Source organism: Thiopseudomonas sp. SA1F2-1K (assembly GCF_057443035.1).
In genome coordinates, this window is the sequence record NZ_CM172014.1 from 1,691,506 (window position 1) to 1,747,500 (window position 55,995).

The following is a 55,995-nucleotide window of genomic DNA, read 5'->3' on the forward strand; positions in this document are numbered from 1 at the left end:
TTAAAGGAGTGGGTGGTACACCATTATTTATCAAGCACGCCAGCGGTGCCTACGTCACCGATGAAGACAATAAACAATACGTTGACTACATCGGCTCCTGGGGGCCGATGATTTTAGGTCATAGCCATCCGGATGTCTTAGAGGCCGTACGCAAGCAGTTAGATCACGGTTTGTCTTACGGTGCTCCAACCGCACTAGAAGTTGAAATGGCTGATTTAGTCTGCCAACTGGTGCCATCGATGGACATGGTGCGCATGGTCAGCTCCGGTACCGAAGCCACCATGAGCGCCATTCGCTTAGCCCGTGGCTATACAGGTCGCGACAGCATTATCAAGTTTGAAGGCTGCTACCATGGCCACTCCGACAGCTTATTAGTTAAAGCTGGCTCTGGTGCCCTGACCTTAGGGGTACCTAGTTCACCGGGCGTACCCGCTGCTTTTGCCCAACACACCATCACCCTACCCTATAACGACTTAGAAGCAGTGGCTAAATGTTTAGCTGAAGTTGGCAATGAAGTGGCCTGTATTATTGTTGAGCCAGTGGCTGGCAACATGAACTGCGTGCCTCCTGCTGAAGGCTTTTTACAGGGATTACGGCAACTGTGCGATCAATACGGCGTGGTCTTTATCATTGATGAAGTAATGACCGGTTTTCGCGTAAGCCTAGGTGGTGCCCAAGGTTATTACGGCGTTACTCCAGATCTTTCAACCTTCGGTAAGGTGATTGGCGGCGGTATGCCTGTGGGATGCTTCGGCGGTAAGCAAGAAATTATGAATCACATTGCGCCTTTAGGCCCTGTGTATCAGGCCGGCACCTTATCAGGTAACCCATTAGCCATGGCCGCCGGTTTAGCCACACTTGAGCTAATTCAGCGCCCAGGTTTCTATGATGAGCTGACGAATTACACCCAAAAACTGCTAGCAGGCTTACAGCAACTGGCCGATCAAGCCGGTGTTCCCTTCACTACCACCCAAGCCGGTGCAGGCATGTTTGGCCTGTATTTCACTGAGCGTAAAGAAATCACCTGCTTTGATGATGTGATGACTAGCGATGCACAAAAGTACGGCAAGTTCTTCCACCTGATGCTTGACGGCGGTGTGTACTTAGCGCCAAGCGCTTTTGAAGCTGGCTTTACCTCCATCGCCATGGGCGAGCGCGAACTGCAAATCACCCTAGACGCTGCTGAGAAAGCCTTTGCTCAGCTGAAGTAAAAGCACAGCGTTTATCCTTGCTAGCTGGCGAACGATAACCCGTTCGCCGGCTTTTTTGTGCCTGCTGCCCTCACGCCGAACCTCTTTAAACCGATGCAGCTTTAGAAACACTACAAGCTGGTAGCGGGCTCTGTTATCTCACCCATAAAAAAGCAGGTCCTGATCTAACCCAAGCATGCTTACAACTCTACCACTCTCTTGGCAAGCGCCCAGTGAAATTGGCTATGGCTTTACCTTCCCGCTCAATCCTTTTAGCTTCTATTTGCATCTCTAAAACAGAACGTGACCAACCGTGCTCGACTGCACGTTGTGCCTAGGGCATGCGTAATTCTTGATCTTTGAGCTTGCTCAGCAACACCAAATTATGCCCCAAGGCAATTGTCCAACAGGCTGTTGGATAATTAATTCACCGTCTTCGGCTTAGTAAATTAAAAACTGGCCTTTGGCTGGAACTAGCGTTTCAATGATTGTGTTAACCATCTTGTTATCCTGCTTAAGCTCAGTCACTTGTAAGGCCTTAGTTGTTAATCTGCCAAAAGCCGTCTTTACGACCGCCTTTGCGCTCTAATAAGGCTAATTCTCTTAACTTTTTAATATTGTTTTCAACCGCAGTTGTGCTTATTCCCAACCGTGCAGCCAGCTCTTTTATGGTGATTTTATGATCAAGCATAACCAAGCTAAGAATGGCCTGCTGGCTATCGCTTAGCTCTTTACCCAACCCTTTACCCAACCTATCTTTGTCAATAAGTTGGGTAAAGGTATTGGCGATGGTTTCCAGCATAAACTCAACAAAAGCGGCGCAATCGGTTTGCGCTGTACTTTGTGCAATGGCTTGGTAATACGCCTGTTGATGCTGATAAACCAGTGATTCAACAGGCAAATTGGCAAAAACAGGGTTCCAGTTTGCCAAAATGATACTTTGCCACAGCCTGCCCATACGGCCATTACCGTCCGCAAAAGGATGAATAAACTCAAACTCATAATGAAAAACCGTGCTGGCAATCAGGGCGTGGTGCTCCGTATTATTTAACCAAGCGAACAAGTCCCGCATTAAACGAGGTACTTGCTTGGCCGGTGGCGCCATGTGAATCACTTCTTGACCACTCATCACGCCCACGCCACCACTACGATACTGACCCGCCTCATCCATAAGGCCAAGCATGAGCAGTTGATGCGCGTATAATAAATCTTCTTCTTTGAGTGCATTAAATTGTGCAAAGCGCTCATATACCGCCAAAGCATTTTTAACTTCTTGCACCTCACGTGGCGGGGCAATCACCGGCTTGCCCTCAAGCACGGCGGTCATTTGCTCTACACTTAAGCTATTGCCCTCAATCGCCAACGTTCCTTGAATCGTACGGATTTGATTGGCACGTCTTAAGCGTAACGCCTGCGCTTTATTTTCCCGCTCGTCATAACGCCCCAGTTGCTCACTGATGGCGGCAACCAGATTCAAGATTTTGGGGGTAAGGGTTAAAGGCGGCTGATAGCTGCTCATCATTTGCTCCTGCTCACGCTTCCACATTCCACATGCGCTGCATGCACTCTTCTGATTCTGGTAATGCCTGCTTTTCTAAGACACTTTTTTGATTCATAAAATACAGCTTTTATAGCGTTTTATAGCGCATTGGTGACACTCGCTGATTGTGCGTGTGCCAGCGATTTGGACTGTGAAACATCTCAATGTAATGAAATTCTTATCGAGTTTTGTACTTATGACAACGTATCTTTTCTTTTTAAAGTTGCTAAAGATATCAGCAACCAAGCCGCTATAAATACTAGCTTTGTCGCAAGGTATCCGCCCTGCATTGGAGGGTGAACACTAACGAGATGCAGCCGATGCAGGTCGCATAAAAAGATGTAATCAGACTTGAGTCGATGTCTGTTTTGCCGGCGGCAAACACTAGCACCCAAGCCCAGCCGATGCAGAAAGTATATGCAATACGCACGCTTTTCGTTTGGTATACCAATTTGTATACCAAAAAAATATAGGCATAAAAAAACCCCTGAAAATCAGGGGTTTAGTATTCGATATGGCGGAGGAGGTGAGATTCGAACTCACGGATAGTTGCCCATCGACGGTTTTCAAGACCGTTGCCTTCAGCCGCTCGGCCACTCCTCCGTTACAGCGCCATATTCTACAGCCTAGAAAAATTCTGTCAAATGTTTTTCCTCTATTTGTCATTTTTCTTTGCTATGATGCGTGCAATCCACTCTTATACGCCTAACAAAAGGAGATAACCTATGCGTGGACCTTCGGATTACATGGTTGATGCTCATGTTGAGCGCACCGAAGTCAGTGCCGTACTACGCAATACTTACGGTTTGCTGGCTTTAACCCTCGCCTTCAGTGCGCTGGTTGCTTTCTTCACCCAACAAGCGGGAATTCCGCGACTTGGCTTTATTGGCACCCTAATTGGCTTTTATGGCCTATTTTTTCTTACCGCTAAGCTACAAAACTCTGGCTGGGGTTTACTGGCAGCCTTTGCGCTAACCGGCTTTATGGGCTTTACCATTGGCCCATTGGTAAGTTACTACCTAAAAGTTTCACCGGATGTGGTCTTATCGGCCTTCACCATGACAGCCGTAGCCTTTGCCGGTTTATCCGCATTTGTGCTGATCACCCGTAAAGACATGAGCTTCTTAAGCGGCTTCTTAGTGGTCGGTTTTTTTGTGCTGTTGGCTGCAGTCATTGGTAACTACTTCTTCTTTCAGTTACCTGCAATGCAAATTGCCATCAGTGCAGGCTTCGTACTGTTCTCCTCCGCAGCTATTTTGTTTGAAACCAGCAACATCATCCATGGTGGCGAGCGTAACTACATTATGGCAACAGTGAGCTTGTTTGTTTCGATCTACAACATGTTCGTCAGCTTATTAAGCATCTTTGGCTTCTTAAATAACGACTAACCCCATTATTATTAAGCTAGCCCAACAAAAAATGCCCCGACTATAATCGGGGCATTTTTTATACGCTATTAATACGCCTAGCGTTAACGGTTAGCTGTGCTCGTGAGTCGTGACTTGATTCCACGCATCCACTAACAGCTGATGTTCTTGGTCGATACCATCAGCCGGAGTGCGTGCTAACTGATCAATAAAAGTGCCTGTAACAATCTGTACACCAGTTACTACCTGTGCAAATATTGTTTTAATTTTCTTGCTATCCATTTCACTACCTCATAACCATCGGCAGCCTAAGACTGCGGGGATATTACTGCTTAGCGTTGTTGCAGTAAGAGACCACAACGAAGAGAAGTACCACCAAGCAAGTAAAAGAGTATAGCATTTAGCACACCTTATTACCAGTTTGCAACTTTTAGCTGCTAACTTTATCTTTTTAGCTGCTTTTCAAACACTGATTTCCATAACAAACTGTCCGTGGTCGCATGCTGCGGTATATATTCCGCACTTAAGTAACCTTGATAACCTACTGACTTCAGTGTGGTTAATACTTGGGTAAAATCCAACTGGCCACTGCCTGGTTCACCACGACCTGGACAATCTGCAAACTGTACATGGCCTAAATACGCCGCCAGTTTTTCAATACTTTGTACTAGATCCAACCCTTGGCGCGCCATATGGTAAATATCTAACTGCGCCAAACAGTACTCACTCTCTACCGCTTGCATCACTGCTAACAACTGCTCTGGGGTATTGATCAAGAAATTAGGCATATCGAGCGGATTAATCGCTTCACACACCACCTTAATCTGTAACGGTTGAAACGCATTAACTGCACGCTGTAGATTCGTCACTAAGTGCTGCGTCGCGATGGCACGCTCCTCTTCACTGACAATACGTCCAGCCAAGACATTAACCATTTTCGGCTGTACCACAAGCGCATAACTAACTGCTTGATCAAGGGCCTGTCTAAAGGCGGCTTGTTGCTCTACTCGACACGCCAAGCCAAGCCCTCCCTGAATCAAATCACCTGCAGGCAAATTAATCAGCGCTAAAGTTAAATCACAGCGCTGCAATTCTTGTTTAAGCTGCAAAGCAGGTACTTCATAGGGAAACTGAATTTCTACTGCGTCAAAGCCTGCGGCTTTAGCCGCTTGTAACCGTGCCAGCAGGGGTAACTCAGTAAATAATAACGATAAATTAGCAACTAATTGCATGTGGCTTCCTTTAGGTACTGCTCAATTAACGTAGCGGGATCTTGATCGGCGTAACCATTGCTGGCGTGCAAACGCATTAACTCAGCCGCTGAGCCACTCATAGGTACGGCTGTTTGTAGGCTTTTTGCCAGTTCAGTAGCCATATCCAAATCTTTTAACAGGGTCCGCACATGCCATTTAATCGGTTCAAAGCTACGGCTAGCCATTTGTGGCGCCAAAATCTGTAACGGCTTGCTATCGGCAAAACCACCGGCTAACGCACTGGCAAGTTGCATACTATCCACCCCTGCTTTACTAGCCAACGCCACTACTTCAGCAATCACTAAGGCATTCGAGGCGACTAGCATTTGATTGCAGATTTTAGTGGTTTGCCCAGCGCCCGAAGGCCCCATATAACTGACCCGAGATGATAAATGCGCCAATAGTGGCCGAACCTGCTCAAGTGCAGCTTGATCACCGCCGGCCATCATCACCAAGCTGCCATTTACCGCGCCCTGCACACCACCAGACACCGGAATATCTAACCAACGATGCCCTGCTTTGGTGAACAATTCTTGACTGACCTGTTGGGTAAAGTCAGGTTTAACACTAGAAAAATCAATAATAATTTTATCCCGCTGGTTTGCGCTCAATAGACCCTGCTCGCCATAAACCACTTGCTTAACCGCCTCTGTATCGGCTAAGCACAAACACACCACCTCATTGTGTAATAACTCGTGGCTGTGATTAGCGGCAGTGGCACCTAAGGCCAACAAAGGTGCTAGCTTCTCTGGGCTGCGATTCCACACCTGAACAGCATAACCTGCCTGCAACAACCGCTGCGTCATCGGCAGCCCCATTAAGCCAATACCTGCAAAACCAATACTTAGCTTAGGCTCAGCCATTGTGTTCTCCTTTAGTTGGGCGATTTTTTATTTCACGGTATGATAGCGATTTTTTAGAGCCCTGATCATGACACAAGACGTTTCGACTTTATATGCACAAATTCTCGGTGAAACTGCGCAAATTAGCTGGCAAGAATTAGAAAAGTTTTTTGCCCAAGGCGTGCTCTTTAGTGTTGACCCTGCGCTAGATTTAGTGGCCGTAGCAGAAAGCATCGCGGACGATAATAAAAAACAAGTCAGTGCCCTAATGCAGCAAAAGAAGCTGTACCGCCTGACTGACGAAGAAGCCCTGAACTATCAAAGCAACAATCAAACACTCTGGGCTATTGTGCTCTCGCCTTGGATTTTAGTGCAAAATCGCTCAGCCAACCCCCAATAAAGACACCAGAGAGAATGAAATATAATGCCGCTATAGCTTATATGCTCCGACATTAGTCGAATGCTTGAACCAAACAGCACTTTGTTCCCCTCACTAAAAACTCAGCTCTTCCTCACGATATTAGGCAACACCAGCCACTCACACTTTTCTGTGCTGCAGATCTGCACAAGGACTCTGCAGTTATCCTCCTTGTAACACCTAAGATTTGCTTTCTAGACTCAAGGCTATCAAGCGCTTTGCTGTCTGCGCTCGTTCCTAATAATAAGTATTAATAATAGGAGTCATCTTATGCTGACTATAAGCTATCTTGGCCTACTGGCAGGCCTAGGCCTTGCTGGTATTTATGACAATGCGCGGAATTGGCATTATTTTCTCAGCGATCGTTTGCGCGATACTCGTAGCCCTCACTAGCGGTATGGATCTAAGTATTGCCATGCTCGATTACTACATGAAAGGTTTCACTGGATTTTTTACCACTTGGTTTCCTGCCATTTTACTGGGAGCCATTTTTGGTCGTTTAATGGATGACAGCGGTGCAGCTCTTGCCATTGCTAACAAATCCAAACAGGTATTAGGCGCCAAGCGCGCTATCATGGCGGTAGTAGGTGCAGGCGCTATTTTAACCTATGGTGGTGTGAGTGTATTTGTAGTGGGTTTTACCCTTTACCCTATTGCATTTGAATTGTTTCGCAGCGCCAATATCGCTCACCGCTTTATTCCTGCTGCTATCATCTTTGGCTCAATTTCATTCACTATGGTGTCGCCTGGCTCACCTGAGATTCAAAACCTCATTCCTACCACCTATTTTGGCACCACAGCAACTGCGGGCGGGATAATCGGTGTCTTGATGGGATTACTAATCATGGTATCAGGCGGCTATGCACTCAAGTGGATGGCTAATCGTGCCACAGCCAGGGGAGAAAACTTTGATCTTCCTGCTGATTACGGTGAAGCAGCCGTTAGTAAAGAATCTGCCGTATCGTTTATCAATGCAATAACTCCGCTAATTATTCTAGTAGGTGGTTTTAATTTGTTAAGCCACTATATTCCAGTAATCGAAGCATTACTGGTCGCAATGATTGCCAGCCTAACCATTGGCTATTTATTGTTTATAAAAACAATAAATTCACCGGGTAAAATGATCAGTACAGGATCTGAAAATGCATTAATCGCGATTGCTAATACTTGCGCCGTAGTCGGTTTTGGCGCAGTAGCCGCTCAATCTCCCGCCTTTGGCAATATTGTGGCAGTGCTGACCAATATGCCCGGACTTGAGTATGCAGGATTAGCCGTAGCTGTAACCGTGATTGCAGGAATTACAGGATCTGCTTCCGGTGGCTTAGGCATTGCCTTACCTATTCTGGCACCTATTTACCAATCTATGGGGCTAGATAATGGAGCCATGCATCGCATTTCAGCCATTGCCTCAGGTGGCTTAGATTCACTCCCGCATAATGGCTATGTGGTCACAACTATTCGAGCTATTTGTAAAGAAACCCATCAGCGGGCCTATCCTGCCGTATTTTTAGTGAGTGTACTCATTCCATTACCCGTACTTGCAATTGCCGTCTTGCTCTACAGCTTATTTTACTAAACAGTATTTACTGCAATAATCAATCAAAAAGCACTGTCTCTTCGGCAGTGCCTTGATGTATCTCAAGTCCTCACCAGTGATTGCTCGGCATGATGCTAATTGCTTCCCGCCAAAGGTCTGAGTTTAAAGGCGCTGCGTCCTTGCTACTCTGCGCTTGCTGCTAGTATTAGCGGCTATCATCTGTCTTGCCATGGAGTTGTTTATGATTTTTGATGAGTTTGCCATTAAATCGCTGATTACCCCGATTAATGACTTTCCGAAAGCGGGTGTGGTGTTTCGCGATATTACTCCGGTGTTTCAGTCACCTAAAGCCTTTCGCATGGTGGTTGACAGTTTTGTGCAACGCTATATCGACAGTGATTTTACCCATATCGGCGCTATTGAGGCCCGTGGCTTTGTGCTGGCATCAGCCGTAGCTTATGCGTTAAATAAACCACTGATCCTGTTTCGCAAACAAGGCAAGTTACCAGCAAAAGTATTAACCGAAGCCTATGACACCGAATACGAGCAATCGGTACTCGAAGTAGAGGCTGGCTGCCTAAATGCCGAGCATAAAGTGTTATTGATGGATGATATTATCGCCAGTGGTGGAACCTTTTTAGCCGCTGCGCGCTTAATCCGACAAATGGGCGCTAATATCTATGAAGTGGCAGCGATTGTCGATTTGCCCGAACTAAATGGCTCACGCTTGTTACAGGATGCGCGTATTCCCACCTTTACCCTAACAGCTTTTGCCTAACCCCCTCAGCTTTAAGCTAATTTCAAGGCAATAAAAATCGGCCCACAGTGACGGTAGGCCGATTACATTAACCACGCTTACCAGTGTTACTGCTTGGCCTCCATCGCTTGTTCGCGAGACTTAATGTACTCCTTGATCAAAGTAACTTGCTGCGTATCCAAACTGTCTTTAAAGCTTGGCATGCCCACTGGCGCTAAGATACCGTCTAGCACAACCTGCTCAAACACTTCCCGGCGTGCTTCGGTGGTTTTGCGTAAGTCTGGAATGACACCACCACTGACTGCTCCTACACCATGACAAATCATGCAATAGGCGCCAAATAAACGCTGCCCCTCAGCTAACTCTGCCTCATTAGCAGTCACCGTTACCTGATCCCGACCGGTGGGCGGCAGGCTAGCCATTACTGGTTTAGGCAAACGAGCTTCGCCATTGAGCTTAAACACCAATAGCCGACTGATGTTTTTTACCCCCGGTTTTAATGCTGCATCACCGCCAACTAAAGGCGCAACACCTCCCCAGCCAGCCATTACCGCCACATATTGCTCGCCTTCAAACTGATAGGTAATAGGGCCTGCAATTACTCCAGTTTGCGCATCAAATGACCATAACTCTTTACCTTTATCAGCCGAGTAAGCTTTCATATAACCATCTGCTGTCCCCTGAAACACCAGGTTACCTGCGGTAGTTAAGGTGCCGCCATTCCAATAGTTATCGTAATTAACTCGCCACGCTTGCTGTTGCTTGACCGGATCCCAAGCCACTAACGCACCACTAACCACTTCGGCTGGTACTTCAGTAGCATCACCAAACGCTGATCCAGTATTAAAGGCTTTAATCGGCTCAAACTGCTTACCTTCATTACGATATACACCCGGTACTTCTTGATAGGGAATGTAGACCAATCCGGTATTCGGGTTATAGGACATTGGATGCCAGTTGTGCGCCCCGAATGGACTAGGCCACATGACAATCGGCTCATCTTTATAGCGTGCATTATCTGTCTCGACCGGCCGTCCAGTAGCTAAATCAATCCGCTCAGCCCAGGTTACCTTGCCAAATTTCTCAGCAGAAAGTAGCTCGCCGGTTTCGCGATCAATGACATAGAAGAAGCCATTTTTCGGAGCTTGCATCAGCACCTTACGCATTTTTCCTTCTAGCTCTAACTCGGCCAAGGTAATTTGTTGGGTCGCTGTGAAGTCCCATGAATCTCCAGGTGTCACTTGATAATGCCAAGCAAGGCGTCCAGTATCGGGCTTAATGGCCAAAATCGACGAGACATAGAGGTTATCGCCACCCTCTGGGCTGCGCACCTCTCGGTTCCAAGGTGCTGCGTTACCCGTGCCGACATATAACAGATCTAGCTCAGGATCATAGGCCATGCTATCCCACGCCGTACCACCCCCACCGAGTTTCCAGTAGCTATCCCCACTCCAGGTTTTAGCCGCAGCCTCTAACTCTGGATGCTCATAAGGCTGGCTTGGATCTCCCGGCACAGTATAAAAGCGCCAGTCCATTTTTCCGGTTTGTGCATCATAGGCGGAAAAATAACCACGCACACCATACTCCGATCCCCCATTACCAATAATCACCTTACCTTTCACTACCCGTGGCGCACCAGTAATACTGTAAGGCTGTGCAGGATCAGTGGTCTGCTCACTCCAAAGCTGCTCACCGGTTTTGGCATCTAAAGCGATTAAGCGGCCATCTAGCGTGCCCATAAACACTTTGCCTTCCCATAACGCCACACCGCGGTTCACCACATCGCAACAGGCATAGCGTGCATCACCGCGATCAAGTTGTGGATCAAAGGTCCAAAGAATTTTTCCTGTTTTTGCATCTACCGCAATTGCACGGCTCCACGATAAGGTGGCGTAGAGCACGCCTTCATGGAATAACGGGGTCGATTCCAGTCCACGATTATTGGCTAAGTCGATCGACCAAGCCAAATTCAACTGGTCAGCATTTTTATCGGTAATTTCAGTTAGCGGACTAAAACGCTGCTCAGCGTAGGTACGTCCATGGCTAAGCCACTCGGCACCATCAGTGACTGTATCGAGAATCGCCTGCTGATTGACAGGCGCTGCATAAGATAAACTCCAAGGCATCAAGGCCAAGGCTGAACTTAAGGCAAGCTGCTGCAAATAATGCGACATAATGAATTCCTTAAACTATTTATTGTTATTTTTGGCGAGGGATAACAGCATATTTTCTTAAAACGCTTTTAAGAGACGCAAGTTCAGCCGGTTATTTTCTTTAAAACCATTATCCACAGACAAATCACGCCCATAGCTCACGATTAATTGCGTGGTCGGATCAAAAGAATAAGCACTGCCTAGGGTGTATTTGCTGGTGTTAGGCTTATCTTTTTGCCATTGACCATCCACCTTAGTTTCACCACCCCACAGCCTTGACACGCCAGCTCGTAGATCCCATTTATCATTCAACTGGTAGCGCATAAATGCCTGTCCCTGATACATTTTTTCTTGCTTTAAGGTTTGTTTATTTGGACCAAACTCATCATTTTTATTAAAAAAAGTCACATCACCAATTAGCTCAAGCCACAACTTATCGGTTAAACCTTGCACATAACCGCCCTGTAAGGTCATTTTCCAGCGATTCTCTCCTAGATTGATCGCATCTTTGTGATCATAGCTGCCGGTCGGAGCGTATAAATAAGGGGTTAGCCCAAAATAACGACGCTGCTCAGGCTCATTTACTAGCCATACCGTTGCCGCCAAAATCAGATCGCCAATGCCGCTATCGCTGCCTAAATCTGATAGATCACGCTTTGCTTTAAGCTTGCCAAACGGCAATAAAAACTGTGGATCAACGGTAAAACCACCGATGTCCATGTAGTGTACCATCCGCAAAATACCAATATCCGAATTTAAACCGGCTTTGACGGGTGCTTTATGGCCATCGCTGTACAGAGCGTTACGTTCAGCGTGTTGATAATACAAAATGCCCAGATTAGTCCCAACCGGAGCGGGCACATAATCCCCCGCATCCACATCAGCGGCCTGTACCGCAGTAGTTAGTGGCAATAAAGCCACACCTAATGCAGTCAAACTCAACTGCCGCGCTCGTTGTTTTATTCCCGAAGTGAATACTTGCATAGTGGCTCTCTCTTATTATTGTGTTGCACGACTTAGGCAGCATAAATGCCTGCTGCTCGAGGGTTTACTGCATCCATTGGGATGAATTGAAAAACGCTTCGAGTCGCCACGCAAGATCCAGCACACTCAAGTAGTAAGAGTTTAATACTCAAGTAGCACAGCTCACAGTAAAACAAATGGTTAGCTGTGGAAAAATGCAGAAAGTAAAACAAAAATGGCCAGATGACAAAGCATTTTTGCTCAATCATCTGGCCAATTCTAGAGAGCCACTTAGGCTTATTACGTGTACAAACTAGATAAAATACTAAAGGCGTTTAGACGATCTTGGTGTTCATATAAATCACAGGTAAAAATCAGCTCATCAGCCTGCGTGTTATCAATCAATTGCTGCAAACGAAACTTTAAGGTATCTGGCCCACCTTTGACCGCCATACCTAAAAAATCACCGACTGTAGCCTGTTCATGGGGTAACCATAACCCTTCCATACTGGCAACTGGTGGTTTGAGTTGCATACTCTGACCACGCAATAAAGCGAGAATCCGTTGATAAGTGGTGGTGGCTAAAAAATCTGCCTGCGCATCGGTTTCTGCAGCAATCAGAGGAACTCCTAGCATCACATACGGCTTGTCTAAAACTGCCGAAGGTTGAAACTGCTGGCGATACAAAGTAATGGCTTGCTGCATAAAGCGTGGTGCAAAATGCGAGGCAAAAGCATAGGGTAAGCCCATGCTGGCGGCTAATTGCGCACTAAACAAACTAGAACCTAGCAACCATAATGGCACTTGGCTATTTACCCCAGGCATTGCAATAATTTTTTGATTCGGTTGCTTTGGCCCCAAAAAGTACTGCAACTCGGCCACTTCTTCAGGAAACTCATCCACATCTCCAGTACGCGCTCGGCGTAAGGCACTCGCGGTCAACGGGTCAGTGCCCGGTGCACGGCCTAAACCCAAATCAATCCGCCCAGGATACAACGCTTCCAAAGTACCAAATTGCTCAGCAATCACTAACGGTGCATGGTTAGGCAGCATAATACCGCCCGCTCCCACCCTAATACGCTGGGTACCACCTGCTAAGTAACTGATTAACACCGCAGTTGCTGAGCTGACAATGGCATCCATGTTATGATGCTCAGCCACCCAAAACCGGGTAAAACCTAGCTGCTCCACATACTGTGCCAAGGCTAATGAGCGATGCATCGCTTCGGCAGGGCCTTGATCGGTATCTTTAACTGAAGCCAAATCCAAAACAGAAAACGCTGCAGGAAATGCCATATCAACTTCCTCGATCTATCATGAAATTAAGGGTCGCGGCTCCAAGTCAGCCTGAGTGCTCTGAGCCAAGGCTGCTGGCAATAGCCAACGACTAACACACCATGCAGAAATAGCGGCCAACACTGCACAGAGCAGAACCAGTCCAGCATTAGTAAAGCTGGCTAATGCTGTCCAGACCGCAGCAAGTAGGCCACCTAGTAGCGCCATTCTCAGCCGATCGGCTCGGCACTGAGTCACCTCAAGACGTAGCGCCAGCACCGCCAAGCCCAAGGCTGGCACAGCAAATAGTATCCAGCCTGCGACTAAAAAAAGGAGCAGAAAGCCCACTGTTTCTCCAATCCGAAAAGTGCTATCGCCATGCACTAGCGTCGATATAATAAACGTAATGGCCAGCAAACTTGCACCCACTAATGGCGCAAATAAGAAGCCGAAAAAAACTCTCGCTCTAGGATACCTGTTGCTCTGCATAATAGATGCCTCAACGCCAATCAGTAGCTAATCAATACCTGGATCGCTCGGTAACTTGGATAATCAAGCGCGCATAAAAAACCCGCAACAAGCGGGTTTTAGTATCACTTAAGCCTGAGCCAGCGGGGTATCGGGATACCACGCATCAACTAATGGCCCGACTTCAACGCTGGCAACTTCCGAGCGACCTTTAAGCCATTGTTCAACAAGATTGCGCTGCTCTTCAGTGACTGAACCACGACGTGCTAAGCAAACAATGCCGTAATCCTCACCACCGATGAATGCCATCTCATTGGCTTCAATCACATCCACAATAAACTCAGCGAAGAACTCAGCAACCACTGTGTCATCGGCATTTTCAGGGTAGTTAATCTGAACTTCAAAACCTGCTTCTTGGAACTCATCCACACAAAGCTTTTTACGTAAACGGCGAGAACGATTTGTGGCCATGGGTGCCTCCTCATTAAATAGGTGCTTATAGTAACAAAGTTTGCCTACCTGAGCGCACCTTTCTCTGCCCTTAGCACCTAAAGCACAGGCGAGTATTTCCGGCGTGGACTTTGAAACCTTTATCCCACTTCGCTTATGCTTGCCATTCTCTTAGCTACCTTAATTTTAGGATGAGTCATGCCTCGTTTTTTACAAGACCTCTGGATTATGCTGCGCGCTAACCTGTGGCTGGTGCCTATTTTAGGCGGCCTGGTTGCAGCATTATTTTACTTTGTAGCCCCACCTCCACCGATGCATGCCACCATGAGTACGGGTGGAGCAGGTGGTGGTTATGATCTATTTGCCCAAAAACTTAAACAAGAACTGGCCAAAGATGGCTTCACCTTGCATCTTGTTAATAGTACTGGCTCACGAGAGAATACTCGCCGCTTATTAGATAGTAACGAAGGCGTACAAATTGCCCTAATCCAAAGTGGACAAGAGAACGAGCTCTCCGACAAGCAACGTAAAAAACTGCACAGCTTAGGCGCTGCCTTTTTAGAACCCGTTTGGCTATTTACCCGCCGCGACTTAGCAGTAGACACCTTGCTCGATCTGAAAAACTATCGCCTAGCCATTGGCTCCAGTACCGGTGGTACCCGAATGATTGTTGGCCCATTACTGGAAGCGAATGACATTGAGCTAACCAATCTACCCGAGCAGTGGACCACTCAAAGCGGTACACGAGCTGCAGAAGCTTTAGTCAAGGGCGAACTAGATGCCGCGTTTTTTATTGGCCCTGCCGAACAACCCTTGATTCAGCAATTAGCCGCTAATCCAGAATTAGACCTAATGAATTTTGGCCGCTCTGCAGCTTATCAGGCGCGCCTGCCATTTATTCGCGCGATTCCGATTGGCGAAGGTCTGCTTAATCTGGGCAATGACACCCCCTCCAAAGACCTCACTACCCTCGCGCCATCGGCGGTACTGGCTGTGAATGAAGACTTTCACCCTGCTTTAACTCCACTTTTTTTAGAAGCCACTAAGCAAATAACTAAGCAAACCAGTTTGATTGATAGTGCCAATGACTTTCCTCAAGCCGCACCGGAAAGCTTTCCTTTGCTCGATGAAGCTGCGTATTACCATAAAAATGGTTTACCCCTGTTACAGCGCTATGTGCCTTTTATTATTGCGTCCTTGGCTGATCGCTATATTATCTTGGTCATTCCCTTGCTTGTGGTGCTCTTCCCTTTATTTAAAGTAGCAGGACCCATTTATCGCTGGCGTATCCGTGCACGCATTTATCGCTGGTATAAATACCTGCGCGAGGTAGATAAGCGTTTCTTAAACCATACGCTGCCCGAGCGAGTCGATGAGGAAATTGAAAAGCTCGAAAGCTTGCAAGAAGAACTATCCAAAGTTGAGGTGCCCCTCTCCTACTCCAACGAACTGTATGAGCTGCACTTGCATGTACGTTATGTGATTCGCCGCTTACAGGCCTATAAAGCTGAGATAAATGGTGACCTTGAGCAAAGCCAGCGCATCAACCAAGATATGGATCAATTAGCAGCTGATGCCGTTCAACATAACCACCCATAATTACTCTGCCTTCAAGATTTCCCAATAACCTTGAAGGCTACTACTAAGTTCAACCTCTTGCTTTTTTAACCTATCACGGAGCCTCCCAGTCTCAATGCGTTACACCCTCAGCGAAGCCCATAGTTTTGAAGAAGAGATCAAAAAGAGTCGTTTTTTAACGCTCGCCTGGCCAATTGATAGCCCAGCCCATGCCACTGAGTTAATTAGCCAGCACAGCGATCTCAGTGCTAGCCATAATTGCTGGGCTTGGCGTTTTGGCCAACAGCAATACCGTTTCAGCGATGATGGAGAACCAGGCGGGACTGCTGGCCGCCCTATTTTGGCTGCCATTGAAGGGCAACACTGTGATCAGGTGGCCGTGTTAGTGATCCGCTGGTATGGCGGCATTCAGCTAGGTACCGGTGGTTTAGCCCGAGCCTATGGTGGTGGTGCAGCTAAATGCTTGCAAATGGCGAGTAAAGTCCAGCTCATTCAACGAATTACGCTAGAATGCCACGTTGCCTTTGCTGAACTAGCCTTAGCTCAATTGTACATCAATGAAGCACGAGGCATTATTGAGCACGAGCAGTTTGATGCCGAAGGCGCCCACTTAACCATCGCCTTAGAAGCTAATCAAATAGCCGCACTCAAACAGCAACTAACCGACCTGACCCGTGGTCGAACGCTGCTCTCACCAGTAACTACACCTTAGCTTTTAGCTCAATACACGCCACCATTCTGTAGCAGCACTTGCTCAGTTACAACGCAAGATTTTTGCCTAACCGTTACATCTGACTGATTTGGAAATCCCATGCCGATTAATCATTGTATTGTTCATCTCGTTGATAAAAAGCCCACCGAGGCTACTGCACGCTTACATCCCCGCATGGAAGAGCTGCCAATTGATGAGTCTTTGGAAAACCTGTTACTGGATTTAATCCAACACTACAATGCTAAGCCCAGCAAAGTCTGGGGGCATTTTGACCCCGACTCTGAAAATAGCTGGTCATTTCAACAGGCACTAGAAGAGTTTCTGGCGGAAAAAAGTGGTTTTGTTGCCTTTACCACCCAAGCTACTGAGTTTTTTAAGTTGCAGCTCGACAGCGTTGAAATGAGCAGCGGTGGGCACCTGATCTTTTTTAATTATCAGCAAGGTATGACCGATTATCTATTGCTGGCGCTGCTGCCCCATAGCGAAACCTATGCTATTTCTGAGCGTTTAGAATTGAATAGCGTTAGCCATCTCGACCTAGCTCAGATACAACTGGCGGCGCGAATTAATCTCAGTGAGTGGAAAAATAATCCTCAATCCAAGCAGTATTTATCGTTGATTAAAGGCCGTAGCTCAAAAAAAGTAGCTGATTTTTTTCTGACTTTTCTCGATGCCATTGAAGGTGTCAGCGCGCCCAATGAAACACGTACTCTGCTTAAAGCCTTTAGCGATTATGTTGAAAGCGAAGACTTAGCCGATGATCAAACCAAACAAAAAACCGACGCCCTCGTTGCCTACACCAATGAGCAAGTACGTCGCGGCCAACCGGTAGCACTGCACGATCTGTCTGAGGTGCTAGATGAGGAAAATCCACAAGCGTTTTACGATTATATTCGACATAAAGACTATGGCTTAGCCCCTGAAATTCCAGCAGATAAGCGAACCATTAATCAGTTTCGCCGCTTTACTGGACGCGCTGAAGGATTATCCATCAGTTTTGAGTCCCATCTACTAGGCTCAAAAATTGATTATGATGCCGAGCAAGATGTGCTCATTATTCGCCAACTTCCTACTCAACTTAAAAATCAACTCATTCGTAAGTAATTTTCTATGCAGCGACTTGACGATCTATATGCACAACAGTTAATCACTCCGGCTAATGGACTGGCCAGCCAGCCTGATCAAACCTTTGGTTTTGAGCGCGATGAAGCCGATCAACTCAGTAGCTGGATACGCGAAGGGTTTGATCGTCAGCAACAACTGTTGTGGGCCAATAAAAAACCCGCCATTGTGCTGTGGTTACAAGGTGCTGACTGCTCTGGCAAAGACGGTGCTATTCGTAATTTATTGCGTGGACTAAACCCTCAAGGAGTGATCGTCAGCGACTTTCAAAAGCCCACTGCAGCGCAGCAACAGCAGCATTTTCTGAGTCGCTATCAGGCGGCCTTACCGCGTCCTGGCTACTTATCAGTATTTAATCGCACACCTTATGAAGGTGTAGTCAGCGATTTAGCCGATGGTTACATCAATCCAGAACAGGCCAATGCACGGCTAAATGAATTGCTGGCCTTTGAGCAACAATTAGAGCGTCAGCAGATTAAGCTAATTAAGGTGTATTTGCATATTTCTAAGGCTGAGCAAAAACAGCGCTTAGCCCAGCGCCTGATAAACCCAGAAAAACATTGGAAAGTATCCATTGCCGACTTATCAGGCCATCGTCACTTTCACAGTATTCAGCACAACTGGCAGCGGGTAATTGCGCAGAGCAGTACCGAATCGCATCCTTGGCATATATTGCCCTCAGACCATAAATGGCTACGTAACTTACTGCTAGCCTATTTATTACAGCGTACCTTTCAGCAGCTGGCGCTTAGTTGGCCCAAGCCACCTCTGCCTTTTAGCTTAGAAGAACTGGAAACGATATAACCCAATTTAACTAAGCCAATAAAAAACGCCCAATCGGGCGTTTTTTATTACAACGGCTTTACTATTTAGGTTCGGCTTTTTTTACATAAAGTACCAAGTTATGATCAACCATTTCATAACCCATTTCTTCTACGATTTTATGCTGCCGGCGCTCAATTTCTTCATCAAAAAACTCAAACACCTCGCCCGAGTCCACACACACAATATGATCGTGGTGCTCACCATCATCTAACTCAAATACCGCATGTCCACCATCAAAATTATGGCGAATCACCAAGCCGGCTGCCTCAAACTGAGTAAGGACCCGGTACACCGTCGCCAGCCCCACATCTTCATCGGCATCGATTAAGGCTTTATAAACATCTTCTGCGCTCATATGACGTTGCTCAGAAGCGTCTAGGATTTGCATAATTTTTACCCGCGGCAAAGTTACCTTTAAACCCGCTTTTCGTAACTCAATATTCTCAGCCATAGTTCTTTTCTCTCTCATGCTGCTTCGCAGTGTGGCACAATGCAGGTATGATCATTGTTTTAATTACCCAACCAAGATAATGGAAGTCCGTCTCCGATGCAAAACACCAAACGCTTGTTGAGTACTCTCACCCTTACTAGCTTCCTTACTTTAGCAGGATGCTCGTTTCCTGGCGTCTATAAAATTGATGTGCAGCAGGGTAACGTTATTACTCAAGATATGATTGATCAGTTACGTCCGGGCATGAGCACCAATCAAGTGCGCTATGTTATGGGTAATCCATTGGTACAAGACACTTTTAACCCGAACCGTTGGGATTATATCTACAGTTTAAAACCAGGCGGACATACTCGCCAGCAAGAGCGCATTAGTTTGCTGTTTAACCAACAAGGCCAACTTATTGCCCTCGCCGGAGACTTTAAGCCAGGCCTCAGCCGTGATGAGGAAATCCTCCAAGGACAACCTCATATCGCTGAGACGCCTGCCACTACGCTGCCAGAAGCGGGCGATCAGGACAACAGTAATGAGCTGCCAATTATTAGCCGTGAACAATTAGAGCAGCAGGAATCTAAACCAGAAACACCTGCAGCACCTGGCTCACTACTTGAAGAGTTACAGCAAGAAATTGACGCCATTGAAATAGTGCCGGTACCTGAACCTGGTAAAATTGGTCACTAAGTTACTTACTTCAAAGCAAACTCAGTGCCTTGTTCACAAGGCACTTAACTGGCTGTCTAGTTGCTTTTAACTTTTTGCTCTTTAGCTGCGGCTAAGGCTTTAGCTTTCGCTGCGCGCTGCTTTCTTACTTCTTTCGGATCAGCAATTAATGGACGATAAATTTCTACTCGATCGCCATCAGCCACTAACTGCTCGTCCGGTTTAGAGACAACTTTACTAAAAATCCCTAAACGACTTTCAGCTAAATCAAGGCCTGGAAAGTCAAGGTCCAACTGCGATAACAGTGCAGCCTGACGTACAGTGGTGCCTTCTGGCACTTGCAAACTCACAATTTTTTGCTTATCAGCTAAGGCATAAGCCACTTCGATACTGATCATGCCGAGTACAACTCTTTCGCACGTTGGCAAAAAGCATCAACCATAGTATTAGCTGCTTGGTTAAACAGCGGCCCCAAGGTAGCTTTAATCAGCGCACCTGAATAATCAAAACTTAAATCCAGACTAATTTTACAGGCTTTTTCACCCAAGGCTTTAAACTCCCAAATACCCTGCAAATGCGAAAAAGGCCCCTTCTCTAGCTGAATCTCAATACGCTCACCTGGCACCATTTGATTCGCGGTGGTGAACTGCTGTGATAAACTGCCTTTAGCGACTGTTAACTCTGCACGCAAGGACGTAGGATGCTGTTCTAGAATTTCACTCTGCGTACACCAAGGCAAAAACTCAGGGTAACGCGCCACATCGTTAACTAACTCATAAAGAAAGCTGGCAGGATAAGGAAGTAATGCTGACCGCTGAATTCGTGTACTCATGAACGCCCTGTTTAGTGTGATGATGAAATTTCAATGCACCTTACACTGTTTTACAGTCGGGCGGCGAAGCGAACAACCCAAGCAAGGCACGCTGACCATTGTCCTTCATTAGTCCACTTGCCTCAAGCAGCGAATAACAGTGACTGTTTACTTAAAGAATAGATATTTAATTAATTATGGCTAAACAAAAGAAAAAATCGCCGAGCACCATTGCTCAAAACAAAAAAGCCTTACATGACTACTTTACCGACGAACGTATCGAAGCTGGCTTAGTGCTGGCTGGTTGGGAAGTAAAAAGCCTACGCGCTGGTAAAGCTCACCTGACTGATAGCTACGTATTGCTAAAAGACGGTGAGGCTTGGCTAATGGGCAGTCATATTACGCCCCTCCCTGAAGCCAGCACCCATGTGATTGCTGACCCTACCCGTACACGTAAGCTCTTGTTAAATCGCCGTGAGCTAGAAAAGCTCTATGGTGCAGTACAACAAAAAGGCTATACCTGTGTGGCTTTGTCTTTATATTGGAAAAAACATTTGGTTAAGTGCCAGATCGCCCTAGGTAAAGGTAAGAAAGCTTACGATAAACGTATGGTGCAAAAAGAGCGTGACTCCAATCTCGAAATGCAGCGCGCCTTACGCACCTCTACCCGTTAAGGTTATTTTTCGTTCATTTTCCATCAGCCAGGAGTTGTTATGTCGGTATACCCTTCCGCTATCTTAACCAAGCCGGTTCCTGCTTTAGCTCGCCACTTATTTTTCATCCTAGCCAAGCCTGAAGCCTTACCCGAAGCTTTAGCTCAACTGCAGCAGCTAGATTGCAGTAAAGCTGTGGTCGGTGTGGGGCTTTCGCTAGTAAAAGCGCTGAATAAAAATGTGCCGGCATTACGTAGCTTTCCAGCGATGACCGGCCCTGGGGTTGATGTGCCCTCCACCCAGCATGCGTTATGGGTTTGGCTGTATGGTGAAGACCGTGGCGATTTACTGCATCGTACTCATCGTTTAGAGCAAGCCTTAGCGCCAGCTTTGATGTTAGTTGAGTGCACAGAGGCCTTTCGTTATCAAGCCGGACACGATTTAACCGGCTATGAGGACGGCACTGAAAATCCCTTAGGCGATGACGCCATTGCTGCCGCCTTTGCTACTGACGCCTTAGGTGGAAGCTATGCTGCGATTCAAAAATGGACCCATGATTTACAATGCTTTGCTGGCTACTGCCAAACTGATCAAGATCATATGATTGGTCGACGCATCAGTGATAATCAAGAAATTGAAGATGCCCCAGAATACGCCCACGTTAAGCGCACAGCACAAGAAAGCTTTGAACCCGAAGCCTTTATCGTACGTCGCTCTATGCCGTGGATTGAAGGCCAAACCCAAGGCTTAATGTTCTTAGCTTTTGGTCACAGCTTAGATGCCTTTGAAGTCCAGATGCGCCGTATGGCTGGTCTCGATGATGGTATTGTCGATGGACTATTTAAGTTCAGTCGCCCAGTAACTGGCGGCTATTACTGGTGCCCACCACTGAATAATCAGCGCCTTAACTTAACCCACCTCCTATAAGTGTTTTGCTTTTTAGTCCTTACAATAAAAAACGCCCCAGCTGAGGCGTTTTTATTGGCAGAGCACATACCGTGCGAAATTAAAGCACCATCGCGGCAATCCAGCCAAAGACTAACAAAGGAATATTATAGTGAATAAAGGTTGGCACTACGGTGTCCCAAATGTGGTTATGCTGCCCATCAATATTTAACCCAGAAGTTGGGCCAAGGGTAGAGTCAGAGGCAGGTGAACCTGCATCCCCCAACGCACCTGCAGTCCCAACAATGCTTAAGATGGCTAAAGGACTAAAGCCCAGTTGCATAGCTAAGGGCACAAAGATCACTGCAATAATGGGTACGGTGGAAAATGACGAGCCAATCCCCATAGTCACTAATAAGCCAACTAGCAGCATCAACATGGCACCAATTGCTTTACTTTCACCAATCCACTCAACCGATGCATCGACCAGCGTTTGTACTTCTCCAGTGGCTTTCAACACTTGGGCAAAGCCTGCGGCAGCGATCATGATAAAACCAATCATGGCCATCATTTTCATGCCTTCAGTAAAAAGATCATCAGTCTCTTTCCAGCGCACCACCCCCATCACGGAGAAAAATACAAAACCGGCTAAAGCACCAATAATCATCGAATCAGCCCAAAGCTGCGTAACAAACGCAATGACCACCGCACCACCGGCAGCCAATAACGACTTAGCATTATAACTAGGCGCTGTCTCTGAATTAGCCGTAACACTAACTGAGGCTTCAGGTAAGGCGTATACACGCTTTTTGCGATAGGTAATAAACACAGCGGTTAATAAGCCGATCAGCATGCCCAACGCCGGAATGCCCATGGCCTGCATAACATTAAGGCCTTGAATATCTAAACCGCTTTTTTCGACACTACCTAACAAAACATTTTTCAAGAAAATGCCACCAAAGCCTACCGGTAAAAACATATAAGCCGTGATTAAACCAAAGGTCAGCACGCAAGCGACCAAACGACGGTCCAGCTGTAAGCGCGACATGACCAACACCAATGGCGGAACGAGCAATGGAATAAACGCAATATGGATCGGTAATAAGTTTTGTGAGGCAATAGCTGCTACCAAGAGTACCCCAATCAGCATCCACTTAACGGCTAACTCACCTTTACCATCTTCTCGGCCAATCATTTTCAGTACCCGTGCCGCCAAGGCGTCGGCAATTCCTGATTTGCTAATTGCCACAGCAAAAGCACCGAGTAAGGCATACGACAAGGCAATCTTCGCCCCGCCGCCAAGACCTTCATTAAAGGCATCTAAGGTGCCCTTCATGCCAAGGCCTCCCATTAAGCCACCAGCCAGTGCGCCAATAATCAACGACACCACAACATGGACTCGGCATAGGCTCAGCACCAGCATAATGCCAACCGCTACAATAACTGCGTTCATAAGTTCCCCAATTGCTTATTAGTTTTGCAGAAGGCCGCTACTTTGCGTGATTCTGACAAAGCTGTCAAAAATACTTACAATTTCTAGCCTGAGGTTACAGAACAGCGCTTATGATACGGGGCTTATGCCATTTTTGCTGTAACAGGAGTTATTCATGTTAAATCTCGCCGTGATTGCCGGCTCTGGCCGCCCAGACAGCCAATCTAAAAAAGTTGCCCAATACTTATTAGCCCGCAGCCAAGCACTACAAATTGCTAGCCCTGACAGCCAACTGATTGATCTTGGCGGAGACCCACTGCCCTTGTGGCCCAGCGAAGATAGCCAACAGCGCTGGCCAGTGATTGAGCAACAACTCTGCAAAGCAGAGGCGCTCATTGTGATTAGCCCTGAGTGGCACGGCATGGCTGCCCCAGCGATTAAAAACTTCTTTTTATATGCTAATCAGGCGTTACTTGGACACAAAGCCACTTTACTAGTTGGTATTTCTGCTGGAGTCGGCGGCGCTTACCCAATCAGTGAGCTGCGTGCCTCTGGCTATAAAAATTGCCGCATTGGCTATATTCCAGAGCATCTGATTATTCGCCAAGTCGAAACAGTGCTTAATCAAGCAGAACCTGAGTCCGATGCTGACCAACGCATTCGCACTCGCGCTGACTATGCCCTCAAAATACTGCACGCGTATGCCACGGCTTTAACGCCGATTCGCGAAGCACTCTTGCAACAGCAGCCCAACTTTGCCACTGGAATGTGATCTAGCATGCTTATTCCTTACCAACTGCTAGAAGAAGATACCTTAACCCGTTTACTAGAAGACTTTGTTACCCGCGAAGGCACTGATAATGGTGATGAAACCCCACTAGCGCAACGCTTAACTGCCGCACGCCGTGCGTTAGAAAAGCACCAAGCCTTTATTCGCTTTGATCCTGATAGCAAACAATGCGTGCTCTGCCCTAAACATAGTATTCCCACCGAGCTGTTAGCTGAGTTTCTCACACAAACAACGGATAACTGAGGCCAATAAAAAAACCCGTCGGCTATGACTGACCGACGGGGTTTAGGGGATACCTGAGTTAATCAGTAGCTGATTTATTTAGCCTCAAGGTATTTAATTTTTGCATCTTTTTGCAGCTGAGTAGTGAAAGCGGCAAAGCTGTCTTTACCTTTGCGCGCAGCCAAGGCATTACGTAAAGCCTCTAACTGCTCATCCGTTAGGGATTGCTCAACCTCACCCACTCCTTTGAGTTGAATCAGCGCATAGTCGCCGTTATTTAGCGCCAAACCTGCAAAGCTTGGCTGATTAACGGCAGGACGCTGCTGCTTAAAGACGGCCTGCAGAATCTCAAAGGGCACCCCTTCTAAATTACGCGGGGCTGCCTCATGCACTTTCCACTCATTGCCTTCAACACGTTGCTGGTTGCTGATTAATCGCTCTAGTTGCTGCTCTCCTTGCTGCTTCGCTGCCGCGGCGGCTGCTTCTTGGGTCAGCTGCTGCTTAATCTGCTCTTTCACTTCAGCTAAAGGCTTAAGCTCAGGTAGCTTGTGCTCTTTAATATGCACCACAACTGCTGTTTCAGGATCCAGCTCAATCACTGTACTATTTAGCCCATCTTCTAACACTTCTGGACTAAATACTGCTTGTAAGACTTGGCGGTTAGCAAAGATACCTTCTGCCTCACCTTCGCGGGTAACTTGCTCTGCAAGCTTAACTGTTAAGCCTAAATCTTGCGCAGGTTGTTGCAAGTCTGCTGCTTCATACACGGCATTTTCTAAGTCTTGGCGCGCCTCGACAAAGTATTGCTCTACCCGATCTTGCTTTAACTTACTGGTTAACTGTACCTTCAACTGCTCAAAACTAGGCACCTCAGGCTTTTGGACATCTAATAATTTAATCAGATGCCAGCCATCGGCAGTTTGAACCGGCGCTGAAACTTCGCCTGGTTTCAGACTGTAAAGCGCTGTTTCAAAAGAAGCCTCAAAAATACCTTTACCATTAAAGCCTAAGTCTCCACCATCATCGGCGGTTCCCATATCATCAGACTGTGCCTTGGCTAGTTCAGCAAAATCTTCACCGGCTTGTAAACGCTCATACGCTGCTTGCGCTTTTTCTTCTGCCTGTACAAATGACTCTTTATCATTGGCGGCAAATAGAATATGCGCCGCTTGACGTTGCTCGACTAAATTGGCGATTTCTTTATGATAGGCCTCTTGCAGCTCCTCATCGCTGACTTCCACTCCATCAAAAAAATCCGACTTATTGAGTTCTAAGTACTCCACCACGGCAGACTCCATCGTATTAAAACGTTCAGGATGTGCCTGGTAATACTGCTCAATTGCATCGTCATCAATGCTTTGCTGGCTTGGATCAGCCTTGATGATTTGATATGAAAAGTCACGTGTCTGTCGATCAAGCTTGGCAAAAGCTTGCACTTCATGGGTAGTTGCAAACTCACTACCAGCGATACCTGCCTGTAATAAGTTGATTTTTAAGTCTTGAGTTAATGCTTGACGGTACTGCAAAGGAGAGTAACCCAGTCGCTGTAAGATCTGCTCAAAGCGCTGCTTATCAAAAGCACCATTAACCTGAAACTCTGGCGTCAACAATATATAGCGATCAAGCAACTGAGGCGAAAACTCAATCTTTGCCGTTTGGGTGGCCTGTAGCTGTAACTCACGAGCAATTAAGCTTTCTAACGCAGCCTGCCGCAGTAAATTACTATCTATTAAGTTAATATCAATTTCATTACCAAACTGACGTGCAATCTCTTGACGCTGCATTTCAGTGGCATCTAGCAGCTCACTTTGGGTAATTTCTACACCATTTACTTTAGCAGCGACATTTTTGTCACTCATGGAGCTAACAATCGCTTCAAACCCAGTAAAGGATAATAAAACAGCAATTACACCAATAATAGCTTTGGTAACCCAACCGGATGAATTGTCTCTAATTCGTTGCAGCATGCATCCCCCAGCAGCGTGGTAAGGCGTAAATAAACTCAGTCTACATACAAAAAAGGCGCATCCATGGATGCGCCTTTAATTGGCTCATGAAGCATTACAAATTTTAGTTAAGTAAGCACTTATTAAAACAGTAAAACTCTAGCGAGCAACAGACGCGTTAAAATTAGTTAACGGCGTCTTTCAGTGATTTACCTGCTTTAAAGCCTGGAATATTGGCTGCTGCAATTTCAATTGGCTTACCTGTTTGTGGGTTGCGGCCAGTACGTGCAGCACGCTCTTTAACTGAGAAAGTACCAAAACCAACCAAAACGACTGAATCGCCTTCCTTTAGTGCATTGGTAATAGATGAAATAACTGCATCTAGCGCGCGTCCTGCAACAGCTTTTGGGATATCCGCAGAGATTGCAACCTGTTCAATTAATTCTGACTTATTCACTCTAAATCCCCTTAAACTCTATATATTTAAAATAGTAAATTTTCAGTAGTCTGGCGTAACCATGCTATTAAAGCAACTACTCAAGTAGGTGACAACAGACTAAGCGCTGTATCCCCAACTCACGATCTTTCCACTCAATCTCTTAATGCCTGCTGAGTGATTTGGTGGATGAATTATCCACGGTCACGTCATCAGACGCAACCAGTTCCGCTGCTTCTGGCAAAGGTTCTGGTAAATATTGCAATGCAATCTCTAACACCTCATCAATCCACTTCACAGGCTTAATGTCTAAGTCTGCTTTAACAAGCTCAGGGATTTCTTTTAAATCCTTAATATTGTCATGGGGAATAATGACCGTCTTAATTCCACCTCTATGCGCTGCTAGTAGCTTCTCTTTCAAACCACCAATGGCCAACACCTCACCACGCAAGGTGATTTCACCGGTCATGGCAACATCCGCTCGCACTGGAATTTTAGTCAGTGCAGAGACTAAAGCTGTGCACATTCCAATCCCAGCGCTAGGCCCATCTTTAGGTGTAGCCCCTTCAGGCATATGAAAGTGCACATCTTGTTTTTCATAAAAATTCGGCGCTAATCCTAACACCTGAGCACGACTTCTGACCACTGTTAATGCAGCCGTCATTGACTCTACCATGACCTCACCTAAGGAGCCGGTTTTAATCAACTGACCTTTACCTGGAATCACTGCAGTTTCGATGGTTAATAGCTCACCGCCCACTTGTGTCCAAGCTAAGCCTGTTACTTGGCCAATTTGATCTTGCTCTTCAGCTACACCATAGCGGTATTTACGTACGCCTAAATAGTGCTCCAGTTGCTCACTATCAACAGTGACCGCTATTTTCTTCTGACTCGCTGCTTCCTTAACTACTTTGCGACACACTTTAGCAATTTCTCGCTCCAGTCCACGCACCCCGGCCTCACGGGTGTAGTAACGAATAATATCTAACAACGCAGCTTCAGTAATCGTTACCTCTGTCGCCTTTAATCCGTTATTTTCAGCCTGTTTTTTCACCAAATATTTCTGGGCAATATTTAGCTTTTCATCTTCGGTGTAGCCTGATAAACGGATCACTTCCATCCGGTCTAATAGCGCTGGAGGAATGTTCATTGAGTTAGCGGTACAGACAAACATCACATCTGAAAGATCGTAATCAACCTCTAAATAATGGTCGTTAAAGGCACTATTTTGCTCAGGATCTAGCACTTCCAACATCGCTGATGCCGGATCGCCTCGCATATCCATCCCCATTTTGTCGATTTCGTCTAACAAAAATAATGGGTTACGCACCTCAGCTTTAGCTAAGCGCTGAATAATACGCCCTGGCATAGAACCAATATACGTGCGGCGATGCCCACGAATCTCTGACTCATCCCGCACCCCACCCAAAGCCATTCGAATGTATTTACGGTTCGTGGAGCGGGCAATCGACTCGGCCAGTGAGGTTTTACCCACACCTGGTGGGCCAACTAAACACAGCACAGGCCCTTTGAGTTTTTTCACCCGTTTTTGCACGGCTAAATACTCAAGAATACGCTCTTTCACTTCTTCCAAACCATAATGGTCGGCATCTAGAATCTGCTCTGCACGCTCTAGGTCATGACGTACTCGACTTTTTGCCTTCCACGGCACGTTCACCAACCACTCAATGTAAGAACGCACCACCGTGGCCTCAGCAGACATCGGTGACATCTGCTGTAGTTTTTTCAGCTCAGCATTGGCTTTTTTCAACGCCTCTTCTGACATGCCAGACTCATCGATGCGCTTGCGTAGCTCATCAATTTCATTCTGCCCGTCTTCGCCTTCACCAAGCTCCTTCTGAATAGCTTTCATCTGCTCATTCAGATAATACTCGCGCTGGCTGCGCTCCATTTGCTTTTTAACTCGTGCCCGAATGCGCTTTTCGATCTGCACTAACTCCAGCTCCGCATCGAGCAATCCTAGCAGTAACTCAACGCGACGGGTTAGATCAAGAGTAGCTAAAACTTCTTGCTTTTGTTCTAAACGCAAATTCAAGTGCATGGCTATATTATCGGCCAGCTGGCTGGTTTCGCTAATGTCTTGAATACCGCTTAAGACTTCGCCAGGCACTTTTTTACTGTTTTGTGCGTACTGCTCAAACTGCTCCAACAAGGTGCGACGCAGCACATCATCTTCTATCGCCACCGGTTCTGCTTCATCTAGCAACTGTACGGTAGCTAAACTGTACTCAGTTTCTGGCTCAGCAATATCTTCAATCGACTCTAAAGCAGCGCGATAGCTACCCTCGACCAGCACTTTAACCGTGCCATCGGGTAATTTTAAAAACTGCAGCACATTGGCCACACAGCCAATGTCATAAATCTGTTCTAACTGTGGGTCATCTTCACTTGGGTTACGTTGAGCCACGAGAAATACTTGCTTCTCACCTTGCATCGCCTGCTCTAACGCAGCAATCGATTTAGCTCTTCCGACAAACAGTGGGATAACCATATGCGGATACACCACCACATCCCGCAATGGCAATAAAGGTAACTCTATTGTTGTCTTCATATTAATACTCGATAGCGATTTTTCGCCTAAAAATTAGTCGGACTTAGCTAGTACATGGGGGCTGCTACCATGCATTACAAGGCTAGGCGTTTAAATAACAAAAGGGCCTCTAGGGCCCTTTTGTTGATCGCAGTATCAGTAATCGCAATTACGCTTCTTTCACTGCTGCAGCTGCAATAAAGGCAGGCTTTTGTTTGTCCGTGATGACTTTTTCATCCACCACCACTTTCGCCACATCAGTGGTAGAAGGAATTTCAAACATACTATCAAGCAGCGCATTCTCTACGATTGATCGTAAACCACGAGCACCAATCTTGCGCTCTAACGCTTGTTTAGCAATCGCTGAAAGGGCCTCTGGTGTGAACTCTAGATCCACTCCTTCCATCTCAAACAGCTTTGCATACTGCTTAGTTAGCGCATTTTTAGGCTCGGTTAGAATTTGAATTAATGCCGCTTCATCCAACTCTTGCAAAGTCGCCACCACCGGTAAGCGTCCAACAAACTCAGGAATTAAGCCGAATTTAATTAAATCCTCAGTTTCAATTTCACGTAGCGTTTCGCCAATAGGCTTAACTACATCAGAACTTTTTACCTGAGCATGAAAACCAATACCGCCTTTTTCTGAGCGTTGCTGAATAACTTTTTCGATTCCAGCAAAAGCACCGCCACAAATAAATAAAATATTCTTCGTATCTACTTGCAAAAACTCTTGCTGTGGATGTTTACGACCACCTTGGGGTGGAATCGATGCGACCGTGCCTTCAATTAATTTCAGTAAGGCTTGCTGCACACCCTCACCGGATACGTCTCGCGTAATCGATGGGTTATCTGATTTGCGCGAAATTTTATCAATCTCGTCAATATAGATAATGCCCATCTGCGCTTTTTCCACATCATAGTCGCACTTCATTAAGAGCTTCTGAATGATATTTTCTACGTCTTCACCCACATACCCCGCCTCAGTTAAGGTGGTGGCATCGGCCATGGTAAAAGGCACATTAAGTAAGCGCGCAAGGGTTTCTGCAAGCAAGGTTTTACCGGAACCAGTAGGCCCGATGAGCAAAATATTACTTTTGCCTAACTCCACCCCATCTTTTGCCGTATGGCTGCGCAAGCGTTTGTAATGATTATAGACCGCCACTGCCAACACTTTTTTCGCCTGCTCTTGACCAATGACATATTGATCCAAGGTTTGGGCAATTTCGGCAGGAGATGGCAGTTTACTTTCGCTGTCGCTCTCTACTTTAGCGGCTGCCTCTTCACGAATAATGTCATTACATAAGTCTACGCATTCATCACAAATAAAGACCGACGGCCCTGCAATAAGCTTACGAACTTCATGCTGACTTTTACCGCAAAAAGTGCAGTAAAGTAATTTTTCATCTTCACTGTTGGTTGTGTCAGTCATTTACTTTTTCCATTAACTAAGGATGTAGGTAACTTTGAGGCGCTTGGCGCTTATTTCAAGCCTGTTGCCAGTTAAACTGGGCGCTTAGTAATTACCGAGTCAATTAAACCGTACTTAGCCGCTTCTTCTGCATTCATAAAATTATCGCGATCAGTATCTTTCGCAATGACTTCAAGCGGTTGACCGGTGTGATGCGCCAGCACCTGATTTAAACGCTCACGGATCGCTAAAATCTCCCGAGCATGAATTTCAATATCAGAAGCCTGCCCATTAAAGCCACCTAGTGGCTGGTGAATCATCATCCGCGAGTGAGGCAAACAATGACGCTTACCTGCTGCACCACCGGCTAATAATAACGCGCCCATACTGCACGCCTGACCAATACAGATGGTTGAAACATCGGGCTTAATAAACTGCATGGTGTCATAAATCGCCATACCCGCAGTCACTACACCACCTGGTGAGTTGATGTACAGATGAATATCTTTATCCGGATTCTCAGCTTCAAGAAATAACAGCTGAGCCACCACTAAGTTGGCCATATGATCTTCAACTGGTCCCACTAAAAAAATCACGCGTTCTTTTAAGAGCCGTGAATAAATATCATAGGACCGTTCACCGCGGCTGGTTTGCTCCACAACCATTGGCACCAATGCGGCTTGGGCATCAGCGCTTGGTAAAAATTCAGAATGCAAGGACATCGTCATAACTCCAGAGATTAATACGTCTAAAACACACAAGCTAGCACTAGGCTAGCTTGTATGGTTTGACTTAAAAGTAACATGCAAATAATTCACTCTCGAATTATTCGGCCACCTCTTCTTGGGCTTCTTCTGCAACCGCTGTTTCAGCTGGCTTGACCGCGTCTTCGTAAGCAACCGCTTTATCTGTTACTTGTGCTTCGCTTAATACTTTATTAACCACCTGCTCTTCTAATACTACTGCACGAACTTCTTCTAGCTGCTGTTCGTTTTTATAGTACCAGTCGATGACTTGTTGTGGTTCCTGATAAGCTGCTGCTAGCTCTTCAATCATGCTACGTACCTGATCTTCATCAGCTGACAGCTCAAACTGCTTAACCACCTGAGCCACTAATAAGCCTAAGGTTACGCGGCGTTTGGCTTGCTCTTCAAATAATTCGGCAGGTAGTTGCTCTGGCTTAATATTGCCGCCAAACTGCTGAACCGCTTGTACACGTAAACGATTCACTTCGTTAGCAATCAGTGCTTTAGGCACTTCTACTGGGTTAGTTTCCAGCAGACCGTCCATAACTTGAGTTTTTACCTTGCCTTTAATCGCTTGATTTAACTCACGCTCCATATTCTTACGAACTTCAGCGCGGAAACCTTCTAAACCACCTTCGTTAACGCCAAAAGTTTTAAAGAACTCTTCGTTTAACTCTGGCAGCTCTGGTGCTTCAACCGCATTTACTTTAATGGTGAATTCAGCAGTTTTACCTGCTAACTCAAGATTTTGGTAATCTTCTGGGAAAGTTGGTGTAACAATTTTCTCTTCACCCGCCTTAGTGCCCACTAGACCTTCTTCAAAGCCAGGAATCATGCGGCCAGAACCGAGCACTAAAGGGATATCCTTAGCGCTGCCACCGGCAAACTCTTCGCCATCAATACGGCCAACAAAGTCAATTTTCAGTTGGTCGCCATTTTCAGCTGCTTTATCAGCCGCTACAAACTGAGTGTTTTGCTTGCGCAGTACATCCAGCATGTTGTCTAAGTCTGACTCTTCAACCGTTGCGCTCAAGCGCTCTACGGCAATTTTGTCTAAACCGGTGATCTCTACTTCTGGTAATACTTCAAAGGTCGCTACGTACTCAAGTGCGTCATCACTTTTTTGTAACTCGATGCTTGGCTGACCAATAGGGTTAACTTTTTGCTCAACCACTGCTTCGTAAAAAGTTTGTTGAATCAGATCCCCCATCGCTTCTTGACGTGCATCGGCACCAAAACGCTGACGGATAATATTCATAGGGACTTTACCTGGACGGAAGCCCGGGACTTTTGCACGACGCGCAGTTTGTTGCAGACGCTTGGTGATTTCAGCTTCAAGACGCTCAGCTGGTACGCCAATGGTCATACGACGCTCGAGGGCTGAGGTGCTTTCGATGGAAACTTGCATGATTATTCCTCGTTGAACAGACGTGGCCAGACATACCGACCTAGATAATTAAGGGCATGCATTCTATTAGCCTCGGACAGAAATATCCAATCATTCGTTAATCTATTTAGCTTCATAATAACCAATCAATTGGAAGCCAAGATAAAAATTGGACGCCTGCTCGTTTTAATAAAGTTGATTCTGGTTCAGTGTGGTGAATCAGTAAGCCGGTTTGGCTTTTTTCTATCCAACACAACTTGCTATTATTACACAACTGCACTTCATAGGCGTTATAGGGCACCTCTTCAGCAAAGGCGGCCTTGATTTTTTGTGATAACTGACTATCTTCAATTACAAAACCCAACTCGGTATTAAGCTTGGCCGAGCGCGGATCAAAGTTGAAAGAACCGACAAAGACTATGTCGTCGTCTAAGGTAAAGGTTTTCGCATGCAAACTAGAGCCAGAGCTACCAAAAACGGTGCCTAATCCTTCTTTATCACCGGTGCGGTTTAACAGTTTTGGCTTCGTTGACCTCTCTCCCATTTGCCGCATTTCATACAATTTAACTCCATTTTTCACTAGTTTTTTTCGCCACTTAGAGTAACCAGAGTGCACCACATAGACATCTGTAGCATGTAGCGAGTTAGTAAGTATCTGAATTTCCACACCAGCTTGCGACAAATTAGCAAAAGCCTTAGCGCCAACTTTAGTGGGCACAAAATAAGGCGAAACTAAGTTTAAGCTTTTCTCTGGAGATCCCACCAAATGAATCAACTTGCCAAACAACAAATCATCATCTGCCACATCACCTAAGCCTTTACGTGGATCATCACTAACCAGGGTGACTTTAGCCCACTCTAAAGCCAACGCTTGCTCAGTTAGCTGATTTAGAATGGGTAGCTGATGCAGTGACTGCACAAACTTAGCCGCCGCCGGATTACGCTCTACCTCTTCAGCCTGATCTTCTAACTCCTGCAAGCGCGCCGGTGATACCTCTGGCAAAATTAAGCTCACTGGATAAGCCGACTCGCTTTGCCAATAGCGATCAAAATCGTGAGACACTTCTTGTACCACAGGACCTGCAGCTAAAATATCTAAATCAGCAAACAATACGCCATCACCGGCTCCAAAGTATTCATCGCCCACATTGCGCCCGCCTATAATGGTGAGCTGATTATCCACGGTGAACGATTTGTTATGCATGCGCCGATTGGCTTTATTAAAATCTGTTAAATACTCAACTGCTCTATAATTTCGTCGCATAAAAGGGTTGAACAAGCGCACCTGGATATTCGGGTGCGAATCAAGTACTGACAAGGTTTCATCTAAGCCACTGGTGTTGTTGTCATCTAATAATAAACGTACTCGTACTCCACGGTCTGCTGCCTCATGCAAAGCCTCAAACAACAAAGTACCTGTCATGTCTTTATGCCAAATATAATATTGAATATCGAGCGTACGCTCGGCATGCTGAGCTAAGAGCATTCGTGCAGCGAAAGCATCTAAGGCATCAGTTAAGGGGTAAATCCCGCTTTTGTCTGGATGAGCTTGCTGCAGTGGCGCCAGCATCTGGGCAAAACGCGTGGTAGCAGCTTGCTCGGGATTGAGTGCATAACTGGCCGCCCGATTCTCTAACGGCGGCAAACTAGTGCAACTGGTCAATATAAATAGCAGTAAAGTACTGAGCAGTCGTAAACTGAATTGCATAGGCATTGAACGAGATAACCACCCTTGATTAACAGCATTTTTAATCTGCCGACTCACACTCTGCTGACTGCTTTAGCTGATTGCCGCAGATCAAGGCTTAATCGCTAGACACCACACCCCATGAAAAAATGCGTTAATCTAGCGCGATAAATATACTATCAAAAGTCAAAGTGCTTCTTCTTTAGTTTACGCGGCCCTTTATTTTGCCCGCTACTTAGCACCGACTTATTTTACTATTTTGTTAAAAGGCATTCTGAATGACCCACGCAATGAGCTTCGACCGTGATCTAGTAAAAAAGTATGATCGCTCTGGTCCTAGATACACTTCCTACCCTACTGCCCCACAATTTACCAGTGCGTTTAGCGTGGCTGACTATCAAGCCGCCGCAGCCGCTAGTAACCTTAATCTAGAGGCTCCATTGTCGCTGTACATTCATATACCTTTCTGCAAAAGCCTGTGTTATTACTGCGCCTGCAATAAAATTATTACTCATAAAACTGAACGGGCCGCCGAGTATTTAACCTACCTTAAACAAGAGATTGACCTACAAGCCCCTTTATTTGCCAAAGAGCGCTTAGTCACTCAGCTGCACTTAGGTGGTGGGACACCGACTTACTTTACCCAAGCTCAACTCCAAGAGCTGATGGTTTATTTAGCAGCCGCCTTTAATTTTGATCGCTCTGAGCAGCATCAATTTTCTTTAGAAGTAGACCCACGTACTGTCACTCCTGAGCAGATTTTCGCCCTTAGAGAGCTAGGCTTTAACCGTTTAAGCTTTGGCGTGCAAGACTTTGACTTAGCCGTACAACAAGCGGTTAATCGTGTGCAAAGTGTAGAACAGGTTGCCAACTTAATGCAGGCAGCTCGTCAGGCCGAATTTCGTTCAATTAGTGTTGATCTGATTTATGGCCTACCACTTCAAACCGAGGCCAGCTTTAAACAGACCCTTGAACAAATTATTGTACTCAAACCCGATCGCATTGCAGCATATAGTTACGCCCATTTACCACAGCTAGTCAAAGCACAAAAACTTATTCGCCCAGAAGATATGCCGCCACCCGAGCGTAAGTTACAACTGTTAGAGTTAACCATTAATACACTCTGTGCCGCAGGTTATGTCTATATTGGGATGGATCACTTTGCCTTACCTGATGATGAGTTAGCCCAAGCACGTGCTAATGGTACCCTACAACGTAACTTTCAAGGCTATTCAACTCATGCAGATTGTGATTTAGTAGGCCTAGGTGTCTCATCAATTAGTAAGGTTAATAACACCTATAGCCAAAATGCAAAAGAACTCTCACAGTACTATCAACAATTAACCGCACGACAACTCCCGCTGCAGCGTGGCTATCTGTTAAATACCGATGACCTATTGCGCCGTGACGTGATTAGCCAGTTAATGTGTCACAATTTAATTGATATCAAAGCCATCGAAACTAAATATAAAATTAACTTCTCCGACTACTTTGCTGACGCTCTTGAACAGCTACAAGAGATGGTTGATGATGAACTCGTAACCCTTAGCCAAAATGCAATCACCTTACTCCCCAAAGGCAACCTGATGATGCGTAACGTGGCTATGGCGTTTGATAATTATCTTAACCAAAAGCGCGGGACAGGTTTTTCACGTACAGTCTAATTTTGCGTATCGCCAATAGTATATATTGTTGATTCGCTTACACACTATTGCACCAAACTGTTAATTTTAAACTTATTGGTTTTTTTATTGCCTATACAGCAGTTATGTTTATATAGACTATTGGAGAAAATAGTTATATTATTTTCTTCCTAACGTTTGCTTGAGCTGGACTGGATGTTAAGCGTAACCAAGTAATACTTAGCATTAACATAATTAAGTTTGAATAAAGTCACTCAAAAAGACTATTTCTGGAGATAACATGTCCCTCATTATCAATAATTATCGTGAAACAAAAAAGCGTTTGCAGGAACTGCAAGAAAGCTTAGAAGCGATGAAAAATGATACCCGACTAGCCAATGAATTAGAGTTTGAAGAAAAACTCCGTACGCTAATGGCTGATTACTCAAAATCCTTGCAAGACATCATCCAAATTATTGACCCGTCAGCAGCTAGCAATACAGCCGCTCCTGCTCGTCAAAGCGCGCCTCGCCGCACACGTAAAACCAAGCGTTACGTTAATCCCCACACTAATGATGTGATTGAAACCAAAGGTGGAAACCACAAAGAGTTAAAGCAATGGAAAGCTCGCTGGGGCAACGATGAAGTAGAAAGCTGGATGACTCTACTCGACTAACTTTAGTTTGTGACTGCATTGCCTTGCAATTAAAAAGGAGTCTGCTGGCTCCTTTTTAATTAACTGATCGATAATTGCTGCTGCAGCTGCGCAATATAATCCAGCCATTGCTGAATCACAGGCGTAGCCCGCTCTTCTGGTGTTAGCTCTAACAGCTCTTGCTCTACTTGCGCCAACGTGCGCGGTGCACCCTGCTCGACTTGAGTTAAGCGCTGCGAACAAAAATTTAGCCACTGAAGCTTTTGTTCTTCAGTTAAGCTCGAATAAAAATTTCTCGCCTGAAAACGCGCTAATAACGCAGGCACTCGCTGGTCGGTTACCGCTTGGCTTACTTGCGCAAAGACTCCTGGCCCCTCCTGATGAATTCGCTCAAACAGCCCTTTATCCCGCGGACTAAAAAAGCCGGCATATAGTTGAGTTTCTACTTCAGTCGTCTGATTAACCCAGCTCTCAGTGTTAAATACAGCGCTGACCTTCGGCTGCACAACTGCCGCTTGCTGCAATAACTGCTGATAATTGTCTTGCCAAAGCTGATCAGACCAGTTTAAGCGCTGCTTATCTTGCTCACGCAGTACGCCCATCGGCGCTACCACAGGGCATTTATTAATATGCACTAGCTTAAGCGGCACAGGCTTTTTACCTTCTGCTAACAAGGTGTCATGGGCGGTATATAAGGTTTCGCGTAATTGCTCGGCGGTTAATTCAAATAAGGGGCTAAGATCTCCATGTAAATCACAGACAATCACCGCATTTTTGTTTTTTGGATGCCAGGCCAAAGGTAAAACCGGCGCCAAATAATGTCGACTGGCTGCAAACTTGCCAGACACATGCAGGAGGGGGTGGAGTAATTTAATCCGTTGTGATACCGCTGACTTAACCCGCAAATTAAATAAGTAGTCAAACAACTGTGGCTGTTGCTGCCGCAAACAACGGGCCATAGCAATGGTTGCGTAAACATCAGCGAGCGCATCATGGGCATGTCCATGCTCAATGCCATTAGCCTTAGTTAATAACTCTAAACGCAAACTGACTTTACCAGAATCATCCACAGGCCAATGAATACCTTCTGGCCGTAACGCATAAGCACAACGCAAAGCATCGATCAAATCCCAACGGCTATTATTACCTTGCCACTCATGGGCGTAAGGATCGTAAAAGTTGCGGTATAGACTATAACGCAGCATTTCATCATCAAATCGAATATTGTTGTAACCCGCATTACAAGTGCCAGGTCGCAACATCTGTGCCCGTAGCTGAGTGATAAACTCCACTTCGGATAAGCCCTGCTCGACTAACTGCTGAGGTGTAATTCCTGTCACTAAACAGGCTCTAAGACTAGGCAAAATATCAGCACTTAACTGACTATAGAAATTCAGCGGCTCATCTATCACCTCTAACGCCCAGTTAGTACGAATGCCTGCTACTTGTAACGGACGATCAGTGGAAGGGTTGATACCGGTAGTTTCAAAGTCATACCAAAAAATTGTGTCCAATACCTAGTCTCCTGCTAAGGGCAGTTTCTTCACTGCCCATTCACTTTGTTCATCAATCAACGACTAAGCATGCTAACACTGATCAAGCACTGAACTCAGCTTACCCCTTTGGTTTATGAGTTAAATAGCACTAAAACCAAGCTCAAGATCACGCTTAATATCTTCTAAGTCCTCAAGACCTACGGAAAGACGAATGAGGTTATCTTGGATCCCTGCTTGGGCACGCTCCTCTGGCGAAAGACGACCATGAGTCGTGGACGCTGGATGCGTAATAGTCGTTTTAGTATCGCCTAAATTAGCCGTGATCGAAATCATGCGAGTGGCATCAATAAAGCGCCACGCTTGCTCTTGACCGCCGACAATTTCAAAGCCAACCACTGCACCAAACCCGCGTTGCTGACTTTTAGCTAGTTCATGCTGCGGATGACTGGTTAATCCGGCATAAAATACTCGCTGTACTTTAGGCTGCTGCGCTAACCACTCAGCTAACGCTAAACTGCTGGCGCAGTGGGCTTGCATCCGTAGTTTTAAAGTTTCTAAACCCTTGATAAAGGTCCAGGCATTAAACGGACTTAACGTAGGCCCGGTAGTACGCAAGACTCCGACCACCTCTTTCATTAACGCTGCTGCCCCTAATACTGCTCCGCCTAAGCAGCGCCCTTGACCGTCAATAAATTTAGTGGCCGAATGCACCACAATATCAGCGCCTAAGGTGAGCGGTTGCTGCAGTACTGGCGTACAAAAGCAATTATCCACCACCAGTAACGCCTGGGCTTCGTGGGCAATCTGGCCGAGTGCTCGGATATCAGCGATTTCTGCTAGTGGATTGGAAGGCGACTCAATAAACAATAAGCGGGTATTGGCCTTGCAAGCCGCACGCCACTGCTGATGATCCGTGAGGCTAATAAACTCAACCTCAACCCCAAATTTTTTCGCATACTTTTCAAACAAGCTAACAGTGGCGCCAAACACACTACGCGACACCAAAATATGATCGCCGGCCTGGCAAAAAGCCATCACCACCGCCCAAATCGCCGCCATGCCTGAGGAGGTCGCCACAGCTTGCTCGGCCTGCTCTAACGCGGCTAAACGCTTTTCAAAAATGGCTACCGTGGGATTGGTATAGCGCGAGTAGACATTACCTGACTCGGTGCCGGCAAAGCTTGCCGCTGCTTGTGCGGCGCTGTTAAACACATAGCTAGAAGATAAAAACAGAGGCTCAGAATGCTCAGCCTCTGCCGTACGTTGATGACCTTCTCTCACCGCTAAGGTGCTGGGTTGCGCTCCGGTTAAGTCACTGTTTAAGCGGCCTGCATCCCATGAACTGCTCATGCTGAATATCCTTTAAAAAATTTAGGGTTAAATAGCTTAACTTATAAGATTTAAAGGACAAACACTAATACCTATTAGCTGTTATGTAATTCGATAATCGAATTAGCCACCTGAGCGCCATTTTTCACTAAGTCATTGCGTGTGTCTTCTAAACGCTCCAAGTACTCGGCATCAATATCACCGGTTACATACTGGCCATCAAAGACCGCACAATCAAACTGTTCAATTTTGACCTTGCCGTCACCTACTGCCTCTTTGAGATCTTCTAGATCTTGATAGAGCAACCAATCGGCACCTATCAGTTCGGCTACTTCTTCGGTGGTACGATTATGGGCAATCAGTTCGTGTACGCTTGGCATATCAATCCCATAAACGTTGGGATAACGCACCGCTGGTGCCGCTGAGCAGAAATACACATTTTTCGCGCCAGCATCGCGCGCCATCTGAATAATTTGACGGCAAGTGGTACCGCGTACGATCGAGTCATCCACCAGCATGACATTCTTGTCTTTAAACTCTTGCTCAATGGCATTGAGTTTTTGGCGTACTGATTTTTTGCGTGCAGCTTGGCCTGGCATAATAAAGGTGCGGCCGATATAACGGTTTTTGACAAAACCTTCGCGAAATTTCACCCCAAGAATATTGGCCAGCTCTAGCGCGGAAGTGCGGCTGGTATCTGGAATCGGAATCACCACGTCAATGTCGTGCTCTGGACGCTCGCGTAAGATTTTTTCCGCCAGTTTTTCGCCCATCCGCAACCGAGCTTTATACACCGATACTCCATCCAAAATTGAATCAGGGCGCGCTAAGTAGACATACTCAAAAATACAGGGGGATAACTTCGGCGCTTTAGCACATTGACGCGTATGCAACTCACCTTGCTCGGTAATATACAGCGCTTCACCCGGTGCTAAGTCGCCAATCAGGCTAAACCCTAATACATCTAGCGCCACACTTTCAGAGGCCACCATATACTCAATGCCTTGTTCAGTTTGACGCTGACCATAGACCACTGGGCGGATTCCATTCGGATCGCGAAAAGCCACAATGCCGTATCCGGTAATCATCGCTACCGCGGCATAACCGCCTTGGCAGCGCTCAAATACCCGCGACACGGTGGCAAATACATCTTCTTTGTCTGGCTGTAATTTATTGCGTGCTGCCAGTTCATGGGCAAATACGTTCAGTAACACCTCAGAGTCGGAGTTGGTGTTAACGTGACGTAAATCTGCCTCATAAATTTCTTTGGTGAGCTGTTCTACATTGGTCAGATTGCCGTTATGCGCTAAAGTGATGCCATACGGCGAGTTGACATAAAACGGCTGCGCTTCAGCCATGCTTGAACTACCAGCCGTTGGGTAACGCACATGGGCAATACCAATGTTACCAATCAGCTCTTTCATGTGCCGCGTACGAAACACATCACGCGCTAAGCCATTGTCTTTACGTAAATATAAACGCCCACCTTGGCTAGTGACCATTCCCGCAGCATCTTGACCTCGATGCTGCAATACCGTTAGCGCATCAAACAGCGCTTGGTTAATGTTCGATTTACCAACAATACCGACAATGCCACACATGCAAAAAACCCCTATGAAATTTCGGGAAAACGACTTACTGTCAAACAGTTAAGCCTGTCTTAACGCCCCACCCAACCAATTACCAAATCTTTCGACCAGTCGGCAATTAATAAAAAGTGCGGAATTAAATTAGAAGCCTGCCACCAAGGATCTTGGGTAACGGGCAACAAACTCAGCAAACCAATTAATAGCACTACCAGCATCACACCGCGAGCCCCACCAAACACCATACCCAATAAGCGGTCAGTGCCAGTCAGGCCCGTGCTTTTAACTAACTGTGCTAATAGAAAATTAACCAGTGAGCCGATTAATAAGGTGACTACCAGCAAAATTAAGCTGGCGACAATTACCCGAGCTGATGGCAGTGCAATATAGGGTTCAAGATAAGGCGCTAATCCACCGCCAAAGCTCCAAGCCACAAAGCTTGCGACTATCCAAGAAAGTAAGGAAAATGCTTCTTTAATAAAGCCTCGACTAACACTAATCAGAGCCGAAATTAAAATAATGGCCAAAATTAGCCAATCAACCCAGATCAAACTCACGCCAGTATCCATCATTAAACAAAGCACACATTTTACCAAAGCATCCTGTGGCTTAATATGAAAATCTAACTTTTCTTCAGACTTCTAGCCAAATAAAAATAGCCAGCGACTCAGGCTGGCTATTTTTTATTGTAATAGACTTAGGGCTTAAAGCTTACCACGAAACAGTCTTGCTGCTCACGTTGCTTTAATTGGCGACACATCGCCTGAGCATCGGCTTGTTTAACTAATGGCCCAATTCGCACATAGAAGAACCCTTCTTCAGCACGCACATAGGCATTATATTGCTTGGCTCGAAATTGATCGCGTAGCTTTTCTGCACCTTCGCGCTTACTTACTCTGGCTAACTGCACCGACCAACTCGCTGGTAGATTATTTTTATTTAATTCCGGCGCTGCTGGCTTGGCTTTTTCAGCCGGCGCTTTAACAACGGGGGCGGGCTTAACTACCGGTTTAGCCGCTGGCTTAGGCTCTGCCTTAACCACCGGCTTAGGAGCAGGTTTTGGCGCAGGTTTGGTTTCTGCCACACTTGGCTTAACCGGTGCAGGCTTGGGCTCAGCAGCCTCTGAGGTAACGACTGGCGCCACCTTATCTTGCGGAATTTCTACCCATTCTTGAGGCTCATCCGCTGGCTCGCTGTACTCACCCGTTGAAGGCAGTACTTCATCAGGATCCACTTGTTGCTGTGGAAAATCGGCTAGTTCAATCGGCTGTTCAGGCAAATTAAGTGCTTGGCGCTCAGGCTGCAATGGAATATCAACAGTCTCTGGGGCTGCAACCTTTTCCTTATTTAGAATAAACGGCAGGCTGATTGCAATAATTGCCACTAACACACCAGCACCTATTAGGCGCTGCTTATTGGCATTGGATGAACTCACAGTGATTAACCTCGATACAAGTACAAGTTGCTAGAGTGTGCTTAGTCCGTACAAATACTGAAGCGTTCCTTAGCGTGATAAAGTATGCAGCGCTTTTGCTGCCGCAGCCACCGTATAAAAAGAGCCAAAAATTAACAGCTGATCCTGGGCTTGCATCTTCTCAAAGAGTTGCAACAAACCTTGCTCAACTGTCGTTTCCACCGTCACTTTAGCCTCTTTATGCTGTAAATAAGCAGCCAGCACTTCAGCTTGCTGAGTACGCCCACAAGGTAAGGTCACCACATGCCACTGATCAATCGCCGAAAGCAGTGGATCAATTACCCCGGCTAAGTCTTTATCCTTCAATAAACCAAAGAGCGCATAACGCTGCCCTGTGATGGGACGCTGAGCCAAGTGCTGTGCCAAAAACTCAGCAGCTAATGGATTATGTCCCACATCCAAAATCAGCTGCAACTGTTTCCCGTGCCAATTAATCAGCCGTTTTTCCACTCGGCCCGGCATTTTAAACTGCACTAGAGACTGCAATAACTGCTCTTTGCTAATAGTAAAACCTAAACTAAATACCGCTTGTACTGCTAACACCAAGTTGGCTTTTGGCAAGCTGACCTCAGGCAACTCAGTGAAGCGATAGTCACCCTTCGCTGCCTGCCCCCACATCGACCAAGCGTTTGCCGTTGGCGCCAGATAGCCAAAGTCGACATCACGCTGCAATAGTGTAGCACCCACTTGCTGCGCGGTAGCCTCAATAATGGCGGGTGGATCTAGGTCAGCACAGAGTGCGATTTGCTGGGCCCGAAAAATGCCTGATTTTTCTTTAGCTACTGAATCTCGTGTATCACCCAACCAATCACTGTGATCTAAGGCAATACTGGTAATCAACGCCACATCAGCATCAACAATATTGACCGCATCTAAACGTCCGCCTAAGCCTACCTCTAAGACCACCACGTCTAATTTGGCTTGAGCAAACACCCATAACGCCGCTAAGGTGCCAAACTCAAAGTAAGTCAGTGACTCTTCAGCTCTGGCCTGTTCAATTGCGGTAAAGGCTGCGCATAACTGAGCATCACTGACCGGTTGCCCCTGTATCGTCACACGCTCGTTATACTGCAACAAATGCGGCGAGCTATAGACACCCACCTGCAATCCTTGGGCCATCAGCAGTTGAGCAATAAAGGCACAAGTTGAGCCCTTACCATTAGTCCCTGTGACGGTTACCACCTTGGGCGCCGGCTTACCCACGCCTAAGCGCTGAGCCACGCGCTGAATGCGCGCCAGCCCCAAGTCAATCTCTGTGGGGTGCAGCTGCTCTAAATAGCTTAGCCATTGTTCTAGGTTGCGCTGGCTCATGTTATACCTTGGCCGCTGTCTCTGTGGCAGGCTCTTCAATCACCTGTGGAGCGACCTGTACCGCCTCCAAACCCTGTAATTGGCGGAGAATCTGCGCCAATTTAGGGCGCAATTCTTTACGCTCAAAAATCTTATCAATCGCGCCATGAGTTAATAAAAACTCACTGCGTTGAAAGCCCTCAGGCAACACTTCACGCACGGTTTGCTCAATCACTCGAGGGCCGGCAAAACCAATGAGCGCATTTGGCTCTGCCACGTTGAGGTCGCCTAACATTGCCAAACTTGCCGAAACACCACCATAAATAGGATCAGTAAGCACCGAAATATAAGGAATTCCCTCTTCGCGCAAACGCGCTAAAACAGCGGAGGTTTTAGCCATCTGCATTAACGAGATCAAAGCCTCCTGCATCCGTGCACCGCCTGAAGCAGAGAAACACACTAATGGACAACGTTTTTCCAAAGCCACGTTGGCCGCTTGCACAAAACGCTCGCCGACTACGGCCCCCATCGAGCCGCCCATAAAGCTAAACTCAAAGGCAGCAGCCACTATTGGCATACCTTCCAATTGGCCGCTCATCGCCACCAAAGCATCTTTTTCTTTGGTCTGTTTTTGCGCAGCACTGATGCGGTCACGATAACGCTTGCTGTCTCTAAACTTAAGACGATCTACTGGCTCTAAGTCCGCGCCAATTTCCTCGCGGCCCTCTTGATCAAGAAAAATATCTAAACGGGTGCGAGCTGAAATCCGCATATGGTGATCGCACTTAGGACAAACCTCTAAATTTTTTACCAGCTCAGGTTTATAGAGTACGGCTTCACAGGAAGTACATTTATGCCACAAGCCTTCTGGCACCGAGCTCTTTTTCACTTCAGAGCGCATGATGGAAGGTATAAGCTTATCTACTAGCCAATTACTCATGAGGTTACTCCAGTTACAGACTGAATTTGATTCAGTTTAATTATTTAAAAATGACTTATTTTTAAGCGGTTTTACATCACTGATAGGATGCCAAGTATACGCGACCCAAGAGTCATAAAAATACGGTACTGCTACAGTTGACGATAAGCCTAATCTAAGGGTCACAAACATCTGCCGCTTTTGCCCTCTGAATAAATAGCTTGAGCTTTGACTGATCTTTAACACCTGAACGCAGCTCCACCCCACCACTTACATCAACGGCATAAGGACGCACCTGCAAAACAGCCTGCGCAACATTATCTACTGTTAGACCGCCGGCTAAAATTAGCGGTTTAGTTAAGGGGGGAATAGCAGCCCAGTCAAATGTTTCACCGGTACCACCTGGAATACCAGGCACCCAAGCATCTAATAAAATCGCTCGTGCCTTTTGATAAGATTCAGCAATCTGAGCAATGGCTTGACCAGGCTGCATTCTTAACGCACGAATATAGGGCAACCCTACCCCATCACAAGCTGCAGCAGTCTCATCACCATGAAACTGTATTAAATCTAGACCGATCTGTAGCGCCAAACTTTTTACTTGAGCAATAGGCGTATTTACAAAGAGCCCAACACACGTCACAAAAGGTGGCAGCTGGGCAATAATCGAAGCGGCTTGTTCAGCGCTAATATACCTAGGACTAGGCTCATAAAAAACAAAGCCCAGTGCATCAGCACCGGCTTCAATGGCACAAAGTGCATCTTCTAGCCGAGTAATTCCACAAATTTTAACCCTCATTAGGCTGATTCTCCGATTGCGCAATATCTGGTAAAGCAGTCAAAAATAATGGTCCTAAAAAACGCTCAGGGACAGCAAATTGCTCAGGATAATCCGCTTTTACCATATATAAACCATAAGGTGGTGCCGTGACACCGCCCTTAGTCCGATCTTTACTAGCTAATACCTGAGTCACCCACTCCACAGGCTTAGAGCCAGTGCCTACTGCCATTAACACCCCAGCAATATTGCGCACCATATGATGTAAAAAAGCATCCGCTCGCACATCAATAACGATTAACTTACCAAAAGGTATCACCTGTAGATGATAAATGGTTTTGATGGGTGATTTAGCTTGGCATTGCTGTGCACGAAATGCAGTAAAATCATGCGTACCAAGCAAACAATTTGCTGCTTGTTGCATTCGCTGTAAATTTAGTGGTTTCGAACACCAGGTAACTTCTTGCCCAAGATGCGCTGGACGTACTTGATCTTGATAAATCACATAACGATAGCGACGTGCATAGGCACTAAAGCGTGCATTAAACTCCAAGGGCATCGGCTTGGCCCAGATCACGCTGATATCAGCCGGCAAGTAGCGATTAGCTCCCATCACCCAAGAGGTTTCACTGCGCACTACCTGAGTATCAAAATGCACAACTTGAGCACAGGCATGCACCATCGCATCGGTGCGTCCAGCACAGGTTAAGCTTACCGCTTCGCCACCTGCGACTTGACTCAATGCTTGCTCTAGATGGCTTTGAATACTGGGAACATCATCGGTTTGCCGTTGAAACCCATGGTAAGCAGTACCCTTATATTCAACCCCTAAGGCTATTCTATAAACGCCTACGGCAGCCAAATTGGCTGCCGTAGGTACTATTTGTTGCTTTTGCATATTTTAGTTAGCCTAGGTTTGCTAATAATTTCTCTGCAGTTTCTTTTTGCATATTAGTTCCCTCAAGCATAACCTCTTGCAACATCAATTTTGCAGACTCAAGCTCCCCCATATCAATATAAGTAGTAGCTAAAGACAACTTAGTATCAACCATATCAGTATCAGCTAAAAAGCTCATATCCTCGAAATCAGTGGCAATATCTTCTTTGGTCTCTGACTGAGCTTCTACTATACGATCTAATTCAGCCTCGAGCTCAGTATCTAAACTTACCTCAAGTTCTAAGCTGGATAAATCATTAGAATCAATCTTAGGCTCTGCTGTCGCGAAATCTAACGAAGTTAACTCATCGGCGTGCTCTTGTAACTCTTCAATACTCGCCTCTACACGCACTAACTCACTAGCGAATGACTGCTCATTTAACTCAATTGGCAAGTCTTTTTCCGATTGCTGTATCTCGTCCAGCATCATGCCGAAATTATCACCAACTGGCGCTGGATCCTCGGCTAGATTATTAACGTCTAAATCACTGTTATCGGTTAGAAACTCAGGCTTAACATATTCCACTACTGACTCTGAAAAGTCTTTCACTTGTGCCAAGTCAGGGAACTGCTGCTTAAAGCGATTTAAATCCACTTCACTAATGCCAGCATCAGCTAAATAGGTCAATTGCTCCTGAAAGGCTTCTAGTTTTCCTAAATGCCCATAAGCCTCTACCAACTTTTCATGTAACTCCAAGCGTCCTGGTTCATTTTCAATCGCTCGTTCTAGTAACTCACTTGCTTGGATATAGCTTTCTTGATCAAAAAACCATTGCACTTGATCTAATACATCAACTTCCTCTGCTTCTTCCACAGACTCAGTTTTGTACAAGCTCGCTCCTGAAACACCGGTAGTAGTAGCAACCAAACTAGCCTCTTGAGATAAACTGGACTGATCTTCATCCATCTCTATCTCATCAAAACTAACTTCACTTTCTAACCTACGCTTTCTTAACAAGAACAATAAAAGCAGCAGGAGGACTCCACCTCCTAAGGCGGCCACTAATACAGGGTTAGCAAGGACATCACTAACTAGTGATGAAGTAGCTTCTTCTGTTTCTGCATTTTCAGGTTCTAGTTTAGAACTGACTGCCGATACATCTGGCGTAGAGCTTGTTTCAGGTGCACTGATTACCGCTGGAGCCTCTACCGCATCTACTTCGGTAGTCGCTACATTATTAGTAGTGCTTTCTTCATCAGTTACCCCACGATCTTCTAACTCTTCAACTTTAGAATGTTCCAGAAGTTCGGCCTGCTGCCCGTTATCAACTTTTTCTTCTGTTTCAGTTATTACAGATGAGTCTAGTGTAATGTTTTCCACATCTTCGCTGGCAGCTTCAGTGGCACTCATCTCATTTTGCACTAGAGCTAATTGATTATCTGTTAGCTCAACAATTTTTTGTAGCTTTTCTAACTGGCTCTCTAGCTCTTGAACCCGTTCTTCTAACTCTTGATTTTGCAAACGACTTGAATCTAAAGACTCATTAGCAACAGCCAGCTGGTCATTTAATTTTTTAATCTGCTGAGTCTCTGAATCTCCGGCACTAAGAGCAACCCCCTGATCGGCAACTAAACGCAAATTATCTTGCTTAGTGCTTTTCTTAATTCTATTGTCTTTCTGCTCAACCACAGTGGCATCAATCTGCTTTAGCGCTGGTTTGTTCTGCGTTGCTGGCTGCACCTGTTTCAACTGAGCATTAACTTCGGCCAAAGCCTGTCTTTTACTGCGCTGTTGAATTTGTTCAGGTGTAGGGAGCTTAAGTAATACATCTGACTTTAAGCGATTAATATTACCGTTAGAGAAGGCATGAGGGTTTAGATCTTGTATTGCTAACATTGTTTGCTGAACATTAGCTCCATGACTGATACTGCTAGCAATACTCCACAATCTATCATTAGGTTTGACTCTATACTCCTTAGAAGTCACTACACTTGACTGTGGTATAGACTGCTTAGCAGGCTGCACAGGAGCACTAGCTACAGACTTTTTAGCCGATGTAGCTTGCGAGTAAACTACAGGTTGCGGCTTATATGACGGAGGATCCAATAACATTGTGTACTCACGTAGTAATCTTCCCTCAGGCCACATAACTTCCATCATAAAGTTCAAATATGGCTCATTTATTGGCTGCTGACTGGTTACTTGAATAAAACTTCTACCATTGGCCTTCAGCACAGGAGTAAACTGCAACCCGGTCAGAAAAAACTGACGATCAATTCCAGCTCGCGCAAAATCAGCTGGAGACGCTAAGCCAGCACGCAGTTCAATAGCACTAAGTTTTTGCACCTCAAGTAATTCAATTTCTGCATTTAATGGCTGATTCAGCGACGACTTTACTGACATCTGCCCAAGGCCTAGGGCATGGGCAAAGCCTGACGTAAAGGTCGTGGCTGCTGCGATCGCCAACACCAATTTGCGTACTTGAAGCATATAGAGTTATCCCTTAATCATTTATCCAGCGCATAATCGCACAGTTTTCTTACTAAAGTCATCCCGCTGTTTTACAGGTATGTGGTAAAAGCTGGCATTATTTTTAATGTTCTTTGCAATAGATCGGTGGCGTCATAGTCATGATGCTTACACCTTCACTCAAATGTAGTGTATGTACTACTATAAAGGCTGAAATCATACCACTTTTCACACAGAAAAAAATGATTCCTCATAGAAGTCCGTACTTATCAATCCAGCTTTTAGTAAGCTTACTTCTATATACATGTTTTTAGTAGGGTTAAATACAGCACAGCTCAATCACCCTGCAAAACCATTGTACCCACAGCACTAACATAGGAGTTAGTATGAGCAATCAAAACGACACCTTGCTGACTCGCCATATTCAATCGAGTGATTTACAGCTACCTCAGAAAATTGAGGAGTTAGTCTTAACGATGACACCTCCCAATAGCCCAAACAAGCAGCTCTACCATGATATGCTGCTCACTATTGCACGGATGGCTGAGGCTGACCGCGATCGCTGGGATGCGAAAATCATGCTACAAACCCTACGGGAAATGGAGGCTGCTTTTTCCCTACTCAGCCGCTTCCAGCGTCGACGGAAAGTTACAGTATTCGGCTCAGCTCGCACCTCTGAGCAGCACCCAGTTTATCAACAAGCTGAATTACTTGGCTCGCTATTAGCAAAAAATAATCTAATGGTAATTACTGGCGCTGGTGGCGGTGTAATGGCTGCAGCGCATGCAGGTGCAGGATTAGAAAATAGTTTAGGTTTAAATATCAACCTGCCCTTTGAGCAAGGGGCTAATGCTACAGTCGAAAACTCAGACAACCTATTGACCTTCCACTTCTTCTTTTTGCGCAAACTGTTCTTCGTTAAAGAGGCGGATGCTTTAGTTCTATGCCCAGGTGGTTTTGGTACGTTAGACGAAGCCCTAGAAGTTCTTACTCTAATTCAAACAGGAAAAAGTCCATTAGTTCCTGTTGTTTTACTTGATCAACCAAACGGTCAATATTGGAGCCAAGCTCTCGCTTTTATGCAAGAGCAACTACTAGATAATCATTACATTTCCAAACATGACCTTGAGCTGATGCGCTTAGCACACTCACCTGAAGAAGCTGTACAGGAGGTCATCCAGTTTTATCAAAACTATCACTCCTCGCGCTGGCTCAAGCAAGACTTTATCATTCGGATCAAGTACCTATTAACCGAAACCGCTTTAGCAACACTGAATCAGCAGTTTGCCGAGCTTTGCTTAGAAGGCTCATTTGAGCAGCTTAGCAACTGTCATGAAATCGACTATGAGCCTGAACTGTGTAACTTAGCCCGTTTAAGCTTTAAGTTTAATAATCGTGACTTTGGCAAACTACGTCTACTAGTCGATTTTATTAACCGCCCCGAAAACTTTATCCTCGAGTCTAACTAAGACTACTTCTGTTAAAGGCTACTCACTTAATTGCCAGCGCTACCTCTAAAGGATTAATCGCCTGACCTTGCGTTAAGGTTATGCGATAATCCTTTTTATTTTCTAACTAGCATTATGAACTCTCAAACCGATCGCATATTCAGCCAACCCTTGGCTGAAGTTCCTGATTTTGTTTTTAATGAAGATGTAGTGAATGTCTTCCCTGATATGATTAAGCGCTCTGTGCCTGGCTATCCGAGTATTGTTGAAAATACCGGATTATTAGCCGCACAGTTTGCTAGGCCTAACAGCGTGCTTTATGACCTAGGCTGCTCGCTTGGCGCTGTAACCCAAGCCATGCGCCGCCATGTTGATCAGCCCAACTGCAGTATTATTGGTATCGATAATTCGAGTGCTATGGTTAAACGCTGCCAAGAATATCTCTGTGCGCAAGACGTAATGTTTCAAACCTTGTTACCGGCGGAGATTATCGAGCAAGATATTCTACAAGTTGATTACCAGCCCAGCTCATTTATTGCATTAAATTTTACTCTGCAATTTATTGAGCCTCAACAGCGCGCTACGCTTTTAAAAAAGCTACGCCAAGCACTCATTCCACAAGGCGCACTACTGCTTTCTGAAAAAATAAAATTCACTGATGCCGATAAGCATCAGCAATTAAATGAACTGCATTTAGCCTTTAAGCGAGCCAATGGCTACAGCGATCTAGAAATCGCCCAAAAACGCCGGGCGATTGAAAATGTGATGCTACCTGACACCTTTGAAGTGCATCGCCAACGCTTGCTTGACGCTGGTTTTTCTAAGGTTTATCTCTGGTTTCAATGTCTAAACTTTGCTTCGATGATCGCTTTACCATGATTGATTTATCCCCACTGATTCAGCAGTTAAGAAACTCCCCCATGAAAGCTTGGGCTAATCAGCTACAAGCACAGTTCGATAAAAAACTGGCCATCGGTCATGGCGACCTCGAGCGTTGGAGCCAAGCTGTACAGCAGTTACCTGATATACCTGTTGATCATCTTGAATTACAGCAGGCTGTTGCCATTCAAGGGCAACCAAACGCTGAGCAAAGCCAAGCTTTAAAGCAAGCATTAGAAGGTTTAATTCCTTGGCGAAAAGGCCCCTTTTACTTTTTTGATACCCATGTCGATACCGAATGGCGTTCCGACTGGAAGTGGCAGCGTTTGCAGCCACACCTTAACCTCAAGCATAAGCGTATTCTGGATGTCGGTTGTGGCAATGGCTACCACATGTTACGCATGCTGGGTGATGGAGCCAAATGCGTGGTGGGTGTTGACCCCAATTGGTTATTTTTCTGCCAATTCAACGCCGTAAAACGTTATGCACCTGCAGCCAATGCTTGGCTATTACCCTTTGCTTTTGAAGAGCTACCTGAAAATCTACAAGGCTTTGACAGCGTATTTTCGATGGGCGTCTTGTATCACCGCCGCTCGCCAATTGATCACCTGTATGCGCTCAAGAGCGCACTCAAGCCGGGTGGCCAGCTGATTTTAGAAACACTCGTCATTGAGGGCGATGAACAACAGGTGTTAGTACCTGAAGACCGCTACGCCCAAATGCGTAACGTCTGGTTTCTCCCATCAGTTGCCGCCTTAGCCCTTTGGATTAAGCGTGCTGGCTTTAAAAATGTCCGCTGCGTGGATCTAAATGTCACCTGCACTGAAGAGCAACGCAGCACCGCCTGGATGAAATACCTGTCTTTAGAAAGTTTTTTAGACCCTAAAGATCCTCGCCTAACTATTGAGGGTTTACCAGCACCGAAGCGCGCCATCTTTATTGCTGAGAAGTAACCCTTTCCCACTACCCTTTCTCAACAAGCGAAGTTATTTAAATTCGCTTGTTATTCGCTCTTACTTTTTTGCTTTTTAGCTCACTCAACCTAAGCTTTGATCAGACTAAGGAAAGTAGGAGCAGCACAACGCAGGAGGCGTATCACTCAAGGATGAGCATGTAATCCATGAACATTAGGCAAAAAAAATCCCCTGTCGCGATGTGCGTACAGGGGATTTTTGTTTGGCGCTTGACGATGACCTACTCTCACATGGGGAAACCCCACACTACCATCGGCGATACATCGTTTCACTACTGAGTTCGGGAAGGGATCAGGTGGTTCCAACGCTCTATGGTCGTCAAGCAATTCTTTAGAAGGTCCGTTGTGGGCTGGGCAGGTGTGCCTCGGCTTAGTCGTGCCTTCGAATTAGGTATGTAATAGTAGTTGATTCGGTGTTTTGAGTTCAACTAAATTTTCGTTTGTTTTGGTATCAACCAGACCCAAATTGTTTGGGTGTTATATGGTCAAGCCTCACGGGCAATTAGTATTGGTTAGCTCAACGCCTCACAGCGCTTACACACCCAACCTATCAACGTCGTAGTCTTCGACGGCCCTTTAGGGGATTCAAGATCCCAGTGAGATCTCATCTTGAGGCACGCTTCCCGCTTAGATGCTTTCAGCGGTTATCGTTTCCGAACATAGCTACCCGGCAATGCCACTGGCGTGACAACCGGAACACCAGAGGTTCGTCCACTCCGGTCCTCTCGTACTAGGAGCAGCCCCTCTCAAATCTCAAACGTCCACGGCAGATAGGGACCGAACTGTCTCACGACGTTCTAAACCCAGCTCGCGTACCACTTTAAATGGCGAACAGCCATACCCTTGGGACCGGCTTCAGCCCCAGGATGTGATGAGCCGACATCGAGGTGCCAAACACCGCCGTCGATATGAACTCTTGGGCGGTATCAGCCTGTTATCCCCGGAGTACCTTTTATCCGTTGAGCGATGGCCCTTCCATACAGAACCACCGGATCACTAAGACCTACTTTCGTACCTGCTCGACTTGTTGGTCTCGCAGTTAAGCGCGCTTTTGCCTTTATACTCTTAGACCGATTTCCGACCGGCCCGAGCGCACCTTCGTACTCCTCCGTTACTCTTTAGGAGGAGACCGCCCCAGTCAAACTACCCACCATACACTGTCTTCGATCCGGCTTACGGACCTGAGTTAGAACCTCAAAGTTGCCAGGGTGGTATTTCAAGGATGGCTCCACTGCAACTGGCGTCACAGTTTCAAAGCCTCCCACCTATCCTACACAAACAACTTCAAAGTCCAGTGCAAAGCTATAGTAAAGGTTCACGGGGTCTTTCCGTCTTGCCGCGGATACACTGCATCTTCACAGCGATTTCAATTTCACTGAGTCTCGGGTGGAGACAGCGCCGCCATCGTTACGCCATTCGTGCAGGTCGGAACTTACCCGACAAGGAATTTCGCTACCTTAGGACCGTTATAGTTACGGCCGCCGTTTACCGGGGCTTCGATCAAGAGCTTCGCTTGCGCTAACCCCATCAATTAACCTTCCGGCACCGGGCAGGCGTCAGACCCTATACGTCCACTTTCGTGTTTGCAGAGTCCTGTGTTTTTAATAAACAGTCGCAGCGGCCTGGTATCTTCGACCAGCCAGAGCTTACGGAGCAAGTCCTTCACCCTAGCCGGCGCACCTTCTCCCGAAGTTACGGTGCCATTTTGCCTAGTTCCTTCACCCGAGTTCTCTCAAGCGCCTTGGTATTCTCTACCCGACCACCTGTGTCGGTTTGGGGTACGGTTCCTAACTATCTGAAGCTTAGAAGATTTTCTTGGAAGCATGGCATCAACCACTTCATCCTCATAAGAGGACTCGTCATCAGCTCTCGGCTTTAAGATCCCGGATTTGCCTAAGATCTCAGCCTACTGCCTTAAACACGGACAACCAACGCCGCGCTGGCCTAGCCTTCTCCGTCTCTCCATCGCAATAGTTAGAAGTACAGGAATATTAACCTGTTTCCCATCGATTACACTTCTCAGTCTCACCTTAGGGGCCGACTCACCCTGCGTCGATTAACGTGGCGCAGGAAACCTTGGTCTTTCGGCGTGGAAGTTTTTCACTCCCATTATCGTTACTCATGTCAGCATTCGCACTTCTGATACCTCCAGCAAGCTTCTCAACTCACCTTCACAGGCTTACAGAACGCTCCTCTACCGCACACTCAAAAGAGTGCACCCGTAGCTTCGGTGTATGGTTTGAGCCCCGTTACATCTTCCGCGCAGGCCGACTCGACTAGTGAGCTATTACGCTTTCTTTAAAGGGTGGCTGCTTCTAAGCCAACCTCCTAGCTGTCTAAGCCTTCCCACATCGTTTCCCACTTAACCATAACTTTGGGACCTTAGCTGACGGTCTGGGTTGTTTCCCTTTCCACGACGGACGTTAGCACCCGCCGTGTGTCTCCCATGCTCGCACTTGCTGGTATTCGGAGTTTGCATCGGGTTGGTAAGTCGAGATGACCCCCTAGCCGAAACAGTGCTCTACCCCCAGCAGTGATACATGAGGCGCTACCTAAATAGCTTTCGAGGAGAACCAGCTATCTCCGGACTTGATTAGCCTTTCACTCCGATCCACAGGTCATCCCCTAATTTTTCAACATTAGTGGGTTCGGTCCTCCAGTTAGTGTTACCCAACCTTCAACCTGCCCATGGATAGATCGTCCGGTTTCGGGTCTATACCCAGCGACTATTCGCCCTATTAAGACTCGCTTTCGCTACGCCTTCCCTATTCGGTTAAGCTTGCCACTGAATATAAGTCGCTGACCCATTATACAAAAGGTACGCAGTCACAGAACAAAGTCTGCTCCTACTGCTTGTACGCATACGGTTTCAGGTTCTATTTCACTCCCCTCTCCGGGGTTCTTTTCGCCTTTCCCTCACGGTACTGGTTCACTATCGGTCAGTCAGTAGTATTTAGCCTTGGAGGATGGTCCCCCCATATTCAGACAAAGTTTCTCGTGCTCCGTCCTACTCGATTTCACTTCTATAACGTTTTCGTATACAGGACTATCACCTACTATGGTCACGTTTCCCACCGTGTTTTACTAACGTTAAAGAAGCTTAAGGGCTGGTCCCCGTTCGCTCGCCACTACTAAGGGAATCTCAATTGATTTCTTTTCCTCCGGGTACTTAGATGTTTCAGTTCCCCGGGTTCGCCTCTTGCACCTATGTATTCAGTACAAGATACCTAACTTATGTTAGGTGGGTTTCCCCATTCAGAGATCTCCGGATCAAAGGTTATTTGCCACCTCCCCGAAGCTTATCGCAGGCTATCACGTCTTTCATCGCCTCTGACTGCCAAGGCATCCGCCGTATGCGCTTATTCACTTGACCATATAACCCCAAACAATCTGCTTCACAGCGATTATTCAAAGTCAGTCGTGAATGGTTTGATACTTTCGCCGAAAATTCGCTTGAACTCGCAAATTTTACCTTAGCCTAATCATTACCAGTGAAAGTAATGAATTAGTCTTTTTTACTTCTATCACATACCTAAATTTTTAAAGAACAGTTCTGATTAAAAAATCAGAAATCAATATTTCAATCAAGCAAAGAAATACTCATTTCTGATCTCTCGTCACAGTTACATGTAATGTATTGGTGGAGCCATGCGGGATCGAACCGCAGACCTCCTGCGTGCAAGGCAG

49 protein-coding genes, 2 tRNA genes and 2 rRNA genes (2 of these 53 cut by a window edge) are annotated in these 55,995 nt (G+C 46.2%); 19 read left to right on the plus strand and 34 right to left on the minus strand.

Annotated elements, in window-relative coordinates; all coding sequences use genetic code 11:
* Positions 1 to 1,211, plus strand: the 3' portion of a protein-coding gene (gene hemL, locus AC2T15_RS08230) for a glutamate-1-semialdehyde 2,1-aminomutase (protein ID WP_053101475.1). 76 nt of this gene lie to the left of the window's left edge; 1,211 of the gene's 1,287 nt are visible here — the last part of the coding sequence; its start codon lies off the left edge, out of view; the stop codon is at positions 1,209 to 1,211.
* A gap of 517 nt (positions 1,212 to 1,728) precedes the next feature.
* Here hemL and AC2T15_RS08235 read toward each other — a convergent pair.
* Positions 1,729 to 2,709, minus strand: a complete 981-nt coding sequence (locus AC2T15_RS08235) for a Fic family protein (RefSeq protein ID WP_486778017.1) — start codon at positions 2,707 to 2,709, stop codon at positions 1,729 to 1,731.
* Between the two features lie 536 nt (positions 2,710 to 3,245).
* A tRNA-Ser gene (locus tag AC2T15_RS08240) sits at positions 3,246 to 3,333 on the minus strand.
* Between the two features lie 122 nt (positions 3,334 to 3,455).
* Here AC2T15_RS08240 and AC2T15_RS08245 point away from each other — a divergent pair.
* Positions 3,456 to 4,118 (plus strand): Bax inhibitor-1/YccA family protein, encoded by a 663-nt coding sequence (locus AC2T15_RS08245; protein WP_486778018.1) that lies wholly within the window; start codon positions 3,456 to 3,458, stop codon positions 4,116 to 4,118.
* Positions 4,119 to 4,208: 90 nt separating this feature from the next.
* Here the strand turns inward: AC2T15_RS08245 and AC2T15_RS08250 are convergent, their stop codons facing one another.
* The 3 genes from AC2T15_RS08250 to AC2T15_RS08260 all read right to left on the minus strand — a co-directional run bounded on the left by AC2T15_RS08250 (position 4,209) and on the right by AC2T15_RS08260 (position 6,213).
* Positions 4,209 to 4,379, minus strand: a complete 171-nt coding sequence (locus AC2T15_RS08250; protein ID WP_486778019.1) for a hypothetical protein — start codon at positions 4,377 to 4,379, stop codon at positions 4,209 to 4,211.
* 161 nt (positions 4,380 to 4,540) lie between these two features.
* The gene (locus AC2T15_RS08255) at positions 4,541 to 5,329 is read right to left on the minus strand and encodes a hydroxypyruvate isomerase family protein (protein WP_486778020.1); all 789 of its coding nucleotides are present in this window, start codon (positions 5,327 to 5,329) and stop codon (positions 4,541 to 4,543) included.
* Positions 5,320 to 6,213 (minus strand): NAD(P)-dependent oxidoreductase, encoded by an 894-nt coding sequence (locus tag AC2T15_RS08260; RefSeq protein WP_486778021.1) that lies wholly within the window; start codon positions 6,211 to 6,213, stop codon positions 5,320 to 5,322. The genes AC2T15_RS08255 and AC2T15_RS08260 overlap by 10 nt, the downstream gene beginning before the upstream one ends.
* A 67-nt stretch (positions 6,214 to 6,280) precedes the next feature.
* On the opposite strand from AC2T15_RS08260, the gene AC2T15_RS08265 reads away from it, so the two are divergent.
* The 3 genes from AC2T15_RS08265 (at position 6,281) to AC2T15_RS08275 (ending at position 8,925) form a co-directional block, all read left to right on the plus strand.
* Entirely contained in the window at positions 6,281 to 6,592 is a 312-nt protein-coding gene (locus AC2T15_RS08265; protein WP_486778022.1) for a DUF2288 domain-containing protein, read from the plus strand.
* 343 nt (positions 6,593 to 6,935) lie between these two features.
* Entirely contained in the window at positions 6,936 to 8,186 is a 1,251-nt protein-coding gene (locus AC2T15_RS08270; protein ID WP_486778023.1) for a GntP family permease, read from the plus strand.
* Between the two features lie 202 nt (positions 8,187 to 8,388).
* On the plus strand, positions 8,389 to 8,925 hold the full coding sequence (locus AC2T15_RS08275) for an adenine phosphoribosyltransferase (protein WP_053101467.1): 537 nt from the start codon (positions 8,389 to 8,391) through the stop codon (positions 8,923 to 8,925).
* 86 nt (positions 8,926 to 9,011) lie between these two features.
* On the opposite strand, the gene AC2T15_RS08280 is transcribed toward AC2T15_RS08275, so the two are convergent.
* From AC2T15_RS08280 to AC2T15_RS08300, 5 genes are all read right to left on the minus strand, one after another.
* A complete protein-coding gene (locus AC2T15_RS08280; protein ID WP_486779032.1) occupies positions 9,012 to 11,030 on the minus strand; it encodes a PQQ-dependent dehydrogenase, methanol/ethanol family in 2,019 nt (672 codons plus the stop codon).
* Positions 11,031 to 11,135: 105 nt separating this feature from the next.
* Positions 11,136 to 12,041 (minus strand): transporter, encoded by a 906-nt coding sequence (locus AC2T15_RS08285; RefSeq protein WP_053101465.1) that lies wholly within the window; start codon positions 12,039 to 12,041, stop codon positions 11,136 to 11,138.
* Positions 12,042 to 12,320: 279 nt separating this feature from the next.
* Positions 12,321 to 13,316 carry an LLM class flavin-dependent oxidoreductase gene (locus AC2T15_RS08290; protein ID WP_486778024.1) on the minus strand — a complete coding sequence of 332 codons (996 nt, stop codon included), beginning with the start codon at positions 13,314 to 13,316 and terminating at the stop codon, positions 12,321 to 12,323.
* Between the two features lie 18 nt (positions 13,317 to 13,334).
* A complete protein-coding gene (locus tag AC2T15_RS08295; protein WP_486778025.1) occupies positions 13,335 to 13,643 on the minus strand; it encodes a hypothetical protein in 309 nt (102 codons plus the stop codon).
* A gap of 249 nt (positions 13,644 to 13,892) precedes the next feature.
* Positions 13,893 to 14,234, minus strand: a complete 342-nt coding sequence (locus AC2T15_RS08300) for a YggL 50S ribosome-binding family protein (protein ID WP_486778026.1) — start codon at positions 14,232 to 14,234, stop codon at positions 13,893 to 13,895.
* A gap of 177 nt (positions 14,235 to 14,411) precedes the next feature.
* On the opposite strand from AC2T15_RS08300, the gene AC2T15_RS08305 reads away from it, so the two are divergent.
* From AC2T15_RS08305 to AC2T15_RS08320, 4 genes are all read left to right on the plus strand, one after another.
* Complete coding sequence (locus tag AC2T15_RS08305; protein ID WP_053101461.1) at positions 14,412 to 15,812, plus strand: TAXI family TRAP transporter solute-binding subunit; 1,401 nt, start codon at positions 14,412 to 14,414, stop codon at positions 15,810 to 15,812.
* Between the two features lie 94 nt (positions 15,813 to 15,906).
* Entirely contained in the window at positions 15,907 to 16,503 is a 597-nt protein-coding gene (locus tag AC2T15_RS08310) for an IMPACT family protein (protein WP_053101460.1), read from the plus strand.
* A 99-nt stretch (positions 16,504 to 16,602) separates the two neighbouring features.
* Positions 16,603 to 17,607: a nucleoid-associated protein YejK gene (yejK, locus tag AC2T15_RS08315; RefSeq protein ID WP_053105178.1), complete on the plus strand. Its 1,005-nt coding sequence runs from the start codon at positions 16,603 to 16,605 to the stop codon at positions 17,605 to 17,607.
* Between the two features lie 6 nt (positions 17,608 to 17,613).
* Positions 17,614 to 18,429 carry a polyphosphate kinase 2 family protein gene (locus AC2T15_RS08320; RefSeq protein WP_486778027.1) on the plus strand — a complete coding sequence of 272 codons (816 nt, stop codon included), beginning with the start codon at positions 17,614 to 17,616 and terminating at the stop codon, positions 18,427 to 18,429.
* Between the two features lie 61 nt (positions 18,430 to 18,490).
* Here AC2T15_RS08320 and fur read toward each other — a convergent pair whose 3' ends face one another.
* On the minus strand, positions 18,491 to 18,901 hold the full coding sequence (gene fur, locus AC2T15_RS08325) for a ferric iron uptake transcriptional regulator (RefSeq protein WP_286597192.1): 411 nt from the start codon (positions 18,899 to 18,901) through the stop codon (positions 18,491 to 18,493).
* 96 nt (positions 18,902 to 18,997) lie between these two features.
* Between fur and AC2T15_RS08330 the strand changes: the two genes are divergently transcribed.
* Positions 18,998 to 19,579 carry an outer membrane protein assembly factor BamE gene (locus AC2T15_RS08330; protein WP_486778028.1) on the plus strand — a complete coding sequence of 194 codons (582 nt, stop codon included), beginning with the start codon at positions 18,998 to 19,000 and terminating at the stop codon, positions 19,577 to 19,579.
* 56 nt (positions 19,580 to 19,635) lie between these two features.
* Here AC2T15_RS08330 and AC2T15_RS08335 read toward each other — a convergent pair whose 3' ends face one another.
* Both AC2T15_RS08335 and AC2T15_RS08340 read right to left on the minus strand, forming a co-directional pair.
* Entirely contained in the window at positions 19,636 to 19,956 is a 321-nt protein-coding gene (locus tag AC2T15_RS08335) for an RnfH family protein (RefSeq protein ID WP_486778029.1), read from the minus strand.
* Entirely contained in the window at positions 19,953 to 20,390 is a 438-nt protein-coding gene (locus AC2T15_RS08340; protein WP_053101454.1) for a type II toxin-antitoxin system RatA family toxin, read from the minus strand. Before AC2T15_RS08340 ends, AC2T15_RS08335 begins: the two co-directional genes overlap by 4 nt.
* Before the next feature lie 176 nt (positions 20,391 to 20,566).
* On the opposite strand from AC2T15_RS08340, the gene smpB reads away from it, so the two are divergent.
* Together smpB and AC2T15_RS08350 are read left to right on the plus strand one after the other, a co-directional pair.
* Positions 20,567 to 21,043 carry an SsrA-binding protein SmpB gene (gene smpB / locus AC2T15_RS08345; RefSeq protein WP_053101453.1) on the plus strand — a complete coding sequence of 159 codons (477 nt, stop codon included), beginning with the start codon at positions 20,567 to 20,569 and terminating at the stop codon, positions 21,041 to 21,043.
* A gap of 39 nt (positions 21,044 to 21,082) precedes the next feature.
* Positions 21,083 to 21,949, plus strand: a complete 867-nt coding sequence (locus AC2T15_RS08350) for a Dyp-type peroxidase (protein ID WP_486778030.1) — start codon at positions 21,083 to 21,085, stop codon at positions 21,947 to 21,949.
* 79 nt (positions 21,950 to 22,028) lie between these two features.
* Here the strand turns inward: AC2T15_RS08350 and AC2T15_RS08355 are convergent, their stop codons facing one another.
* On the minus strand, positions 22,029 to 23,360 hold the full coding sequence (locus AC2T15_RS08355; RefSeq protein ID WP_486778031.1) for a Na+/H+ antiporter family protein: 1,332 nt from the start codon (positions 23,358 to 23,360) through the stop codon (positions 22,029 to 22,031).
* Between the two features lie 154 nt (positions 23,361 to 23,514).
* On the opposite strand from AC2T15_RS08355, the gene AC2T15_RS08360 reads away from it, so the two are divergent.
* A complete protein-coding gene (locus tag AC2T15_RS08360) occupies positions 23,515 to 24,111 on the plus strand; it encodes an NADPH-dependent FMN reductase (RefSeq protein WP_053102105.1) in 597 nt (198 codons plus the stop codon).
* 6 nt (positions 24,112 to 24,117) lie between these two features.
* Positions 24,118 to 24,372, plus strand: a complete 255-nt coding sequence (locus tag AC2T15_RS08365) for a YheU family protein (protein ID WP_486778032.1) — start codon at positions 24,118 to 24,120, stop codon at positions 24,370 to 24,372.
* Between the two features lie 74 nt (positions 24,373 to 24,446).
* Here AC2T15_RS08365 and AC2T15_RS08370 read toward each other — a convergent pair whose 3' ends face one another.
* The 7 genes from AC2T15_RS08370 to AC2T15_RS08400 form a co-directional block, all read right to left on the minus strand.
* The gene (locus AC2T15_RS08370; protein WP_486778033.1) at positions 24,447 to 26,318 is read right to left on the minus strand and encodes a SurA N-terminal domain-containing protein; all 1,872 of its coding nucleotides are present in this window, start codon (positions 26,316 to 26,318) and stop codon (positions 24,447 to 24,449) included.
* Between the two features lie 163 nt (positions 26,319 to 26,481).
* Positions 26,482 to 26,754 (minus strand): HU family DNA-binding protein, encoded by a 273-nt coding sequence (locus AC2T15_RS08375; RefSeq protein ID WP_053101447.1) that lies wholly within the window; start codon positions 26,752 to 26,754, stop codon positions 26,482 to 26,484.
* Positions 26,755 to 26,896: 142 nt separating this feature from the next.
* A complete protein-coding gene (lon, locus tag AC2T15_RS08380; protein WP_486778034.1) occupies positions 26,897 to 29,305 on the minus strand; it encodes an endopeptidase La in 2,409 nt (802 codons plus the stop codon).
* Positions 29,306 to 29,453: 148 nt separating this feature from the next.
* Positions 29,454 to 30,713, minus strand: coding sequence for an ATP-dependent Clp protease ATP-binding subunit ClpX (gene clpX, locus AC2T15_RS08385; RefSeq protein WP_053101445.1), 1,260 nt, complete (start codon positions 30,711 to 30,713; stop codon positions 29,454 to 29,456).
* Positions 30,714 to 30,784: 71 nt separating this feature from the next.
* A complete protein-coding gene (gene clpP, locus AC2T15_RS08390) occupies positions 30,785 to 31,414 on the minus strand; it encodes an ATP-dependent Clp endopeptidase proteolytic subunit ClpP (RefSeq protein ID WP_053101444.1) in 630 nt (209 codons plus the stop codon).
* 103 nt (positions 31,415 to 31,517) lie between these two features.
* Positions 31,518 to 32,846 carry a trigger factor gene (gene tig / locus AC2T15_RS08395; RefSeq protein ID WP_486778035.1) on the minus strand — a complete coding sequence of 443 codons (1,329 nt, stop codon included), beginning with the start codon at positions 32,844 to 32,846 and terminating at the stop codon, positions 31,518 to 31,520.
* 112 nt (positions 32,847 to 32,958) lie between these two features.
* The gene (locus tag AC2T15_RS08400) at positions 32,959 to 34,539 is read right to left on the minus strand and encodes a phospholipase D family protein (RefSeq protein WP_486778036.1); all 1,581 of its coding nucleotides are present in this window, start codon (positions 34,537 to 34,539) and stop codon (positions 32,959 to 32,961) included.
* A gap of 251 nt (positions 34,540 to 34,790) precedes the next feature.
* On the opposite strand from AC2T15_RS08400, the gene hemN reads away from it, so the two are divergent.
* Together hemN and AC2T15_RS08410 are read left to right on the plus strand one after the other, a co-directional pair.
* A complete protein-coding gene (gene hemN / locus AC2T15_RS08405; protein ID WP_486778037.1) occupies positions 34,791 to 36,176 on the plus strand; it encodes an oxygen-independent coproporphyrinogen III oxidase in 1,386 nt (461 codons plus the stop codon).
* 259 nt (positions 36,177 to 36,435) lie between these two features.
* On the plus strand, positions 36,436 to 36,810 hold the full coding sequence (locus AC2T15_RS08410) for a histone-like nucleoid-structuring protein, MvaT/MvaU family (protein ID WP_053101441.1): 375 nt from the start codon (positions 36,436 to 36,438) through the stop codon (positions 36,808 to 36,810).
* A 59-nt stretch (positions 36,811 to 36,869) separates the two neighbouring features.
* On the opposite strand, the gene sbcB is transcribed toward AC2T15_RS08410, so the two are convergent.
* From sbcB to AC2T15_RS08460, 10 genes are all read right to left on the minus strand, one after another.
* A complete protein-coding gene (gene sbcB, locus AC2T15_RS08415; protein ID WP_486778038.1) occupies positions 36,870 to 38,303 on the minus strand; it encodes an exodeoxyribonuclease I in 1,434 nt (477 codons plus the stop codon).
* Positions 38,304 to 38,423: 120 nt separating this feature from the next.
* A complete protein-coding gene (locus AC2T15_RS08420) occupies positions 38,424 to 39,635 on the minus strand; it encodes an O-succinylhomoserine sulfhydrylase (protein WP_486778039.1) in 1,212 nt (403 codons plus the stop codon).
* Between the two features lie 74 nt (positions 39,636 to 39,709).
* On the minus strand, positions 39,710 to 41,215 hold the full coding sequence (gene purF, locus AC2T15_RS08425; RefSeq protein WP_486778040.1) for an amidophosphoribosyltransferase: 1,506 nt from the start codon (positions 41,213 to 41,215) through the stop codon (positions 39,710 to 39,712).
* Between the two features lie 59 nt (positions 41,216 to 41,274).
* Positions 41,275 to 41,757 (minus strand): CvpA family protein, encoded by a 483-nt coding sequence (locus AC2T15_RS08430; protein WP_486778041.1) that lies wholly within the window; start codon positions 41,755 to 41,757, stop codon positions 41,275 to 41,277.
* Positions 41,758 to 41,897: 140 nt separating this feature from the next.
* Positions 41,898 to 42,635: an SPOR domain-containing protein gene (locus AC2T15_RS08435; RefSeq protein WP_486778042.1), complete on the minus strand. Its 738-nt coding sequence runs from the start codon at positions 42,633 to 42,635 to the stop codon at positions 41,898 to 41,900.
* A 69-nt stretch (positions 42,636 to 42,704) separates the two neighbouring features.
* Positions 42,705 to 43,985: a bifunctional tetrahydrofolate synthase/dihydrofolate synthase gene (gene folC, locus AC2T15_RS08440; protein ID WP_486778043.1), complete on the minus strand. Its 1,281-nt coding sequence runs from the start codon at positions 43,983 to 43,985 to the stop codon at positions 42,705 to 42,707.
* A 1-nt stretch (position 43,986) separates the two neighbouring features.
* Complete coding sequence (gene accD, locus AC2T15_RS08445; RefSeq protein WP_053103580.1) at positions 43,987 to 44,904, minus strand: acetyl-CoA carboxylase, carboxyltransferase subunit beta; 918 nt, start codon at positions 44,902 to 44,904, stop codon at positions 43,987 to 43,989.
* A gap of 154 nt (positions 44,905 to 45,058) precedes the next feature.
* The gene (locus tag AC2T15_RS08450; RefSeq protein ID WP_053102005.1) at positions 45,059 to 45,691 is read right to left on the minus strand and encodes a phosphoribosylanthranilate isomerase; all 633 of its coding nucleotides are present in this window, start codon (positions 45,689 to 45,691) and stop codon (positions 45,059 to 45,061) included.
* Positions 45,672 to 46,559 carry a tRNA pseudouridine(38-40) synthase TruA gene (truA, locus tag AC2T15_RS08455; protein WP_486778044.1) on the minus strand — a complete coding sequence of 296 codons (888 nt, stop codon included), beginning with the start codon at positions 46,557 to 46,559 and terminating at the stop codon, positions 45,672 to 45,674. The genes AC2T15_RS08450 and truA overlap by 20 nt, the downstream gene beginning before the upstream one ends.
* A gap of 7 nt (positions 46,560 to 46,566) precedes the next feature.
* On the minus strand, positions 46,567 to 49,029 hold the full coding sequence (locus tag AC2T15_RS08460; protein ID WP_486778045.1) for a FimV/HubP family polar landmark protein: 2,463 nt from the start codon (positions 49,027 to 49,029) through the stop codon (positions 46,567 to 46,569).
* 365 nt (positions 49,030 to 49,394) lie between these two features.
* Here AC2T15_RS08460 and AC2T15_RS08465 point away from each other — a divergent pair, with 365 nt between their 5' ends.
* From AC2T15_RS08465 to cmoB, 3 genes are all read left to right on the plus strand, one after another.
* A complete protein-coding gene (locus tag AC2T15_RS08465; protein WP_486778046.1) occupies positions 49,395 to 50,477 on the plus strand; it encodes an LOG family protein in 1,083 nt (360 codons plus the stop codon).
* A gap of 114 nt (positions 50,478 to 50,591) precedes the next feature.
* Complete coding sequence (gene cmoA, locus AC2T15_RS08470) at positions 50,592 to 51,335, plus strand: carboxy-S-adenosyl-L-methionine synthase CmoA (RefSeq protein WP_486778047.1); 744 nt, start codon at positions 50,592 to 50,594, stop codon at positions 51,333 to 51,335.
* The gene (gene cmoB, locus AC2T15_RS08475; RefSeq protein ID WP_486779033.1) at positions 51,332 to 52,288 is read left to right on the plus strand and encodes a tRNA 5-methoxyuridine(34)/uridine 5-oxyacetic acid(34) synthase CmoB; all 957 of its coding nucleotides are present in this window, start codon (positions 51,332 to 51,334) and stop codon (positions 52,286 to 52,288) included. Before cmoA ends, cmoB begins: the two co-directional genes overlap by 4 nt.
* 228 nt (positions 52,289 to 52,516) lie before the next feature.
* On the opposite strand, the gene rrf is transcribed toward cmoB, so the two are convergent.
* The 3 genes from rrf to AC2T15_RS08490 form a co-directional block, all read right to left on the minus strand.
* Positions 52,517 to 52,632 (minus strand): 5S ribosomal RNA (gene rrf, locus AC2T15_RS08480).
* Between the two features lie 157 nt (positions 52,633 to 52,789).
* A 23S ribosomal RNA gene (locus tag AC2T15_RS08485) occupies positions 52,790 to 55,681 on the minus strand.
* Between the two features lie 265 nt (positions 55,682 to 55,946).
* Positions 55,947 to 55,995: transfer RNA gene (locus tag AC2T15_RS08490), tRNA-Ala, on the minus strand (it continues 27 nt past the right edge of the window).

What these genes read in the sequence shown, in the direction of transcription:
- AC2T15_RS08290 (WP_486778024.1), bottom strand. Translation starts at nt 13,316, where the DNA reads ATGGCATTTCCTGCAGCGTTTTCTGTTTTGGATTTGGCTTCAGTTAAA.
- AC2T15_RS08330 (WP_486778028.1), top strand. Translation starts at nt 18,998, where the DNA reads ATGCAAAACACCAAACGCTTGTTGAGTACTCTCACCCTTACTAGCTTC.
- smpB (WP_053101453.1), top strand. Translation starts at nt 20,567, where the DNA reads ATGGCTAAACAAAAGAAAAAATCGCCGAGCACCATTGCTCAAAACAAA.
- AC2T15_RS08410 (WP_053101441.1), top strand. Translation starts at nt 36,436, where the DNA reads ATGTCCCTCATTATCAATAATTATCGTGAAACAAAAAAGCGTTTGCAG.
- AC2T15_RS08235 (WP_486778017.1), bottom strand. Translation starts at nt 2,709, where the DNA reads ATGAGCAGCTATCAGCCGCCTTTAACCCTTACCCCCAAAATCTTGAAT.
- AC2T15_RS08355 (WP_486778031.1), bottom strand. Translation starts at nt 23,360, where the DNA reads ATGAACGCAGTTATTGTAGCGGTTGGCATTATGCTGGTGCTGAGCCTA.
- fur (WP_286597192.1), bottom strand. Translation starts at nt 18,901, where the DNA reads ATGGCTGAGAATATTGAGTTACGAAAAGCGGGTTTAAAGGTAACTTTG.
- AC2T15_RS08265 (WP_486778022.1), top strand. Translation starts at nt 6,281, where the DNA reads ATGACACAAGACGTTTCGACTTTATATGCACAAATTCTCGGTGAAACT.
- cmoA (WP_486778047.1), top strand. Translation starts at nt 50,592, where the DNA reads ATGAACTCTCAAACCGATCGCATATTCAGCCAACCCTTGGCTGAAGTT.
- AC2T15_RS08270 (WP_486778023.1), top strand. Translation starts at nt 6,936, where the DNA reads ATGACAATGCGCGGAATTGGCATTATTTTCTCAGCGATCGTTTGCGCG.
- hemN (WP_486778037.1), top strand. Translation starts at nt 34,791, where the DNA reads ATGACCCACGCAATGAGCTTCGACCGTGATCTAGTAAAAAAGTATGAT.
- AC2T15_RS08250 (WP_486778019.1), bottom strand. Translation starts at nt 4,379, where the DNA reads ATGGATAGCAAGAAAATTAAAACAATATTTGCACAGGTAGTAACTGGT.
- accD (WP_053103580.1), bottom strand. Translation starts at nt 44,904, where the DNA reads ATGAGTAATTGGCTAGTAGATAAGCTTATACCTTCCATCATGCGCTCT.
- AC2T15_RS08420 (WP_486778039.1), bottom strand. Translation starts at nt 39,635, where the DNA reads ATGAGCAGTTCATGGGATGCAGGCCGCTTAAACAGTGACTTAACCGGA.
- lon (WP_486778034.1), bottom strand. Translation starts at nt 29,305, where the DNA reads ATGAAGACAACAATAGAGTTACCTTTATTGCCATTGCGGGATGTGGTG.
- AC2T15_RS08285 (WP_053101465.1), bottom strand. Translation starts at nt 12,041, where the DNA reads ATGCAAGTATTCACTTCGGGAATAAAACAACGAGCGCGGCAGTTGAGT.
- AC2T15_RS08340 (WP_053101454.1), bottom strand. Translation starts at nt 20,390, where the DNA reads ATGAGTACACGAATTCAGCGGTCAGCATTACTTCCTTATCCTGCCAGC.
- AC2T15_RS08320 (WP_486778027.1), top strand. Translation starts at nt 17,614, where the DNA reads ATGCAGCGACTTGACGATCTATATGCACAACAGTTAATCACTCCGGCT.
- purF (WP_486778040.1), bottom strand. Translation starts at nt 41,215, where the DNA reads ATGTGTGGCATTGTCGGTATTGTTGGTAAATCGAACATTAACCAAGCG.
- AC2T15_RS08300 (WP_486778026.1), bottom strand. Translation starts at nt 14,234, where the DNA reads ATGGCCACAAATCGTTCTCGCCGTTTACGTAAAAAGCTTTGTGTGGAT.
- AC2T15_RS08465 (WP_486778046.1), top strand. Translation starts at nt 49,395, where the DNA reads ATGAGCAATCAAAACGACACCTTGCTGACTCGCCATATTCAATCGAGT.
- AC2T15_RS08255 (WP_486778020.1), bottom strand. Translation starts at nt 5,329, where the DNA reads ATGCAATTAGTTGCTAATTTATCGTTATTATTTACTGAGTTACCCCTG.
- AC2T15_RS08245 (WP_486778018.1), top strand. Translation starts at nt 3,456, where the DNA reads ATGCGTGGACCTTCGGATTACATGGTTGATGCTCATGTTGAGCGCACC.
- cmoB (WP_486779033.1), top strand. Translation starts at nt 51,332, where the DNA reads ATGATTGATTTATCCCCACTGATTCAGCAGTTAAGAAACTCCCCCATG.
- folC (WP_486778043.1), bottom strand. Translation starts at nt 43,985, where the DNA reads ATGAGCCAGCGCAACCTAGAACAATGGCTAAGCTATTTAGAGCAGCTG.
- AC2T15_RS08335 (WP_486778029.1), bottom strand. Translation starts at nt 19,956, where the DNA reads ATGATCAGTATCGAAGTGGCTTATGCCTTAGCTGATAAGCAAAAAATT.
- tig (WP_486778035.1), bottom strand. Translation starts at nt 32,846, where the DNA reads ATGCAAGTTTCCATCGAAAGCACCTCAGCCCTCGAGCGTCGTATGACC.
- AC2T15_RS08280 (WP_486779032.1), bottom strand. Translation starts at nt 11,030, where the DNA reads ATGCCTTGGAGTTTATCTTATGCAGCGCCTGTCAATCAGCAGGCGATT.
- AC2T15_RS08260 (WP_486778021.1), bottom strand. Translation starts at nt 6,213, where the DNA reads ATGGCTGAGCCTAAGCTAAGTATTGGTTTTGCAGGTATTGGCTTAATG.
- AC2T15_RS08275 (WP_053101467.1), top strand. Translation starts at nt 8,389, where the DNA reads ATGATTTTTGATGAGTTTGCCATTAAATCGCTGATTACCCCGATTAAT.
- AC2T15_RS08360 (WP_053102105.1), top strand. Translation starts at nt 23,515, where the DNA reads ATGTTAAATCTCGCCGTGATTGCCGGCTCTGGCCGCCCAGACAGCCAA.
- truA (WP_486778044.1), bottom strand. Translation starts at nt 46,559, where the DNA reads ATGCAAAAGCAACAAATAGTACCTACGGCAGCCAATTTGGCTGCCGTA.
- AC2T15_RS08350 (WP_486778030.1), top strand. Translation starts at nt 21,083, where the DNA reads ATGTCGGTATACCCTTCCGCTATCTTAACCAAGCCGGTTCCTGCTTTA.
- AC2T15_RS08305 (WP_053101461.1), top strand. Translation starts at nt 14,412, where the DNA reads ATGCCTCGTTTTTTACAAGACCTCTGGATTATGCTGCGCGCTAACCTG.
- AC2T15_RS08460 (WP_486778045.1), bottom strand. Translation starts at nt 49,029, where the DNA reads ATGCTTCAAGTACGCAAATTGGTGTTGGCGATCGCAGCAGCCACGACC.
- yejK (WP_053105178.1), top strand. Translation starts at nt 16,603, where the DNA reads ATGCCGATTAATCATTGTATTGTTCATCTCGTTGATAAAAAGCCCACC.
- clpP (WP_053101444.1), bottom strand. Translation starts at nt 31,414, where the DNA reads ATGTCCTTGCATTCTGAATTTTTACCAAGCGCTGATGCCCAAGCCGCA.
- AC2T15_RS08400 (WP_486778036.1), bottom strand. Translation starts at nt 34,539, where the DNA reads ATGCCTATGCAATTCAGTTTACGACTGCTCAGTACTTTACTGCTATTT.
- clpX (WP_053101445.1), bottom strand. Translation starts at nt 30,713, where the DNA reads ATGACTGACACAACCAACAGTGAAGATGAAAAATTACTTTACTGCACT.
- AC2T15_RS08365 (WP_486778032.1), top strand. Translation starts at nt 24,118, where the DNA reads ATGCTTATTCCTTACCAACTGCTAGAAGAAGATACCTTAACCCGTTTA.
- AC2T15_RS08370 (WP_486778033.1), bottom strand. Translation starts at nt 26,318, where the DNA reads ATGCTGCAACGAATTAGAGACAATTCATCCGGTTGGGTTACCAAAGCT.
- AC2T15_RS08310 (WP_053101460.1), top strand. Translation starts at nt 15,907, where the DNA reads ATGCGTTACACCCTCAGCGAAGCCCATAGTTTTGAAGAAGAGATCAAA.